Here is a 56,827-nt window from a genome sequence, read left to right on the forward strand (position 1 = left end):
TGAACGTTCGCTGATTCAGACGATCGGACGGGCGGCACGAAACGCGGAAGGCCGCGTCATCATGTATGCCGATAAAATCACGAATTCGATGGAGATCGCAATTAATGAAACGAAGCGCCGACGGGAACAGCAGGAGCGCTTTAACGAAATTCACGGCATTACGCCGCAAACGATCAATAAGGAAATCCGCGATGTGATCCGCGCGACGCAGGCCGCTGAAGATAAAGAAGAATATAAAACAAAAGCCGCGCCTAAACTGGCGAAGATGACGAAGAAAGAACGCCAGAAAGTCGTTGAGCAAATGGAGCACGAAATGAAAGAAGCGGCCAGAGCGCTTGATTTCGAGCGGGCGGCAGAGCTTCGTGATTTACTGTTAGAGCTTAAAGCGGAAGGATGATGAACACATGGCAATTGACCGGATCGAGGTGAAAGGCGCAAGGGCGCACAATTTAAAAAACATTGATGTAACGATTCCCCGGGATCAGCTCGTCGTCGTGACGGGGCTGTCCGGATCGGGAAAATCATCCCTTGCCTTTGACACCATTTACGCGGAAGGACAGAGGCGGTATGTTGAATCGCTTTCTGCCTATGCGCGCCAATTTTTAGGGCAGATGGATAAGCCGGACGTTGATGCGATCGAAGGGCTTTCTCCGGCGATCAGCATTGATCAGAAAACGACGAGCCGCAATCCGCGGTCAACCGTCGGAACGGTAACGGAGATTTATGATTATCTCCGGCTGCTGTACGCGAGAGTCGGGAAGCCGCACTGCCCGGAGCACGGCATTGAAATTACGTCGCAAACGATCGAACAGATGGTTGACCGGATTCTTGAATATCCGGAGCGGACGAAGCTTCAAGTGCTTGCGCCGATCATCTCAGGCAGAAAAGGCGCCCATGTCAAAGTGCTTGACCAAATCAGAAAGCAAGGTTACGTAAGGGTGCGGATTGACGGAGAAATGGCCGAGCTTTCCGACGATATTGAACTTGAAAAAAACAAAAAGCATTCCATTGAAGTAGTCATTGACCGGATTGTCGTCAAGGAAGGGGTTGCCGCCCGGCTTTCCGACTCACTGGAAACCGCGCTCCGCTTAGGGGAAGGCCGTGTCATGATAGATGTCATCGGTCAGGAAGAGCTGATGTTCAGCGAGCATCACGCCTGTCCGCTGTGCGGTTTTTCTATCGGGGAGCTTGAACCCCGGCTGTTTTCGTTTAACAGCCCGTTCGGCGCCTGCCCGACTTGCGACGGTCTCGGCTTGAAGCTGGAAGTGGACCCTGAGCTCGTCATTCCCAATCCTGAACTGTCATTAAAGGAACACGCCATCGCCCCGTGGACGCCGATCAGTTCACAATATTATCCGCAGCTTCTTCAGGCGGTCTGCCGCCATTACGGCATTGATATGGAGACTCCGGTCAAAGACCTGCCGAAGCATCAGCTTGATAAAGTGCTGTACGGCAGCGGCAATGAACGGATCTACTTTAAATACGAGAATGATTTCGGACAAGTGCGCGAAAATGAAATTGAATTTGAAGGTGTGCTGCGCAATATTGAGAGACGGTATAAAGAGACAAGCTCCGATTATATCCGTGAACAGATGGAGCAGTACATGTCACAGAAGCCGTGCCCGACGTGCAAAGGCTACCGGCTGAAGAAAGAAGCGCTTGCCGTTTTGGTCAATGGGCGCCACATCGGCACCATTACCGAGCTTTCCGTCGGCGATGCACTGGAATTTTTCAAAAACCTGACGCTGTCTGAGAAAGATATGCAGATTGCCGATTTAATCTTAAGAGAGATTGTGGAGCGGCTCAGCTTCTTAGATAAAGTCGGTCTTGATTACCTGACGCTGAGCAGGGCGGCGGGAACGCTGTCAGGCGGAGAAGCCCAGCGTATCAGGCTTGCGACGCAGATCGGCTCCCGTTTGTCAGGCGTCCTGTACATTCTTGATGAGCCGTCCATCGGCCTTCACCAGCGTGACAATGACCGTCTGATCAGCGCGCTGAAAAACATGAGGGATCTCGGCAACACACTGATTGTCGTGGAGCATGATGAAGATACGATGATGGCTGCCGATTATTTGATAGATATCGGTCCGGGCGCCGGCATTCACGGCGGCCGCGTCATATCGGCGGGGACGCCTGAAGAAGTGATGAATGATGCGGATTCTCTGACCGGACGTTATTTGTCAGGGGCTCAATTCATCCCGATGCCTCCGGAGAGAAGAAAGCCTGACGGCCGGTTCATTGAAATCAAAGGCGCTTCAGAAAACAACCTGAAAAAAGCGAACGCCAAATTCCCGCTCGGCACTTTTACGGCGGTGACAGGTGTGTCCGGTTCCGGAAAAAGCACGCTTGTGAATGAAATTCTGCATAAGGCGCTTGCGCAAAAGCTTCATAAAGCCAAAGCGAAACCGGGAAGCCATAAAGAAATCAAAGGCCTTGACCATCTTGATAAGGTGATCGACATCGACCAGGCGCCGATCGGCCGGACACCGAGATCAAATCCGGCAACTTATACGGGTGTGTTTGATGATATCCGCGATGTATTCGCGCAGACAAATGAAGCAAAGGTGCGCGGCTACAAAAAAGGCCGGTTCAGTTTTAATGTAAAAGGCGGGCGCTGTGAGGCCTGCCGCGGCGACGGCATTATCAAAATTGAGATGCACTTCCTTCCTGACGTGTACGTTCCGTGTGAAGTGTGCCACGGCAAACGTTACAACCGGGAGACGCTGGAGGTCACATACAAAGGAAAAAGCATTTCCGACGTTCTGGATATGACGGTGGAAGATGCTCTGTCTTTCTTTGAAAATATCCCGAAAATCAAACGCAAGCTTCAAACGCTTGCCGATGTCGGACTCGGGTATGTGACGCTCGGCCAGCCGGCGACGACGCTGTCAGGGGGAGAAGCGCAGCGCGTCAAGCTCGCTTCCGAGCTGCATAAGCGTTCCACCGGCCGGACGCTGTATATTCTGGACGAACCGACGACAGGCCTCCACGTTGATGATATCGCAAGGCTTTTGGTTGTGCTTCAAAGACTCGTCGATAACGGTGATACCGTTTTGGTCATTGAACACAATCTCGATATCATTAAAACGGCGGACTACATCGTCGATCTGGGACCTGAAGGCGGAGCGGGCGGCGGCATGATCGTAGCCTCCGGGACGCCCGAAGAAGTTGTCGAAGTGAAAGAATCATATACGGGCCGCTATCTGAAACCGGTAATGGAACGCGATAAAAAACGGATGAAAACATTGCTGGCCGAAAAAGAAACGGCAGCCACGTAATAGATCAATAAAAACAGCCCAAAACTCATCGGTTTTGGGCTGTTGTTGTTACAGGCTTTTTTTCTGTTGGGGAAGCTGTCTGCTTAAATGCATTAAGTCCTGCAGAATATGGGTGCTGCTGCTGTCCAGCAGCACTTTTATATATTGGATATCATGGGAAATGGGAAGAGGGGCTGCTTTGATCTGTTCCAATTCAGCCAGCATTTCGCTGTTCATTCTTTTCTGTTCGCGAATTAAATTTCGAAGACTCTCTTCCGTTACTTGGGCGTTTTCGGGATCTTTCTCCATTTGTATGTCCTCCTTGCATACGGTCAGGCTTTGTTACATATTGTAATCGGTTCGGGGAAAAGATTCTATAGTGAAATCTCTGAAACCAAAAATTACGTATAACGAAGCATGTCCTTAGCATGAAAATGAAACCCGCTCATTCGTCATACGTATGTATAAGGAAGGGTTTTTTATATCACGGCACAGGGAGTGTTTTTATTGAACCGAAATCAAGCGATTATCGCATCAATCTGTTATTTCAGCGTGTTTCTCGCGCCGCTCATTCTTCCGATTGTGGCTTACTTTGTCGTCGATGAAAAAGAGACGAAGCGGCATGCCATGCGTGCTCTGATTTCCCATATCATTCCGTTTGCGGGCTTGCTGATTGTGACCGCGGGTGTTGTCGGCGGATTGATTACGGCCCAGGGGGAGAGTATGGTGCCCGTTTTTGTTATGATAACAGGAGCAGCTGTTTATTTTCTGATCCTCATCGGAATGGTCATTTGGAATATCGTGCAGGGAATTAAGGTGTTACGCCAGGTGTAAGAAAAGTCGGGGGAGGAGTTTTGTATGAAACAGGAGAAAGAACGGATTTTAAAGCTTGTGGAAGACGGGATGCTGACGGCGCAGGAAGCACTGACGCTCATTGAAAAACTGGATCATGAATATAAAGAAAAAGAAGAGCAGATCACCGCATTATCTGCGGAGGTTCAGGAACCTGCGGAAGATTTCGAAAGCGGGGCAAAAGAAAGCCAAAAGCCGTCGCTCGGGGCGAAGCTGTTCGACTGGATTGATTCTGCCGTCAAAAAAGTGAAGGAAGCGGATCTTGATCTGAATTTCGGCCACGCACACGAAGTGCAGCATATTTTTCAATTTAAAGACAGTGAATTCTCGGCCATTGATATGCAGATCGCAAACGGCAGCGTCAATATCGTGCCGTGGGCGGATGAAGATATCAGGGCGGAGTGCCAGGCGAAAGTGTACCGGGCGGACAGTCAGGAGGCGGCGCGCACCGCATTTCTACAGCACATTGAGTGTGAAGTGAAGGGCAATAAGTTTTTTGTCCGCACGGAAAAGAAAACGATGAAAACCAATGTTACGCTTTATGTTCCCCAGAAAGAGTACGATAAGATAAGAGTGAAGCTGTTTAACGGACCGATCAGAGGGGAACATCTACATGTAAAAGAATTCTCGGCGAAAACGACAAACGGCGTTCTGTCATTCTCTCATTTGACGGCTGAGAAAGCGTCGGCGGAAACGGCTAACGGACAAATCAAGCTGGCCGGACATCAATGCGGCGCGATTGAAGCGGAAACGATCAACGGCTTGATTGATTTGCGCGGATCGAGTGAATCCATTGACGTTCAAAGCTTTAACGGCAATATCATGCTTACCGTAACAGCGCCGCACTGCCGCTCCATCTACACGAAAACGACGACCGGAAACGTGGAGATCGCTCTGCCTGATGATTCGGCGGTGAAAGCCGAGCTCAAAAGCAATCTCGGCTCTCTCAGCCATGAGCTGATTGATGCGGAAATTTTAAAGGAAAAGAATGATACCATTCAAAAAGAACTGATGCTGGCATCAAATCAAGGCCATGATCAGCATCTCTCGATTTTCTCAGAATCGTTAACAGGAGCCATTAAGCTCAAGCATACTCAGAGGTGATTGGATGAAAAGACTTTACCGTTCAGAAAAAAACCGTAAAATCGCCGGCGTCGTCGGCGGTTTGGCGGAGTACATCAATATGGATGCGTCGCTTTTGCGCATTATAACCGTTGTATTAGCGCTTGTCACGAGCGGAATCGTGCCGATTGTATATATTATCTGGTGTTTTGTTGTACCATTAGAAGGAGATTTGAAATAAATGATCAAATGGGCAGTCAGCATTTTAGTAAATGCTTTATTATTAATCGTTATCGCGGGATATTTTGATTCCGTCCATATCAGCAGTATCGGAGCGGCTGTCATCGCCAGTGTGATTCTTTCTGTGTTAAATGTGCTGATCAAACCGATCATCGTCATATTGACATTGCCCGTCACGGTTGTGACCCTCGGCCTCTTTCTGTTTGTCATCAACGCCATTACGTTAATGATGACCGCAGCCTTGATGGGAGACAGCTTTCAGATTGACGGGTTCGGCACCGCCATTTGGGCATCCGTCGTGCTGTCCGTTTTCCACTTGCTGATCCAAAAAGGCATATTGGAGCCGCTTAGAAAAGGATAAAAAACAAGCTGTCCCGAGAGGGCAGCTTTTTTATGTGCGGTTTACATAAGCGGCAGCCTCCTGACGCAACATAATGCATAGGGAGGTAATGAGATGAAACTTGTGATGACGCTCTTTTTTCTGATTGGTTTGCTTTGTGTGAGTCCTTCTGCGGATGCGGCGCGCAAAGAATCGGCAATCCCCGTGAATCAGCAGGAATTCGGACAGCCGCCTCATTACATACCGCTTCTGGAGAATCCTCCCCAAATCGAAGTAAAGGCGGAAATGAAAAGAAACCTGTTCATACAGGCTCATGTACGGAATGCTGACTATCAAGCGTTTTCGGCGTTTCTTTTTTATAAACAAAGCAATGAGCTGGGGTTTAAGATGGTGCCGATGGAGCCCGCGCCAGGCGCAATCCGGCTGTTTACGGCCCAGGTTTCAAAACGGGATATCTGGAATGGAGAATTGGAATATTACCTCGTTTTCACTAACGGCAGACAGCGGGCGGAATCGGAGAAAAAGCGGCTGAAGCTGGACGGCTATCAAGCCGATTTGAATCATATTCCCGAGCTGATGATTACGGAGCTTGCGGTTGATACGAAAAATGAAGACGGCGCTGATGCCTATGAATTTATCGAGGTGTATAACACGACGGACAGGCCCATTCATTTTAAAGACTATCATATCCGCTACCGCTATCCGAAGGAAGGGCCGGAATCAGATATGATATGGAGGCCGAAAGAAGATACCGTCATTCCGTCAGGCGGGACTTACGTGTTTTGGCTGAGACGCGCCGCATCAGAACTGACGATAGATGATTTCAACCGCTATTACGGGACACATCTGAAGGAAGGAGAACATCTCGCCGTCATCGAAGGGACGGACGGAATGTCCAACGGCCGCCCGCGTACGGTCGTGCTGTCGGCAAATACCGGCAAGGATATCGCCTCAGCGCAATACCGGAAACACGCTTTCCGCCGGCTGACTTCTTTGCTGTACAAATATCCGCTGAACGGAACGGGAGAATTGCTGAAGATCTCCACGAGCGAGCATAAGCCGTCACCGGGCTCCGTTTTTCAGGCGCAGATTCCGCAGCAGAAAAGGGTGATAAAACCCGACAAGGAAAAACCGGTCATCGAAGACCTTACAGACAGAAAGCCCGTCCGGCCCGCTGAAAGCATTGAATTAAAGGCTGACATAAAAGACAAAAACCTTGTCAAAACAGCCGCGTTTTATTACCGGACCAATGAGAAAAAACCATTCAAACGAATTCTGGCCGAAAAAGACCGCAACGACAGCTTATACCATCACATTCTTTATTCCCCGGAACTGCTCGGCCAGGATCAGCTTGAGTATTATATCGCAGCCAGTGATGGAGAAAATGAAGCAAAAACGCCCGTCAAGATGATTGACATTGAACAGACGAGCAAATCACACGGACTCAGAATGAATGTTGAACCAGAAGATACGATATCCGGCACCTATCTGCTCAAAGCGACTTCCGACGTCAGCGCCGATAAGATCAAGCTGTGGATTGACGGCAAGCGGCAGGAGACCCGTCCGGCGCTGGAAAAAGAGGTCTATTTCGCCTTCGATGCCCGGAAAACGAATCTTTATTTTCAAAACACCGTCATGATGGAAAACGAGGTGCTGCACATTTTTGACGATCCGTCTCACCGCTACAGAACGCACTCGGTTCTGCTTCCGGAACGTCTGCTGCAAAAAGGCGGCAAAACACAGAAAGTATCCATCCGTTCGGGCTCAAAGGTTTCTCCGTATGACACGGGAGAGAATCGGGATGATTTTGTCGTGAAACATGCCCGTCTGGTGCTTTCGGACGGAACGGTGATCAAAGACGGGAAGACGGACCCGGCTGAACAGCTGTTTATCGGTGACGGCAGGCGGGCGAATCTGCAGAAGACCTTCTCATTCAGCCTGCCGGATCATTTGTTTACGTCACGGCTGCTGCCGTGGAACACGGCGAAGCTTTCGGAAGGCTATCACCATATTTTTGTCAGTGACGGTGAGGAGCAGCTGAGCCAATCTGTGCGGGTGGACAATTCGGGGCCGAAGATTGTCCCGGGTATTAAAGAAGGCGCGGCGCTGAAAGGTAATGTTGAGCTGAATGCGGACATCCGTGACAAATGGAGCAAAGTGGAAGAGGTGAAAGCGTTTTTGGATGGAGAAAGCATTACGCTCCCGCATCACACGTCATCAGCCGATCTCAAGCCCGGAAAGCACACCCTTACCATCATTGCGGCAGACCTTGCCGGAAATGAAACAACGTCCGTCCGCACCTTCCATATCAAACGGGAGGAGCCGAACCAGCCGGAGCTTGCCGGTCAAAAAATCGGCGCCCGCAAAGCAAAGCTGTCCGTCCGGGTAAAAGACCCGACGAAGGATGACATGAATGTATCATTTTATCGCGGCTTCCGTTATACCGCGCGGAATCCGGGCAGCGTGAAAGTGTATAAACACGCCTCATTAACGGAACCGCCGAGGGGCATAAAAGAAAATGAAATGCCGTTTACCCTGCCGGAAATGAACCGTATCTCGGCAAATGACGGAAAAACCGTTTCGGCGGAAAGTGTGGAGCGTTTTCCTTATCACCGATTCGAAGTCTCCGTTGACCCGTCTATCGACGAAACGGATCTGGCCGAGGCGGTCTGGAAAGGAAGCTCTCTGCCCGGCCGAAAGGTAACCATGTATATTTGGAATTACCGGACAAGCCGCTGGCAGGAGGCGGACAGCGTCCTTGCCAAAGATAAAAAGCCGTTTACATTAAAAGCCGCCGTTTCCGCAGCGGATGTGGTGAAGAACTCAAAAATGAATGTCATCGTGCAGGATCAAATACCGGCGAAAGGCAATTACACGTTTGTCTGGATGTCGGATACACAGTATTACGCACAAGGGCACCCGCACATTTTTGACAAAATGACGGAGTGGATCAAAGAAAATAAGGAAAAGCACAATATTAAATATGTCTTTCATACCGGTGATATTGTCGATGATTCAATGGAGATGAAACAGTGGAAAAACGCCGATCACTCCATGCGGACGCTTGACAAGGCAGGGATTCCGTACGGAGTGCTTGCCGGCAATCACGACGTCGGCCATAAAGACGGCACATACCGAACCTTCGGGGATTTCTTCGGGAGCCGCCGTTTTGAACAGAACATGCATTACGGCGGATCATACAAAAATAACCGCGGGCATTATGATCTGCTGTCGGCAAGCGGGAACGATTTTATTATGATTTATATGGGCTGGGGCATTGCGGAACAAGAGATTGACTGGATCAATCAAGTGCTGAAGAGGTATCCGGACCGAACCGCCATATTATGTTTTCATGAGTATTTGCTTGTGAGCGGAAACCGAAGCCCGATCGGGGAGACGATCTATCGAAAAGTCGTCAAGCCGAATCGCAATGTGGCGATGGTATTAAGCGGCCATTACCATAACGCCATGAAAAAAACCGATGCGCTTGACGATGACGGGGATGGAAAACCGGACCGCCTCGTCCACCAAATTCTGACCGACTACCAGGACGGTCCGGAAGGGGGGCAGGGCTTTATGCGCATTATGCAATTTGATCAGGCCGCCAATCAGGTTCACATGTTCTCCTACTCGCCGTACACGGATGACATCAATTACTATGACACCGATCTGTTCGCTGATAAAGACGAATTCTCAGCAGAAATGGATTTACAGCCGAAGAGGAAAAGGGTAGCGACCGATTATTTTGAATGCAACGTCTATACGAACGAACTGCTCGGTCATAAAAAACACGTAAAAAGCGGAAAAACCGCAAATTGGGTCTGGGACGGCCTGCAGTCTGATTCCGTTTATTACTGGTATACCGTCGTGAAGGACCCGTACAACGGCAAAACAATATCACCGTTGTGGATGTTCAAAACGGGAAATACGCCGTATCACCCGGCTCCGGATCAGTTTGATTTCAGGCATGCCTCAAACCCATAACGAAAACATACAGCCTGCTGATCGGTCAGAAGAAAATCTGACGGTCAGCAGGTTTTTTTCTGTTCGTAAATGGCGGCGCCCTGCTGTGATAAGTGTTTTTGACTTTTTTATGCCCCTTTTCTATACTAAAATCGATTGGTTTTCGTAATATGCAGGAGGAAACATAATGAACAGTAAAACCGGGACAAAAGAAAGAATTATTCAAACCTCTGCATATCTTTTTCAGATTCAGGGATACCATGCGACTGGTTTGAATCAAATTATAAAAGAGAGCGGAGCACCCAGAGGGTCAGTGTATCATCACTTTCCAAACGGAAAAGAAGAACTCGCCATTGCGGCGATCAAACATACGGGAAGATGCGTTGAAAAGCAGATACAGAATAGTATGGATCAATTCGCGGACCCTGTAGAAGCGATTCAGCACTTTATTCATGTAACGGCTGAACAGTTTAATGACCCTCAGAATATTGAGGGCGTGCCGGTTGGATTGCTGGCAGGTGAGACCGCTCTGATCAATGAAACGTTAAGATGCACATGTGTTGAGGTGTTCAAGAAGTGGACGGATGTGTTTGCGGCAAAATTTCTTGAGCATGGGTTTGAACAAGAGGAAGCGGAGAAGCTTGGGATGACAATCAACTCGATGATTGAAGGCGCAATCATGTTTTCATTGGCTCATAAAAACAAAGAACCGCTGCTGCTGATTTCAAAGCAGGTTCCGTATATTGTCCAAAACAGAGGGTAGCATTTTATTACTCTTTTCTTTATAAAAATAGATACCGGAACCCCAGCCTCTTCGTTTTGACAGAGTCATAGAGAACATTCACCGGCTTGATTTGAAAATGGCAGACAAAAAAACATCTCCAACCCGTAACGGTTGGAGATGTTTCATTTCACCCTGTCCATATAATGCACGAATGTGTAGCGGTCGCCTCTGTAGGCGGATTTGACGTGCTCAAAAGCAGTGCCGTCCTGCAGATAAGTGGTCCGCTTGATATAGAGGACGGGGGCGCCGGGCTGAATACCGAGCAGCTCAGCTTCTTCCTCGGAAGCGGCTCCCGGTTCAAGCTCTTGTTTTGCCCGTGAGATCGGCATCTGATTGTACGCTTCAATATGCTCATACATGGATGATTGAAAATGGGAGGCGTCCAGTTTTCCCGCCTTGTCAAACGGGATGTACGATGCCTCAATCGCCATCGGGATATCATTTGCCAGCCGGACGCGGATGATTTTATGAAGCGTTGCCGGATAGCCGCATCCCAGGATAGAAGATAATTCTTCCGTCGCCTGAATCAGCTGGTATTCGGCAAGTCTGCTCCCCGGCTTCATGCCCCGGCTTCTCATATCTTCGGTGAAGCTTGTCAGCCCTTGAAGCGGCTGTTCCATCTTCAGTTTGCTGACGAACGTTCCCCGGCCTTTCTGTCTGTATAAAAATCCTTCATTCACCAAATTGGAAAGCGCCTGGCGCACCGTCATTCGGCTGATGCCGAATTGTTCGGCGTATTCCCGCTCCGACGGAAGCAGCGCATCCGCTTTCAGCTCGCCGTTTTTGATTTGTGTTTTTAATTGTTCCATAATCTGAAAGTAAATCGGAATCGGAGATTGTTTATCAATCTGCATAGGTCAAATCCTTTCAATCGCCGCCCGCAGCCTTTTCATCAATCAAGACCGTCACATCCGGATGCGCGTGCAGGGCGGAGGCGGGGAATGCTTCGCTGACGCGCCCGTCCAGAAGCTGCTTCACCGCTTGGGCCTTGCTTTTTCCGGATGCCATGATCAAAATCCGTTTGCCGGACAAAATCGTCCCGATCCCCATTGTCAGGGCTTTTTCAGGGACTTGATCAATTGACGGAAAGTACCGCGCATTCGCCTGTCTTGTCTCTTCATTCAGCTCAACGACATGGGTTCGGGATTCAAATGGCGTCCCGGGTTCATTAAAGCCGATATGGCCGTTGTGTCCGATGCCTAAAAGCTGTATATCCGCTCCGCCGAGTGTTTGAATCAATCGGTCATATCGTCCGCATTCGGCATCAAGATCGTCTGCCCGTCCGTCAGGGAGAAAGTGGCGGTCCTTTCGGCTGTCGATGTGTGCAAAAAAATGTGTATTCATATAATAATGATAGCTGTTTTTGTCCTCGGGAGAAAGCCCGGCGTATTCATCAAGGTTGATCGTCGTGACATTCCGGAATGACAAGCCTTCTGAGCGGTGCATCCGCACAAGTTCTTTGTATACGCCTTCAGGAGTGCCCCCTGTCGCAAGGCCGAGAACGGCATCCGGCTTTTGTTTCACTGTTTCAGCAATAATCGCTGCGGCTTTTTCACTTAATTCTTCATAATGTCTGCATGTGATAACATTCATGTCCAATCAGCCTCCCTTGAGATATATGCGGTGTTTCCGCGGCAAATCGTGGCCAGCACGCCGCATTTTCCGTCCGTCAGAACAACGTCGGCGTCTTTTCCTTCGGCGATGCTTCCTTTACGGTCGAATATGCCGAGGCGGCGGGCCGCATTTGCCGATGTCATATTTGCTATATCCAGCCATGAGCAGTTTGTAAACCTGCGCATGAGCGCCGCGCCTTCATTCATTTTTAAAATGGAACCGGCCAGCGTTCCGTCAGAGAGAAGCGCCGTGTCCCCGCGAACGGTGACTTTTTGCCCGCCGAATTCGTATTCTCCGTCCTTAAGCCCTTTTGCCCGCATGGAGTCTGTAATCATGATCAGGTTTTGGCTTCCTTTCGCCAAATAGGCAAGCTTTACAGCCAGAGGATGAGAATGAATGCCGTCAGTGATCAGCTCCGCCGTGATGCGGCCGCAGGCGAGAGCCGTGCCGATGCCCCCCGGCTCACGGTGATGAAAGGAGCTCATGGCGTTAAAGAGGTGCGTCATATGCACCGCCCCGGCATCCGCCGCTTTTTGTAAAAGCTCGGCTCCTGCGTCTGTGTGTCCCATTGACGGGATGATGTTTTGGTCTTTTAAATAACGGATCAGGCTGAAATTAGGATCTTCTTCCGGCGCAAGCGTCACGATTTTGATCAGCCCCCCCGAGAGCCGCTCCCATTTCTGAAAGAGCCCGGCATCGGCCGGCGTAATCCATTGTTTCGGCTGTGCTCCCGCCTTTTTCGGAGAGACAAACGGTCCTTCTAAATGAATGCCGATCAACTCAGCGCCTTTTTGGGTCTCCGGTGAGGAATACGCCCATTTTTTGGCGTTGATGAGCGCTTTTTCAATGTTTTCGTGCTGCTGTGTGATCGTTGTCGCTAAAAAAGCGGTTGTTCCTTCTTCGGGCAGCCGGGCGGACATTGTATCAAGAGCCGCAACATCGGCATCCATCGTATCCGCGCCGTATCCGCCGTGAATATGGATATCAATCATTCCGGGAAGCGCATACGAGCCCGCGGGCGCCTTCCATTCCTTCTCATACGTTTCTTGCGGTCTTGTTTTCCCCGCGTAAGAAATGATGCCGTTCTTTATACCGAGAAATCCGTTTCGGATGATTTCTTTTTCTGTTACGATGTCCGCACCGCTGATTAACAAGCTTTCAGCCACTTTAAAACACGCCTTTCTGGTTAGTTGTTAGTTTTATTTTACTCCTTTTCAGACTAGTTATCTAGACCAGTTATGCCGGAATTGTATAAATCTGTTTTGGTTCAGACGGTAAAGTGATAAAATATAACTGTTCAAAGCTCGGAACATCCCAGAACAGGAGGAACATATCTTGGCAAAGGTTCGGACCAAAGACGTAATGGAGCAGTTCCATTTAGAATTGATCAGCGGAGAAGAAGGGATTAACCGCCCGATTACGATGAGTGATTTATCACGGCCCGGTATTGAAATCGCCGGTTATTTTACATATTACCCGAGAGAACGGGTGCAGCTTTTAGGAAAAACGGAGCTGTCATTTTTCGATCAGCTTCCCGAGGAAGATAAGAAACAGCGGATGAAATCGCTGTGCACCGATGTGACGCCGGCTATCATACTTTCCAGAGATATGCCGATCCCGCCGGAGCTTGTAGAAGCTTCCGAGCAAAACGGTGTGCCTGTGCTCAGATCCCCTCTGAAAACAACCAGGCTGTCAAGCAGGCTGACGAATTTTCTTGAGAGCCGTCTCGCGCCGACAACGGCCATTCACGGCGTGCTTGTGGATATATACGGCGTCGGCGTGCTCATTACGGGAAAAAGCGGCGTCGGTAAAAGTGAAACGGCGCTGGAGCTTGTCAAACGAGGCCATCGTCTTGTCGCGGATGACTGCGTTGAAATCCGGCAGGAGGATCAGGATACCCTTGTCGGGAACGCGCCTGATCTGATTGAGCATCTGCTCGAAATCAGGGGGCTCGGCATTATAAATGTCATGACGCTGTTCGGGGCGGGCGCCGTCAGAAGCAATAAAAGAATTACAATCGTCATGGACCTTGAGCTTTGGGAGCAAGGAAAGCAATACGACCGTCTCGGACTTGAAGAAGAAAAAATGAAAATCATTGATACGGAAATTACAAAACTGACCATTCCCGTCCGCCCGGGGCGGAATCTCGCCGTTATTATCGAAGTTGCGGCGATGAACTTCAGATTGAAGCGGATGGGCTTAAATGCTGCCGAACAATTCACGAATAAGCTGGCGGATGTCATTGAGGACGGCGAACAAGACGAATAGGAGTTGGCAATAATATGAATGAAGCTGGAACACCGATCAATCCGATTGCCTTGCAGCTCGGGCCTTTATCCGTGCACTGGTACGGCATCATTATCGGCGCGGGCGCGTTATTAGGGCTTTGGATGGCCATGAGGGAGAGTGAAAAGCGGGGGCTGAAAAAGGACATTTTTATTGATCTTGTTCTTTTCGCCATCCCGATCGCAATCATTTGCGCAAGGGCATATTATGTGCTTTTCGAGTGGAGCTATTACTCGGAACACCCCGGGGAAATCATTAAAATTTGGAAAGGCGGCATTGCGATTCACGGCGGATTAATCGGCGCGATCGCAACGGGAATTGTCTTTTCAAAAGTAAGAGGCATCTCATTCTGGAAGCTGGCGGATATTGCCGCGCCGAGTATTCTGCTCGGCCAGGCCATCGGGCGCTGGGGGAACTTTATCAACCAGGAGGCTCACGGTGAAGCGGTCAGCCGGTCATTTTTGGAAAGTCTGCATCTTCCGGATTTCATCATTAATCAGATGTACATAGACGGACAATATTATCACCCGACGTTTTTGTATGAATCGCTGTGGAGTTTTGCGGGCGTCGTGATTCTGCTTCTGCTCCGCCGCGTGAACCTGCGCAGGGGCAATCTGTTTTTGACGTATGTGATCTGGTATTCAATCGGCAGATACTTTATTGAGGGAATGCGGACGGACAGCCTGATGCTTACGAGCCAGCTTCGGATCGCGCAGGTCATTTCCATTGTGCTGATTGTACTTGCGATTATTTTAATGATTTTCAGACGCATGAAGGGGTATGCCGATAAGCGGTATGCTGACACGGACTGACGTCTGAAATCGGAAAGGACATAAGATGACTGATAAACGTGTAACCGCCATTTTATTCGATCTGGACGGCACGCTGATTGACACGAATGAACTGATTATCGCTTCTTACCTTCATACGCTTGATCATTATTACCCGGGGCAGTTTAAAAGGGAAGATGTGCTCCCTTTTATCGGCCCGCCTCTGTACGAAACGTTTTCAGGCATTAATGCCGAAAAGTGCGATGACATGATCAGCATGTACAGAGCATTCAACCATGAAAAGCACGATGAGCTCGTCACGGAGTACGAAACGGTTTATGAAACGCTTGATGAATTGAAAAAAGCGGGCTATCAGCTCGGTATTGTCACCACAAAGCTGAGGGATACAGTCAATATGGGATTGAAGCTGACAGGCATCGGGGCGTTTTTCGATACTGTCGTCACGCTTGATGATGTAAAGCACCCGAAGCCTGACCCCGAGCCTGTGCGGCTTGCGCTCAGCCGGCTTGGGTGCGATCCGTCGGAAGCCATAATGGTCGGTGACAATTATCACGATGTCATGGCGGGAAAAAACGCCGGCACGAAAACAGCCGGCGTCGCGTGGACGATTAAAGGCGCACAGGCGCTTTCCGCCTATGAACCCGATTATATGCTCGAGAAAATGAGTGATTTATTGCACATCACCGGAGTGAAGTAACCCGTGAGAAAAACAGACCGCCATCCGGTTTCAGGTGCAAATTCATTGTGGCATGTTTATCAGACGGTTCCCTTTCTGAAGGTGATGAAAAATTTCATCATCATTCAGATCGCAAGGTATACGCCGTTTTTAAGCGTGAAAAACTGGCTGTACCGAACCTTTTTGAAAATGAATGTCGGAAAACAGACGTCATTCGCGCTGATGGTGATGCCGGATATCATGTTTCCCGAAAAAATCAGTGTCGGAAAAAACAGCATTATCGGCTATAATACGACGATTTTGGCTCATGAATATTTAATACATGAGTACCGGACCGGTTTTGTCACAATCGGTGACGAGGTGATGATCGGAGCAAACACAACCATTCTGCCCGGCGTCACCGTCGGGAGCGGAGCCGTTGTATCAGCCGGCACGCTGGTGCACAAAGATGTCCCCGCCGGGGCGTTTGTCGGAGGAAATCCGATGCAGGTGATCTATACGGACGAAGAAATGAAAAAACGAATGGAAAACCCCGCAGATTAACGTCAGCGGGGTTTTTTTATGACTTGATCACAATGGCCTGGCTGCCCATCTGCTTCCAGGCTTTTTCAAAGTCAGACCGGTCTGTTTTTCTGTTTTTATAGCCGTAAGGATCATTAACGTATACATAATCGTGATCATAACCGGTTACGGCTACGCTATGCATGCTGAACGTAATGTCGATCTTTCCGTTCGGCGTATCCCAAGTCTGCATATGATCAACCGGCTTAAAGGATGTGGTGGTAATCACCCAGACCGGCCGCCCTTTTTCAAGCTGGCGGTACACTGAAGAAATGTCTTTTCCCGTAAGATCGTATACTTTGTTTCCCGCATATTCTTTGGCAAGTTTATCAATCGGCTCATGATAAACGCCTAAACCCGGGCCGTTTTCCATATCTCCGGCAAATCCTTCATTCGGATCTCCCTTCAGCCCGCTGCTGTATGTGAGCGGAACTTTATTGATTTTATCCGCCAATGTATTTTTTGACACATGATATCCGGCATTGTTCAAAATCATGGCAAGGCTGGTCACCTCACAGCCATTGTACAGTCTGGGAGAATCCATCTGTCTGTACAGAACGACATTCAGCGGTGACGCGCTCCCTTTTAACGGTGTTTTCTCATCAGGCTCGTCGGACTGCTGATTGAAAAAATTTAAATGAATATCGTTTGTATAGATGTTATATCCCAGATAGACAAGGACGGCTGTCAGAATCAGCACACATAATGTTCCAAGCGTCTTCATTATCAATTATTCTCCCTTGTTTCTGATGAAGCTGTTCTATGTATTATAGCACTTCTGCTCAATATGATTCGATCGTTCCGATATGTTTACAGGTTTGTTCATTCTTTAGCCATGTTTATGGAAAAGAATAGGCGGACATTGGGCGTTGCAATCCATTCTTTTATCTGCTAACATATTATCATATTAGCGAACTAAAGGATTCGGAATTTTCCTTCAGACAAAGCGGAGGTGTAAAAGGCAAATGTTTATGTTTGAGAAACCGCATGGCATGAGAGATACGCTGCCCGGTTTATACGAAGCAAAGAAAAAAGTCCGTTCCACACTGACGGATTTAATTGATAAATGGGGTTATCAGTTTATGGAGACGCCGACCCTTGAATTCTATGAAACAGTAGGCGTCAAGTCAGCCATTGAAGAACAGCAGCTGTTTAAGCTTCTCGATCAGGACGGAAAAACGCTTGTGCTTCGGCCTGACATGACCGGACCGATTGCCAGGGTGGCGGCATCTAAGCTGCACAAACACAATCATCCGCTCAGAGCGGGGTACGCGGCAAGCGTCTATCGCGCTCAGGAGCGGGAAGGCGGACGTCCGGCCGAATTCGAACAGGTCGGCGCGGAGCTGATCGGCGACGGATCAACAAGCGCGGACGCCGAGGTGATTGCGCTGGCGGCCGGCGCTTTGAAAAACGCGGGATTGCACCGGTTTAAAATCGCGATCGGCCATGCCGGACTCGCTGATGAGCTGTTTGTCGAGGTTTTGGGCAATGCCGAGCGGGCGGATGTTCTGCGGCGCTTTCTCTTTGAAAAGAATTACGTGGGATACAGGGAACATGTCAAATCGCTTCCGCTTTCTTCAATAGACAAAAGCCGGCTGCTCGCACTTCTGGAATTGCGGGGCGGGAAAGAGATATGCGCCAAAGCGGAGGAGATCATCGGAATCTCCGGACAAAGCTTAATTCAGGAGCTGGAAGACCTGTGGGACATTCTTGAGGATTACGGGTGTGCCGAGCATATTCGCCTTGATCTGAATATGGTAAGCCATATGAGTTATTACACGGGAATTTTATTCGAAGTGTACGCGGCAAATGTCGGTTTCGTCATCGGAAGCGGAGGACGCTATAACAATCTCCTCGGCCATTTCGGCAATCCCGCTCCCGCCACGGGCTTCGGGCTCCGTATCGACAGGCTGATTGAAGCGCTCGGCATTCAGGAAGAAACAAGTGAAGCGGACGCCGTGATTTTCAGCAAGGAGCAGCGGGCCCAGGCCATTTTATTCGCGGAGGAAGAAAGGGCGCGAGGCAGAAAAGTCGTCCTGCAGGATCTGGCGGGCATTGAAAATATCGATCATATGACAAAATCATTCGCAAACGTCACATACTTTATCGGTGCCAGAAAGGAAGAGCGGAATGGGTAAGGTACTCACAATGGCAATGCCAAAAGGACGGATATTCGAAGAAGCGGCCGGGTTGCTGAGGCAGGCCGGATACAGGCTGCCCGAAGAGTTTGAAGAATCGAGAAAACTGATCATTGACGTTCCTGAAGAAAATCTCCGCTTTATTCTGGCAAAGCCGATGGATGTTACGACTTATGTCGAGCATGGCGTCGCTGATGCCGGTATTGCCGGAAAGGATGTCATGCTTGAGGAAGAGCGTGACGTGTATGAGGTGCTCGATCTGAAAATCAGCAAATGCCATCTCGCCGTTGCGGGGCTTCCCGGAGCGGATTGGAACGGAGTCGCCCCGAGGATTGCGACGAAATATCCGAATGTTGCGTCGAGTTATTTCAGAGAGCAGGGCGAACAGGTGGAAATCATTAAGCTGAACGGTTCCATTGAATTGGCGCCTTTAATCGGGCTTGCTGACAGAATCGTAGATATCGTATCAACCGGGCGGACATTAAAGGAAAACGGTCTCGTTGAATCAGAACATATTTGTGACATCACATCGCGTTTTATCGTCAATCCGGTCAGCTACCGCATGAAGGATGATGTAATCGACGAAATGGCGGCCAGGCTGGCCAGGGTTGTGGAAGGAGAAACGGCACAATGAAAATAACCGCAGTAAAAAGTAGCGAGCGGTTCTCACTGAAGCGTTCCATCGACAGCGGAACCGAAGAGCAGCGGAAAACCGTCAGGGGGATTATTGAAGACGTCAGACAAAACGGTGACAAAGCCGTTTTGGCCTATACAAAAACATTTGACGGCATCAGCCTGAACCGAATGGCCGTGAGCGCAGAGGAAATCACCGAGGCATACCGTCTGCTTGATGATCAGCTGCTGGAAGTGATCAGGCAGGCGATTGCCAATATTAAAGAATATCACGAGCGCCAGCTGCAATCCTCTTGGTTTTACCATCGCAAAGACGGTTCGATGCTCGGACAGAAAATAACGGCGCTCGATTCCGCGGGCGTATACGTGCCGGGCGGAACGGCCGCTTATCCGTCTTCCGTTTTAATGAATGTCATCCCCGCTCTCGCTGCGGGAGTGGAACGGATCGTTCTCGTCAGTCCTCCGGGAAAAGACGGGCGCCTTTCGCCGGGCGTTCTGGCGGCGGCCTCTGAGCTCGGCATAAAAGAAATTTACAAAGCGGGAGGCGCGCAGGCGGTTGCCGCGCTCGCTTACGGAACGGAAACGATACAGCCTGTAGATAAGATCACGGGCCCCGGTAATATATTTGTAGCGCTCGCGAAGCGCGAAGTCTTCGGCGTTGTGGATATTGACATGATTGCCGGGCCAAGTGAAATCGTGGTCCTGGCAGACGATACGGCGGTGCCCGAAGAAGTCGCTGCTGACCTGCTTTCACAGGCTGAACACGATACGCTCAGCTCAAGCGTGCTTGTCACCGATTCACGAAAGCTTGCCGAAGCCGTATCAGATGAGGTGAATAAACAGCTTCAGACCCTGCCGCGCAAAGAAATCGCCGAAGCGTCGATCAAGGATCACGGCCGCATTTATATCGCGGAATCGATGGAATATGCGGTGGACACGGTGAATGCGCTGGCGCCCGAGCATTTAGAAATCATGACGCATTCGCCGGAGGCTTTGCTTGGAAGCATCAGACACGCGGGGGCGATTTTCTTAGGACGATACAGCGCTGAACCGGTCGGCGATTATTTTGCCGGACCGAATCACGTTTTGCCGACAAACGGAACGGCGCGGTTTTCAAGCCCGCTGAATGTAACAGACTTTCAAAAGAAATCGAGCATCATCTCTTACAGCCGGAAGGCATTTGAAACGCACGCGGACAGCATTGCCGCCTTCGCGAGACTGGAAGGGCTTGAAGCGCACGCAAGATCGATTGAAGCGAGAAACGGAGGAATGACCGATGAGAAAAGCGGAACGCGCCAGAACAACAAATGAGACGGATATTAAGCTGGCTTTCGAAATAGACGGAGAAGGAAAAGCCGACATCAGCACGGATGTGCCGTTTATGACTCATATGCTTGATTTGTTCACAAAGCACGGGCAATTCAATTTAACTGTTGACGCAAAAGGCGATACGGAGATAGATGATCACCATACGACTGAAGATATCGGCATCTGTTTAGGGCAGGCTTTTTTGGAGGCGCTCGGTGATAAAAAAGGGATCAAACGGTACGGATCAGCGCTTGTGCCGATGGACGAAGCGCTCGCCCAAGTCGCCGTAGACCTGAGCAACCGGCCGCACCTTGAGATGCGCGCTGCATTTCCGCAAGCGAAAGTCGGAACGTTTGATACCGAGCTGGTACATGAATTCCTATGGAAGCTGGCGCTCGAAGCGAGAATGAATCTGCACGTCATTGTTCATTACGGCACGAATACCCATCATATGATAGAAGCCGTGTTTAAGGCGCTTGGCAGAGCGCTTGATGAAGCGTCATCCATTGATCCGCGCGTCAAGGGTGTGCCGTCTACGAAAGGAATGCTGTAAATGATCGGTGTAATTGATTACGGTATGGGCAATTTATTCAGCGTGTCGAAAGCGCTGGAACGCGTCGGCGTCCCGTATGTCGTATCAGACCGGCCGGAAGAGCTTGAAAAAGCGGATGCTTTTATTCTTCCAGGTGTCGGATCATTCAGTGACGCCATGGACAATTTACGCAGCACGAAGCTTGATCAATTCATACACCGTATGGTTGACGAGGGTAAGCTGCTCCTCGGCATCTGCCTCGGCATGCAGCTCATTTTCGAAGAAAGCACCGAAAACGGCTCTGCAAAAGGACTTGGTTTATTAGCCGGAAAAGCTGTGAGACTCAAAGACAGAGATGCCGAAGGAAACAAGCTGAAGGTGCCGCATATGGGCTGGAACCGGCTGACGTTTCACCAAACGTCTCCTTTGCTTTCGGAAGCGGAAGAAGGATTCGTTTACTTTGTCCATTCCTATTATATAGACGGGCTGGAAGACGGCGATCTTCTGGCAAGCGCTGAGTACGGCGTTCGTGTTCCCGCAGTCGTCGGGAAACGCAATGTCTTCGGTGCACAGTTTCACCCGGAAAAAAGCGGTACGGCCGGAATGGCGATCTTAACGCAATTTACAAAAATGGCAGCGGAACAGAAGGTGAAGAAATGAACGCTTTTACATTATATCCGGCAATCGATATGAGAAACGGCAAATGCGTCCGCCTCATCCAAGGCGATTACGGCAAGGAAACGATATACGGTGACTCTCCTTTAGACATGGCGTCGCAATTTGCACAAGAAGGCGCCGAATGGATTCATCTCGTGGATCTTGACGGCGCGAAAGCAGGCAGGAAAGTAAACGACAGGCATGTTCTTGACATTGCGCGGCAGCTTGATGTCAAAGTCGAGATCGGCGGCGGGATCCGTTCTGAAGCGGATGTGTACGGTTATTTATCACAAGGTGTTGATCGCGTCATTCTCGGCAGCTCGGCCGTTTCCGATCCGGCATTTGTGAAGAGCATGCTGAAACAATACGGCGGCAAAATCGCGATCGGCCTTGATGCAAGGAACGGATATGTCTCGACGGAAGGCTGGCTGGAAACATCCTCGGTAAGGGCGGCCGATCTGGGCCGTGAATTGGCGGCCGAAGGAGCGGAAACCTTCATTTTCACGGATATTGCAACTGACGGCATGCTGTCAGGACCGAACATCGAAAGCACCGTTCAGCTCGCAAAAGCAACGGGAAAAGACGTCATCGCTTCAGGCGGAGTCAGCTCAGTCGCCGACCTCAAAGCACTGGCCCGCTTCAAAGACGCCGGCGTATCGGGAGCGATTATCGGAAAAGCGCTGTATACAAAACAATTTTCATTGGCTGAAGCGCTCAGCGGGGTGAAGGACGCATGATCACGAAACGAATCATTCCGTGTCTCGATGTGAAAGAAGGACGCGTCGTCAAGGGCATTCAATTTCTCGGGCTGAAAGATGCGGGCGATCCTGTCGAGCTGGCCGAAGCCTACGACAGGGAGGGCGCTGACGAACTTGTTTTTCTCGACATTTCCGCCTCTCACGAAGGCCGCAAGACGATGACAGACGTCGTAGAACAAGTTGCGGCAAAACTGGCGATTCCGTTTACGGTCGGCGGCGGAATCAATCAATTAAGCGATATGAAACGAATGCTGCGCGCCGGCGCTGATAAAGTATCCGTTAATACAGCGGCCGTTCTCCGACCCGAGCTGATTACGGAAGGAGCGGATTTTTTCGGCTCGCAATGCATCGTAGCGGCGATTGACGCAAAGTATGACGAAGATTCGGATTGCTATAAAGTGTACACACACGGCGGCAGACAGAAAACCGAGCGGGAAGTCACGGCCTGGGCAAAAGAAGCCGTCAGCCGGGGAGCGGGTGAAATCCTGCTGACAAGCATGGACGCAGACGGTGAGAAAACAGGCTTTAATCATACGCTCACACAGCTTGTCTCACGTGCCGTCCCGGTGCCCGTCATTGCGTCAGGGGGAGCCGGCAGCGCGCGCCATATGCTTGAAGCCTTCACAGTCGGTGAAGCGGACGCCGCGCTTGCAGCTTCCATTTTCCATTACAAAGAGACATCTATAAAAGAAGTGAAAGATTATATGAAGAAACACGGGGTGAATGTGAGATGAAACGGGCAGATGAACTGCGGTTTGACGAGGCCGGACTGATTCCCGCCATCGTACAGGATGCGGCAAGCAAAGAAGTGCTGACACTGGCTTATATGAATCGTGAATCCTACGAAAAAACGATAGAAACGAAAGAAACCTGGTTTTACAGCCGTTCACGGCAGGAGCTGTGGCATAAAGGAGCGACATCGGGGAATACCCAAAAGGTGAAAGCCATCCGTTATGACTGCGATCAAGATGCCCTCGTCGTGCTTGCGGAGCCCTCAGGACCCGCCTGCCATAAAGGAAGTTACAGCTGCTTTTCTCCGGAAAAAGCGGACGCGCAGGATCGTTTCGGCATCTTAAACGAACTGGAAAGCGTAATCGCCAAACGGCAGGCGGAGATGCCTGACGGAGCCTACACAACGTATCTGTTTCGGGAAGGCGTCGATAAAATCCTCAAAAAAGTCGGAGAGGAAGCCGCAGAGGTTATTATCGCCGCGAAAAACCGCGACCATGAAGAATTAAAATGGGAAGCGGCAGATTTGCTGTATCATTTGCTCGTTCTTCTGCGTGAGCAGTCGCTTCCTTTGGATGACGTGCTTGATGTCCTTGCGAAACGCCATTCAGCATCTGAGTAAAACAAACCTCACGGAGAGATCCGTGAGGTTTTTATTCTGTCAAACTTAAACATTCAATAAAATATTCCTTATTTCCGCAACCGGAGGCAGATGAATTTGATAATATTGACTAATAGAGTTTATTTTGGTTTTTATCAAAAATATACGTTTTGTTCATATTCCGTTCATGCACATCCGTTATAGTATAAACAGTGATATAGGAGGAAAACATATGCCGAATAAACAACCAAAACCTAAAGGGAAATTCAGCTCATTCTTTTCATTAGTCAAAAAAACAAAACCATCATACGGTATGCTGGCCTTCGCGCTGTCTCTCAGTATTGTGACAACGCTCGTCAGCCTGCTGATTCCGCTATTGACAAAGCAGCTCGTTGACGGCTTTTCCATGTCGTCGCTGTCAGGCGTGCAAATCGGAATCATCGCAGCCGTGTTTATCGTACAGGCCGCATTAAGCGCCTACGCCACCTACGCCCTGAACTACAGCGGCCAGAAAATCATCTCGGGACTGCGTGATTTGTTGTGGCAGAAATTAATTAAACTGCCCGTCTCTTATTTTGACAAAAACGCCACGGGAGAAACGATCAGCCGTGTCACCAATGACACAATGGTGGTAAAAGAGCTGATCACAAACAATATCAGCGGATTTATTACCGGAATCATTTCCGTTATCGGGTCACTGACGATCTTATTTTTCATGAACTGGAAGCTCACATTGCTCGTGCTGGTCGTCGTGCCGCTGGCTGCGGTGATTTTAGTGCCGATCGGCCGGAAAATGTTTAAAATTTCTCGGGAAACACAGGATGAAACGGCGAGATTCACCGGATTATTAAACCACATCCTCCCGGAAATCAGGCTTGTAAAAGCGTCAAACGCTGAAGAAGCGGAATACGGACGCGGAAAAGCAGGCATCATGGCGCTCTTTAAACTCGGGCTGCGTGAAGCGAAGGTGCAGTCGCTCGTAGGCCCGCTTATTACACTTGTATTAATGGCGGCGCTGGTCGCTGTCATCGGGTACGGCGGGATGCAGGTGTCATCCGGTGAATTGACAGCCGGCGCGCTCGTTGCCTTTATCCTGTATCTGTTTCAGATCATTATGCCGATGGGCCAGATCACTTCATTTTTCACACAGCTTCAAAAATCCGTCGGCGCAACGGAACGGATGATTCATATTCTTGCAGAAAAAGAAGAAGATATCCAAACCGGAAAAGCCATTGAAAACGCAGATCAGCCGATTAAGCTCGAACAAGTCTCATTCGGCTACAAAACAGATCAAACCATCTTAAAAGACATTACGGCTACGATTGAGGCCGGCAAAGTCACCGCGATCGTCGGACCGAGCGGCGGCGGAAAAACAACGTTATTTAAGCTGCTTGAACGATTCTACAATCCGACTGCGGGCAGCATCCTGCTCGGAAATGAACCGATTGATGCGTATTCCCTTGAGTCATGGCGGGAGCATATCGGCTACGTGTCGCAAGAAAGCCCGTTAATGTCAGGCACCATCCGCGACAATATCTGCTACGGATTAAAACGCGAGGTGACTGATGAGGAACTGAGGCAAGCGGCTGACATGGCCTACGCCCTGCAATTTATTGAAGACTTACCGAAGAAATTTGAAACAGAGGTCGGTGAGCGGGGAATTATGCTGTCAGGCGGACAGCGCCAGCGCATCGCCATTGCCAGAGCGCTCCTTCGCAACCCGAGCATTCTGATGCTTGATGAAGCGACATCAAGTCTGGACAGCCAATCTGAAAAATGGGTGCAGCAGGCGCTGGAAGTTCTAATGGAAGGCCGCACCACGATCGTGATCGCCCATCGTTTATCCACGGTTGTGGATGCAGATCAGCTTCTCTTTGTCGAACAGGGTGAAATCACCGGACGGGGCACACACCATGAATTAATGGCATCCCATTCGCTGTACCGCGATTTTGCGGAGCAGCAGCTGAAGCTGAATGCCGACTTAGAAAACAAAGCTGTGTAAAGCAAGACTTTATGAATAGAAAGCAGCTGAAAAAGCTGCTTTTTATTTTGCAGCCGGAATCCTATTCATTGGAAGCGGGGGTTGAATTATGAAAAAACGCACAAAGATTTTTTATTGTCACGCGGCCTTACTGCTCGTATTCATGACTGCCGGGTGTACGGACGGTAACGATGAAGAGCCGAGCCATTCTTCAAGTCCGGCCGGAGAAAGCAGCGGCATCAACAAGGCTGAAACAGCATCAGCGGCAGAAAAAAAAGAACCCGTAATCAAAGATTCACATCACATCTCTGCGGACAAAAGCGAACCGAACAACATGTCGGCAGATTATTCTCCTCTGCAAATTGAATATGCCCGCATCTGGCTGCAGCTTGGGGAAAATCAGCAGATAGATGAATTGAACGTTCGCCGCATTCCGGCCGGAGCACTCGTCAACCCTGACGATCATACGAGCGCCCGCTATCCCGAAGATGTTACGCAGTTAGCAGGCTCCCGGTTAGTCGATGGGTCAGTCACTTACAGCAGCAATGGTGACGGCACCATTCAGGTATACAATGTTCCTTTGCGCTGGGAGTCTCGTGAAGATACTGATCAAGGCGTAATGAAAGAAGTGACGGAGGAAATGATCCGCCATACAAAAAAAGTGTCTGTCGATACAGGAGACAATGAAAAAATAAGACGGTTAATAGACATCATGTCGATTCATTAAAAGAAGACAGGCAAAAAAGCAGAAGGAGGGATTTTTATGGCTGTCATATTGGTTGCGGATGACGACCGCCATATCCGTGAGCTTGTCCGCCTCATGATGGAGCAGAGCGGCTTTGACGTCGCAGAAGCGGAAGACGGGGAAGCGGCGGTGCGCCTGATCGAATCAGCACCTATTGATCTCATCATACTGGATGTGATGATGCCGAAAATGGACGGGTTTGAAGTCAGTGAAGCCGTCCGCAGCTTTACGGACATTCCGATTTTGATGCTGACGGCAAAAGGCGAAACGCTGGACAAAGTGCAAGGTTTTACTTCCGGAGCGGATGATTATCTCGTCAAACCGTTTGAGCCGCTTGAGCTGGAAGCAAGGGTCAAAGCATTGCTGAAACGGTACCGGATCACCGCTGAAAAACTGCTGACCATCGGAAATGTCACATTAGATAAGCAATCCCGCACCGTAACGCGCGGCGGCGGAGCGGGATTGACGCTGCCCCGGCGTGAATTTGAGCTTTTATTTAAGCTCGCCGGTTATCCGAATAAGACGTTTTCAAGAGAACAATTAATAGAAGATATTTGGGGCTTTGATTATGAAGGTGACGAGCGGACGGTTGATGTGCATGTTAAAAGGCTGAGGGAACGGTTTCCGGAAAAGGACTATCCGTTTGCTATCCATACGGTGCGGGGGCTCGGGTATCGGTTTGTGGTGACAGAATGAAACGGATCTTCAGAACGGCTGGAAAAATCATCATCCTTCTCACCGTCACCGCATTCTTATGGCTGGCGGCTCATCTGATCGTTCAGGGATTCGGTCTCATATGGCCGATTTTGCTTGTGCCGTACGCCGAGCAGATTCTGACGCTCTGGCTTGTTTTCGGCCTGCTGTTTGTAACGATGTTTATTTTTTCAAAGTCAGCACGTGAAAGACATCATGCGATCTGGGATTCGCTGACCGCCACGATCAAGCAAATGTCGAGCGGCAACTTCACAGCGGCCGCCTCCAGGAAAATGGAGAAGATTGAACGGGACCACCCCGTGACGAAATTGGCTGATGAACTGTCGACACTCGCCGCGGAACTGAGTGAAATGGAAAAGCTGAAACAAGAATTTATTTCGAACGTTTCCCATGAAATCCAAACTCCGCTTACTTCATTAAAGGGCTACGCGCATCTTCTGAAAAAACCGGATTTATCATATGAGGAGCGGGGGCGCTATTTACACATCATCGAGACAGAAACAGAACGATTATCAAAAATCAGTGAAAATCTGCTGAAGCTCACTGCGCTTGAACGCCAAACCGAACCGATACAAAAAAAACCGTTCCGCATTGACAAACAGCTGCGGCGCACCATATTGACCTGTGAGCCTGAATGGTCTGCCAAACAGATTGAGTTTCTCATTGATTTACAGGAGTCGTATGTGTACGGAGATGAAGCGCTGCTCAGCCAAGTATGGATGAATCTGATTCACAATGCCGTAAAATTTACCGGTGAAGGCGGCCGCATTTCCGTTAAAACTGTTGATCTGCCGGGAGCGGCGGCTGTCGAAATCGCCGACGACGGAATCGGAATGGAGCCTGAACAGGCGGAGCGTGTATTTGAACGGTTTTATAAAGCGGACAAGGCGAGAAACGCAGGGGGAAGCGGGCTCGGCCTGTCCATCGCCCAAAAAATCGCAGAGCTGCACGGCGGTTCGATAGAGGTTGAGAGCAAGCGCGGCGAAGGAACCCTTTTCCGCGTCATTCTTCCAGCCGAGCCTCGTGAAAAAAACAGCTAAAATCTGGTCGAACCAGCCAGTAAAAAACGAAGCCGATCCTGTCTTTTGAACTATTGAGGCGAAACCGTTTTATGGTATACTACTGACGGTAATACGTATAAAACGGAGGATATTTGTGGGAAAACACACTTCTGAACAGAAAAAGCACGCGCAAATTGTCCAGCTGCTTCAGGATGGACAATATTTTTTTCATAAAGGCTTAAAAGCATATAAAGAGCGGAATTTAAAACGGGCCAGCAAACTGATTCAGCGGGCCGTCCACCTCGAGCCGAATGATTCCGAAATGCTGTCCCGGCTGGCCGTCATTTATTCTGAAATGGGCCACTACCAGCAGTCAAATGAGCTGTTCGACTTTATTTTGGTGAACCTGAAAGAAGAAATGCCCGAGTGTCATTATTTTAAAGCGAATAATTTCGCACATTTGGGGCTCTTTCAGGAAGCATACAAAGAAGCGGCGGCTTATTCAGATGCCGATCCGGACGGGGAATTCAGCGAAGAGATTGAAAATCTGATGGAGCTTTTGGATTTCGGCGAAGCGGGTGAAAACGAATCGCTCTATGACCAGGATGAGCTGCTGATCAGGCAGGACCGGGCAAAAATGCTTCTTGAGAGCGGCCAGCTTCATGAAGCGGTTGTCATGCTTGAAGAGATTACGGCCGATTACCCCGAGCTTTGGTCTGCATACAACAACCTGGCGCTCGCTTACTTTTACTCAGGCAATGTTACAAAAGCGAAACAGACGGTATTCGAAGTGCTTGAGAAAAATGAAGGCAATCTCCATGCCCTGTGCAACCTCCTTGTATTTTGCTATTACGAAAGGGAAGATGAAAAAGTCGGAGAACTGAGCGGAAAACTCGCCAACGTGTATCCGATTTTATTCGAACAGCGCTATAAGCTGGGGGCGACGCTTGCGCTTGTCGGCAGACATGATCTTGGTTATAAATGGCTCCGTTCACTTTACAAAAGCGGGTTCGAAGGCGACGAAACGTTTTATTACTGGCTTGCCGCCTCAGCCTACGGGACAGGCCGCACAGAATTTGCGGAAACCATTTGGAAAAAGGCCGAAGCCGAATTTCCCGAATCAGACCGGCCAGCGCCTTGGGCGGAGCGGCAGGAACCGCTGCCTGCTTCACTTGAACAGCGGCTTGCCGCCTATTATATCAGCAGCGCTGAAGGAGAGCGGAACCAGCTTGAAAAAGTTCTGACGGCAAAACGCGCCGTTTCACCGTTTGAACAAGATTTCGTCAGACTGCTGCTTTCCGGTGAAAAAGGCGCTTCAGGCGTCTCCGGTGATGCGCTGTTCACGTATCGGACGGTCAAGCTTCTGGAGAAAGCGGAAGCCGACAGTTTAAAAACTGACGTCATGAGCTGCTGGGTTTTTCACGTCATTCAGCACATCCGCGCCGCCGCTGCCGTACAGAATGAGCGGGCGTGGGCCGCAGCCATCGCATACGTATGGAAAGAAGCAAACGGCGAAAAAACGACGAAAAAAGAAACGGCCGCCGTTTACGGTATAACCCCGGCAACCCTTTCGAAATACATCAGACAAATAGATGATATATTAGAATAAAACCGATTCTTTCTATATAAAGAGTCGGTTCTTTTTTTATCATAAAGGGGCAAAACAGAACTTTACCGCCGAAAAAAGAGGTATTCATACGTATTTTTTTGCTTTTTGAATCGAAATCAGGCCGTAATCACCGTTTATTTTGCAAAATATGAGATTTGCAATCACATTGAAATATAACTGTAATAAAAATTGTCGAAACATGATGGTATAATGAGTCTCGTACATAAGAGATTAGTTTATTTTACATGTGCTGTATAATCTATACCAATTAACCAGATTCAAAGAATCGTACATAAAAATCATCAGCCTCACGGGTATGTGAGGGAGCGTAACTTTGATGTTCATAATAGAATTCCAAATGAGAACAGGTTTAAAGTAAAAGGGAGGAAAGAAAAAGTGAAAAAGAGTTTATTAACACTTGGTTTGGCTTCCGTCATCGGGACAAGCAGTTTTTTGATCCCGTTTACAAAAACTGCATCGGCGGAAACATTAGACAGCAAAAAAGCGAAAATTGAAAGCAAGCAATCTGAGGTGGCTTCAAGCCTTGAAGCAAAAGAAAGAGAATTGTCCAAGCTTCAGGACAAGCAGGCTAAGATTGAAAAAGAACTGAAAGACATTAACGCTAAAGCGTTGGATACAAGCAATAAAATCGAAGATAAAAAAGCTGAAAACGAAAAAACGAAAAAGCAGATCGCTGATTTGAAAAAAGAAATCAAAGAAACAGAAGCGCGTATTGAAAAACGCAATGAAATCCTGAAAAAACGCGTTCGTTCTTTACAGGAAAACGGCGGTTCTCAAGGATACATAGATGTACTTTTAGGAGCGACAAGCTTCGGAGACTTCATTTCCCGTGCGACTGCAGTATCTTCTATCGTTGATGCGGATAAAGACCTGATCAAACAGCAGGAGCAGGATAAAGCGAAACTCGAAGACGCAGAAGCTGAACTTAACGTGAAGCTGAAAAAAGTTCAAGATGATCTTGCGAAACTCGAGTCTATGCAAAAAGACCTGAACAAACAGCTTGATCAGAAAGACAAGCTTTTCGACGAAGCGAAAAACGGTCAGAAAAAAGCGGCTTCCGCTATCTCTGATCTGAAAAAAGAAGCGTCACAGCTTGCAAACCAAAAAGCTGACACTGAAAAAGAGCAGAAGCGCATTAAAGCTGAGCAGGCTGCTGCTGCTGCCCTGATCAAAAAACAGGAAGAAGCGCAAAAAGCTTCTGAAGACCAAAACCAAAAAGATGACAGCCAGCCGGCACCGGCGGTTAAAACTGTGAAAAAAGCGGCTGTTTCAACATCATCTGATTCATCTGACAGCTCAAGCAAACCGAAGAGCACTTCAGGCGGATCATCTCATAACAGCGGCGGTTCAGATGATTCTGACGGCGGATCTGTTATTTCAAATTCAGGCGGTATTGAAGGCGCGATCAGCGTAGGATCAAGCCTTGTGGGTCAATCTCCGTATAAATTCGGCGGCGGACGCACTCAATCCGATATTGACAACCGTATTTTTGACTGCTCTTCATTCGTACGCTGGGCTTATGCTAACGCAGGCGTTAATCTCGGACCTGCAAGCGGCACAAACACAGATACATTAATCGGAAGAGGTAAAGCAGTAAGCGCGTCTGACATGAAACGCGGAGACTTAGTATTCTTCAACACGTATAAAACAAACGGCCACGTCGGCATCTACTTAGGTAACGGAACGTTCCTGAACGATAATACATCACACGGTGTATCCATTGATTCTATGAGCAATCCTTACTGGAAGAAAGCATTCAACGGCAATGTAAGACGTGTCGTGCAATAATGAATAAGACAAGGGCCTTCTATCCCGGAAGGCTCTTTCTTTATTTGTATACCCGCTCAGGAGCTGCCTAATCACGGTTTCTCAGAAAAATGAGCAAAAAAATAGCGAATTGCCCTCAGATTTAATAGGATATGGGTAAGGAATACGATTGATGGGGATTCTTAGTCATATAGGGTGCGCCCCATTTCGAAAAGGAGTGAATCATGGTGTCAGAAGAAAAAATTTATGATGTGATCATTATCGGCGCGGGTCCGGCGGGGATGACCGCTGCTGTTTACACATCACGAGCGAACTTATCCACATTAATGATTGAAAGAGGAATTCCGGGCGGCCAGATGGCCAACACGGAGGATGTTGAAAACTATCCGGGTTTTGAAAGCATTCTCGGCCCTGAACTTTCAAATAAAATGTTTGAACATGCGAAAAAATTCGGTGCGGAATATGCGTACGGCGATATTAAAGAAATTGTTGACGGTAAAGAATATAAAACGGTCAAAGCCGGTTCAAAAGAATATAAAGCGCGCGCCATCGTCATTTCTGCCGGAGCGGAATACAAAAAGATCGGCGTTCCCGGCGAAAAAGAACTGGGCGGCCGCGGCGTATCGTACTGCGCGGTTTGTGACGGCGCGTTCTTTAAAAATAAAGAGCTTGTCGTTGTCGGCGGCGGAGACTCCGCCGTTGAAGAAGGCGTCTATCTGACACGCTTCGCTTCAAAAGTCACCATCGTTCACAGACGTGACAAATTGCGTGCGCAAAGCATTCTTCAGGCGCGTGCCTTTGACAATGAGAAAATTGACTTCAAATGGAACAAAACCGTAAAAGAAATCCATGAGGAAAACGGAAAAGTCGGCAGACTTACTCTTGTGGATACCGTGACGGGAGAAGAGGAAGAATTCAAAGCTGACGGCGTCTTTATTTATATCGGTATGCTTCCGCTTTCTAAACCGTTCGAAAACTTGGGCATCACAAATGAAGAAGGCTACATTGAAACAAATGCCCAAATGGAGACAAAAGTCCCTGGCATTTTCGCCGCGGGAGACATCCGTGAAAAAACGCTCCGCCAGATCGTAACGGCGACAGGCGACGGAAGTATTGCGGCTCAAAGCGTTCAGCATTATGTGGAAGAGCTTGAGGAAACGCTCAAAACCGTTAAATAATCACTGTAATGTTCAGTTTTTGAATCGTTACTGTGTTTTAATTACGCTGTAACACGGGTGAAATACTGATGTTTTAAGATGAATGTAGTAATTGACCCCCTTTTTAATGAATACACTTTGGCACGGATTCCAGTATCCGTGCCCTTTTTTTGCGATTTTTTGTTTTCTGTCAAATAAAAGAAAAGGATGTCGGTGTCTCTGCATTGTGAGAGACATGCCGAAACGGTATAATGAAGAGACGATGATTTGTTGAGAAGGTTAGGTGACGTACTTGTGCAAAGAGTGACAAATTGTGTGCTGCAGACAGATGATCAGGTTCTCCTTCTCCAAAAGCCGAGACGGGGCTGGTGGGTCGCGCCCGGCGGGAAGATGGAAAGCGGCGAATCCGTCAGAGATTCCGTCATCAGAGAGTACAGAGAAGAGACGGGCATTTATATACTAAATCCGCAGTTAAAAGGCGTGTTTACCTTTATTATTAAGGAACAGGAACAAATCGTGTCAGAGTGGATGATGTTTACTTTCGTCGCCGACTCCTACACGGGGCGGAATGTCGCTGAATCAGAGGAAGGCGTTCTGAAGTGGCATGACGTAAAAGATATCCACAGCCTTCCGATGGCCCCCGGAGACGGGCATATCCTTGATTTTATGATCAAGGGCCAAGGGCTTTTGCACGGCACCTTTACGTATACGCCGGACTTCGAGCTGCTCAGCTATCGTTTAGATCCGCAGCTTATCAAATAAAAGAAAGACCGCAGGGGGGAGAAAGATGAGTATGAATGAAAACCATGATATTCAGCTCGTCATCATTACGGGAATGTCTGGAGCGGGGAAAACCGTCGCTATTCAAAGCTTTGAGGATCTCGGCTATTTTTGCGTCGACAATCTGCCGCCTTCCTTGCTGCCGAAATTTTTGGAGCTGATGAAAGAATCAAGTTCAAAAATGAGCAAGGTCGCGCTTGTCATGGATCTGCGTGGACGTGAATTTTTTGACAGGCTGATTGAGGCGCTGGATGAAATGGCGGAAAATCCGTGGATTACACCGCGCATTCTCTTTTTAGACGCTAAGGATTCCATCCTTGTCACGAGATACAAAGAAACGAGGCGTTCTCACCCGCTGGCCGCTACCGGGCTTCCTCTTGAAGGAATCGCGCTGGAACGCCAGCTGCTTGAAGAATTGAAAGGGCGCTCTCAGCTGATCTATGACACATCGGATATGAAACCGCGTGATCTGCGTGAAAAAATCGTGGCGCATTTCGCCACGAACCAAGGTGAAACATTTACAGTGAACGTGATGTCATTCGGTTTCAAATACGGGCTTCCGATAGATGCCGACCTCGTGTTTGATGTAAGGTTTCTGCCGAATCCGTTCTACATTGAAAGCATGAGGCCGCTTACGGGGAAAGATGAAGAAGTGTCATCCTATGTGATGAAGTGGAACGAAACACAAAAGTTTATTGAAAAGCTTGTTGATCTGCTCGGCTTTATGCTTCCGTCTTATAAGCGGGAAGGTAAAAGCCAGCTTGTCATCGCGATCGGCTGTACGGGCGGCCAGCACCGCTCCGTCACGCTCGCTGAGTATTTGGCTGACTATTTTAAAAAAGATTTCTATACTCATGTCACTCACCGGGACATTGAAAAGAGAAGCCGGAAATGAATAAGAAGCCGAAAATCGCAATCTTCGGCGGCGGAACAGGTCTGTCCGTGCTGCTTCGAGGGTTAAAGCATAAGCCCGTTGATATTACGGCGATTGTGACAGTTGCTGATGACGGCGGAAGTTCAGGCCGTCTGCGGGATGAACTTCAAATTCCGCCGCCGGGTGACATCCGTAACGTACTGGCCGCTTTGTCAGATGTTGAGCCGCTCGTTGAAAATCTGTTTCAGCACCGTTTCAATAAGGGAGGCGACTTAACCGGACATTCGCTCGGCAATTTGATTTTGGCAGCGATGACAAATATAACCGGTGATTTCTTTCACGCTGTCACCGAAATGAGCAAGGTGCTGAATGTCCGCGGCAGAGTGCTGCCTGCTGCCAACACCAGTGTCGTTCTTCATGCTGAAATGGAGGACGGGCAGGTCGTCTCCGGAGAATCGACAATCCCTTCTTACGGCCAGCGGATTAAACGGGTGTTTCTTACGCCTGAAAAAATTGATCCGCTGCCGGAAACGATTGACGTCATCCGTCAGGCCGATTTAATCATTATCGGTCCGGGAAGCCTGTACACAAGCATTCTTCCGAATCTGCTCGTGCCGAAAATCGGAGAGGAAGTCGTCAAGGCCGCGGCCAAAAAAGTATATATATGCAACGTCATGACACAGCCCGGCGAGACGCTTCAATACAGCGCGGCCGACCATGTCAAGGCGCTGAACGATCATATGGAGCAGCCGTTTATCGACACGATCTTAATCAACAATGAGGAGATCCCTGACGAAATCAAAAGCAAATATGCGAAAGAGCTGGCCCGGCCCGTCGACTTCAATGTTGAAAAGCTGAAATCCATGGGGCTTGAGGTCATCAGGGATCAGATTATCACGTATAAAAATGGCGTAATCCGTCACGATACACATAAAGTGGCTTCTCTTCTTGTCGATTTATTAAGGGACTAGAGGCCTTTTGAAATGAGGTGGCTAATATGTCATTTGCATCGGAAACAAAAAAAGAACTGACGAATCTGGAAGTGAAGGACTGCTGCGCCAAGGCGGAGCTGTCCGCGCTGATTCGGATGAACGGTTCCCTGTCATTTTCAAACCGCCATCTCGTGCTTGACGTTCAAACCGAAAATGCGGCGATTGCCCGCCGCATTTATACATTGCTGAAGAAACAATATGATGTATCGGTCGAACTGTTAGTCAGAAAAAAAATGCGGCTGAAAAAAAACAATGTTTATATTGTGCGCTTTTCTGAAAATGCAAAGCTGATTTTAGAGGAATTGAAAATCCTCGGGGAGAACTTTATATTTGAACGGAATATTTCTGAGGAACTGGTGGCGAAACGGTGCTGCAAACGTTCTTATATGAGAGGGGCGTTTTTGGCGGGGGGATCTGTGAATAACCCGGAAACCTCGTCGTACCACTTGGAAATCTTCTCGCTTTATAAGGAACATAACGATTCATTATGCGCGCTGCTGAATGAATTTCATCTGAACAGCAAAACGCTTGAACGGAAAAAAGGCTATATTACGTATTTAAAAGAGGCGGAAAAAATCACTGAATTTCTGAATGTCATCGGCGCTCACAATTCATTGCTGCGCTTTGAAGATGTGCGGATTGTCAGAGATATGAGAAACTCAGTGAACCGCCTCGTCAATTGTGAAACAGCAAACTTAAACAAAACCATCGGGGCTTCTCTCAGACAGGTGGAAAATATTAAATACATTGATGAACGGATCGGTCTTGAAGCGCTGCCGGAAAAGCTTCGCGAAATTGCGCAGCTGCGGATTGATTATCAGGAGGTCACGCTGAAAGAACTGGGGGAAATGGTTGCAAGCGGGAAAATCAGCAAATCCGGCATCAATCACAGGCTGAGAAAGCTCGATGAAATCGCAGAACAGCTGCGTACAGGACAAAGCATCACTTTGAAATAACCGTACAGAAAAGGGGAGATCTTATGGTTCAGGGGAAAGTGGAAGTGCGTTTAAAGACAGGATTGCAGGCGCGCCCCGCTGCATTGTTTGTACAGGAGGCAAATCGTTTTGCATCAGATGTGTTTCTTGAAAAAAACGGCAAGAAAGTGAATGCCAAAAGCATTATGGGATTAATGAGTCTGGCAGTCAGCTCGGGGACGGAAGTCACTCTGATCGCTGAAGGCGACGATGAAAAGGAAGCGCTGGAAAAGTTGTCCGCTTATGTGCAGGAAGAAGTGTAAACACTTTGTAAGGGGGACGGAACGATGAATGAGTTTCTGAAAGATTGTTATCAAACGATAGGCTGGGAAAAGGATTCCCTCGATTTCAGCAACCTGCCGGAGTTTTTAAAGGCGCTCGCGTATCGGTTTCCGTTTGAAAATCGCGCGGTTTTGTCCAAAAAAGAATATGACGTCACGAAAGAAGGACTGTGGCGGCACATGGTGAAGGAACCTCACGGCGGCCTTTGTTATGACTTGAACGGACTGCTTTATTTCATCCTGAAAGATGCCGGATTGGATGTCAAATTGATCCGCGGAACGGTCTGGAAAAACGGCTGGGCGCTGCCCGGCACACATGCGGCCGTACTTCTTTCCGCCGGAGGGAATGAGTACATCGCTGATGCAGGCTTCGGCCTCAATCTCGCCATGCAGCCTGTGCCGATGTCGGGAGACGAGACGGTATCAGCGGCCGGAGCGTTCCGCGTGAGGATAGAAGAGACGGAATTCGGGGCATACGTGCTTGAAATGAACAAAGGGGACGGCTGGCAGACAGGTTACGCATTTTCGCTTGAAGAAATCGATGAAAAGGACCTCAAGTCTATGAAACAAACAATCTTTGAACATGAACGTTCTCCTTTCAACAAACGCCTGCTTGCTTCTAAGCGGACACCGGAAGGGCACATGGTTCTGTCTGAACGCAATATAACAATAAAAAAACACGATGGCACGGCGGAAAACAGCAGAATAGACCGATCAGAGTTCGAAGAAAAATTTACTGCTCATTTTATATGAAGCTCGCAGGTTCTCTGTAAAAAAACGGCCTCCGCAGGGAAGCCGTTTTTTGTATGTGTTTATCTCATTTTTGTAAAGGTTTGATAGTGGTCTGTCGTCTTATAAATCAGCCAGTCGCTTGAGTAAAGAATCCGGTCTGAATTTCTGAAGCCTGATGTATAGTTAATATCCGCTTCACGCCACGTCCGTCCGCTTTTTGCAGGGAGTTTGCCTTCCCTGTTTGAGAAGATGTCTCCGCCGATGCTTTTCCCCGGGGCGACGTCCGCCAGATTCCCCTTTGATGCCACCCAGCCGAGGGCCTGTGCTTCTGATTTTGTAATGTAATTATCAGGAAGCTTATGATAGGTCTGAAGATAATCCGCAACCCCGTCAAACGTGTTGATAACCTGTGCTTCAGTGTGCGCCTTGTGAGAAGATGTATCCGTCTTGGCAGCCGTTGAAAACAGCATCCCCGCCGCGGAGAACAGCACCAGCAAACAAACGGAAATCCACGATAATCGTTTTTTCAAAGCAATACCTCCCATTTTTATCATGTGAAGCTGATTCCTTTTCATTGTATCAGCATCAAGAGAAAGGAATAGAAAGAATTTTAAAATAGTACTTTTGATCTAGTGAAAAATAAACCCCGGCTGAAACGGCCGGGATTTTTCATCTCATTGAAATTCCTTCGTGAGGTTTTTCGGTGTTTTTCCGTATACGGCGTCAATCATGTTTTGTGCGGCTTGCTTGAACATATTCAAGCGGATTTTTGCCGTTGCTGACCCGATATGAGGAAGCAATGTGACGTTTTCCAGCTGCAGGAGCGGATTGTCTTCGGCGATCGGCTCTTTTTCAAACACATCTAAACCGGCGCCTTTTATCCAGCCCTCCTGCAATGCGCGGATGAGCGCTTTCTCATCAACCGTCTTTCCCCGGGAAATATTGACGAAACATGCCGTATCTTTCATCAATTTAAATTCCCGCTCTCCCATCATATGATACGTTTCGTCAGTAAGCGGCGTAATTAAAAGCACAAAGTCTGATGTTTTCAGCAGTGTATCTAAGTCGGCATATGTAACCCCGAGTTCCTTCTCAGCATCCGGTTTTCTGCTGCGGTTATAATACAGCACGTCCATATCGAAGCCGAATTTTGCCCGTTTGGCAGCTTGTTCACCGATTCTGCCCATGCCGATAATTCCTAATGTCTGATGGTGGACATCCATACCGAAAAGAGATTCCTCCTCAACGGTTCCCCATTTGCCGGCGCGGACGAATCGATCCAATTCGGCAACCCGTCTGGCGGAAGACAGAATTAATGAAAAAGCCAGATCAGCGACAGTGTCATCTAAGGTGTACGGTGTATGCGTGCCGACAACCCCGCGTCTTTTCATTTCTTCAATATTAAAATTATCATAGCCGACTGAATTATTGCTGACGACCTTCAGCTTCGGCGCGTGATCCAGCAAATCACTGTCAATCGCCGTTCCGGATGTCAGCAGCCCTTCAGCATCTTTCATTTTTTCGTACAGTTTCTCTTTTGGAATGGTGTCTTCTTTCCAGATGTCATAGCGGCAATGCTCGCCTATCATTTGTTCGACTTCGGGCGGTATCGGTTTCGCGATGAATACATAGGGTTTCAACGGGCTTCTCCTCCTTTGTCTTTCTTCTCTATTTTATTATATAAGAGAAGCGGTAACGTGAGAAATATTCAAACGCATTACGATAAATTTCTGGTTCTTTTGAACTTAAAATAAAAGAAAAAGAAATGTACATGCTTGATTTCTCCAAACAGTAACAGAATCCGCCTATATTTCTGAAGGCAAAATGAGCGGAACCGCTGTTTTTAAAAGCTTTATAGGTTGGTGTAAAGATAAATTTTATTATTTTTGAAAGATATAAATGAATATAATCTGAATTTACAGTCAAATTATCGTGTCTTTTTTTGAAAGCGCTTTTGAGGCCTTTTTCTGTGCTATAATTCCTTACTGTAAGCTGGGTAAGAAGGCTTGCAATACAATCGGATGGGAGATGAATAGAAAAATGGTTTCTTTATCAAGCATTTTGGAGCACAACCAGCAGTTTGTCCAAGAAAGGAAATATGAACCTTACCAAACGACAAAATTCCCGAAAAAAAAGCTTGTCATCGTATCCTGTATGGATACAAGGCTGACGGAGCTTCTGCCGCAGGCGATGGGACTCAGAAACGGCGATGCCAAAATCATAAAAAACGCGGGAGCCATTGTTTCTCACCCATTTGGAAGTGTTATGCGGAGCATTTTGGTCGCCGTTTATGAACTGCAGGCAGAGGAAGTCTGCATCATAGGTCACCGCGAGTGCGGAATGTCGGGATTAAATGCGGCTTCCATATTAAATAAAGCAAAAGAGCGCGGCGTGGAAGACAAATGTCTCAGCCTTCTGCAGCATGCGGGAGTCGATTTGGAAACATGGCTGACCGGTTTTCACAGCGTCGAAGAAAGCGTGGCCCACAGCGTGAATATGGTCAGGCATCATCCGCTCTTGCCTGAAGAGGTGCCGGTGCACGGGCTGGTGATCGATCCGGGAACGGGGACGCTGGATGTAGTCGTTGACGGTTATGAAACAGTCAAAGGAGGATGCAGCTGACGATGCAATTTACCGGCAGATACCAGGGGTACAATTTGCAGAAATTTCAGAAAGACCTAATCGCGGGAATTGTGGTCGGAATTGTAGCGATTCCACTGGGAATGGCCTTTGCCATCGCCTCGGGGGTCGGTCCGGAATACGGGCTTTACACCGTTATTGTGGCCGGAATACTGATTTCGCTGTTGGGCGGGTCTAAATATCAGATCGGCGGGCCTACAGGGGCGTTTGTTCCCATTTTATTTGCCATTGTGATGCAGTATGGTTTTGAGAATTTACTTGTAGCCGGTTTTATGGCAGGCGTCATGCTCGTCCTGTTTGGCGTATTTAAGCTCGGAAAGATTATGAAATTCGTGCCGAAGCCGGTGATCGTCGGATTTACGGCCGGGATTGCGGTGCTGATTTTCTCGGAGCAGATTGCCCATTTTCTCGGTCTGCGCGATATCCAAAAGCATGAAAGCTTTATCCTCAACATTGCGGAAATAGGCAAGAAGATCGGAACCTTTAATTTGTACAGCATCCTCATCGCGGGAATTGCTTTGGCCATTTTGCTGTTATCAGCCAGGCTGATGCCGAAGATTCCGGGCGCGCTTGTGGCGCTGCTTGTCTCTACAGCCGCGGCGGTCGTGTTTTTTCCTGACAAAATGGCGACAATCGGTTCTGCTTACGGAGAAATTCCGCGGCAGCTTCCGGCTTTCCAGCTTCCGGATTTCTCAATTGATAACATGGTGATGATGTTTCCGTCGGCTCTGATCATTGCGCTTCTCGGCGGACTTGAATCCATATTATCGGCGATGGTCGCGGACAATATGAAAGGATCACGGCATGACAGCAATAGGGAGCTTGTCGGGCAGGGCATCGCCAATATGGCAGCGCCGCTTTTCGGCGGCATACCGGCAACGGGAGCGATTGCGCGGACCGCAACAAATATTAAAAACGGCGCAGTTTCTCCGATTTCCGGTGTTGTCCACGGAGTCACCGTCCTCCTCGTCCTGCTCGTCTTCGCCCCGCTTGCCGTTCACGTACCGCTGGCAAGCATGGCGCCGGTATTGATGGTTGTGGCTTGGAACATGAGTGAGCGGAGGGAAGTCGCCAATATGATGCGGCTGAAAAACACTGATTCATTCGTACTGGCGGCAACTTTTTTGCTGACGGTTCTGTTTGATTTAATTATCGGCGTTTCTGCCGGTCTTGTGCTCGCTTTTGTTTTCTTTATCAGAAAGATGAGCGAATCAACAAGCATTAAAACACCGCATGCTGCGGTCAAATCGGTTAAAAATGATTCGTCCGTCAGCACATATTCCATTGAAGGGCCGCTGTTTTTCGGTTCAATTGATTCACTGGAATCATCGCTGCTTGAGAGGCTTCAGGAAAAGCCGAAGACGCTTATTCTGCTGATGAATAATGTGCATTACATGGATACCTCCGCAGAAGCGGTGCTGGGGAATGTGATGAACCGGATCAAACGGCATAACGGGAGATTGATGATCGTCGGATTGCAATCACAGCCGAGAGAGCTGATCCGGAAGACGGGGCTGTTTCATAAAATCGGGAAACAGCATTTCTTTGAGCATCAGGACGAGATAACGGGATAAATTCAGATACGGCCTGTCCATGAAAAAGCGGACAGGCCGTGTTTTTATTCGGTTTCAAAGCGCTTGATCAGTTTTTTCTGATGGGCTTCCATCGCATTTTCTAACGTGATTCCGTACTTATCGGCAAGGATAGCCAGATTTCCAAGGACGTCACCCATTTCTTCAATCAGCTCCTGCCTGCGTTCAGCCTGGGTTGCGTCCTTTTCATCCGGCCGGTCTCTGCCGATTTCATATGCTCTTACCGCCCGGGCGAGCTCACCCGCCTCTTCCATTAAAAAGCCGATTCTGATAAATGGCCCGTACGCCGTCCATCCTCGTTTTTCGTAAAAATCTTTCGTCCATTGTTCTGCTTCAGCCATCTGCATGTGAAACACTCCTTATGTCCTGTATGATTCTTATTGATATTATCATATAGAGATGGGACAATATATAGTGTATTTTGATTTATTGATGTACATATATAGATGCGGAGATGAAAAAATGAAAACCATTTGTGTATTTGCGGGGTCAAACCCGGGGGTAAATGAAGAGTACAAACGCAAAGCGGCCGAACTGGGTGAATATATGGCGGAGCAGGGAATCGGCCTTGTTTACGGCGGTTCACGGGTCGGTCTGATGGGAACCGTCGCTGATGCGTTAATGGCAGGCGGCGGAAAAGCTGTCGGCGTCATGCCGAGCGGGCTTTTCAGCGGAGAGATTGTTCATCAGAATCTGACGGAGCTGATTGAAGTCAGCGGCATGCATGAGCGGAAAGCGAAAATGAGTGAACTTGCCGACGGGTACATTGCCATGCCCGGCGGTTTCGGAACATATGAAGAGTTATTTGAAGTGCTGTGCTGGGCGCAAATCGGCATTCATCAAAAACCGATCGGACTGTACAATGTGAACGGGTATTTTGAGCCGATGATGAAGATGGTCAAGTACAGCATTCAGGAAGGATTTTCGAATGAGTCTCATTTAAAGCTGATACACAGTTCCTCCCGTCCGGATGAACTGATTGAGCAGATGAATCGGTATACATACCCGATTTTAGATAAGAAATGGCGTGAATTGTAAGGCAGCGGTCGGAAATATGTTTCGGCATTTGAAGGAAAATTGTTCGGCGGCTGCATCTGATTCATTCTGACGGAAAGTTCTTTTCTCTTTTTCGTGCGTACCACGCCTTTCTTGGTAATAAGAGATATGGCTGAGAATAAGATGCGAATGAGAATGCTGTTGGGGTTGAAAGAAGAACATCCATTTCCTCAAAGGAGATGGATGTTTTTCGGTTTGCAGACTGTATGCGTTTACAACTTTTGTTGTACGAATGTTTCTTCCGATATGAAATCATCCTGCTGCATCTTTTGTTTTTTTGAACCGATTCCAAATATACCGACTGTCAGTGCACAAAGAAACCAGCAGCCTGTAAAGAACAAGAAAACACTTAAAAATCCGTAGCCTGAATACAGGAAACTGACGACAAAGGGACCGGCTACATTTGCAAGGCGTCCTACGCCGTAAGTGAGGCCATTTCCAGATGCCCTGGCTTCAACCGGATATAATTCCGGCGTATAAGCATATGCGATCGAACTGAAAGTACGCTCAAACATATGCATGAGAAATCCGCATACGATAATGACCATCGGCAAAGGATTGATGCCGTAAAAGAATCCAAGCGCCATAATAATTAACGATAAAACAGAAATGGCCCACTTTCGATCCACACGGTCAGAGATTTGCGACGCAATGAGAGCGCCCAGCGGGGCACCGATCGTTCCCAGAGTGACGTATACGATAGACTCATCCATTGATACGCCTTCTTTCACCAGAAGGGTGGGAACCCACGTGCCAAAGCCTTGAATTGCAATCGTGGAAGCTGCCCACATTGTCATTAAAACAAAAGTTCTTCCTGCCAAAGGCTTTTGAAACAGCGTCCGATATGGAACGGATTTTACAGCGGTTTGTCTGCTTTGCAGAGCCGGAGCTGGTTCAGGCAGTTCACCCTTTTCTTTTTCTGCTTTTGCCTCCAGTTCAAGCAGAATACGGTGTGCTTGTTCGCTTTTTCCTTTCGTGTCCAGCCATTTCGGTGATTCTTCCAGTTTTCTGGCGATCAGCGGGAAAAAAATACCGACAGCGCCGAATAGAAAGATAAACCGCCAGCCGTAAGAGGCGGACGGCACGACCAATTTAGCCACCCAGCCGGCCGCAGGAATTCCGCATATGCCGATTGTAATACAGATTGCCTGGTATTTTCCCTTAGTTGCGGATGGGAAAAATTCGCTGATATACGTACTTGCCACAATCGTTGTGGCGCCGATACCTAAACTCGTAAGAAATCTAAAAACACCGAGTATTTCTGGGTTCCAAGCCAGAGAAGAGAGGAGGGAGAAGGAAGAGAAAAAGGTGACAACCAGAATTAAACCTTTTTTCCTTCCGAAACGGTCTGAAAACCATCCTCCGGCAGAGGCGCCGATAAACATCCCGAAATAGGAGACAGACGTAATAAAAGCGATGGTATGAGTGGATATATTCCATTCCTTTAAAAGTGAAGGCGCCGCATATGAAAACGTATTTAAATCGATAAAATCAAAAAAGTAAGCGAATGAAAGGATAACGAGCACTGCTTGATGGGCCCTTGAAAAAGGCAGTCTGTTTAATCGATTAGACGCATTTACATTGATCATCTCGTATTCCTCCGTTTATCTTTGACTTGTCTGAAGACGGTATTAACCAATGTGATTCAGCGTATTCATGTTGTAACTTTGTTTAGTAAACACATAGCCTTCAGAGATTTTTCTTGCTGTGCGTACTACTTTAATCGTTGTTCCGTCCGGATCAACATCTGCCTCGGTTTTTAAAATACCGCTTGGATGCCCCAATCGGATCGTTCTGCCGGAGAATGAAAATTCAGATAATATTGTATCTTGCAATAGCATGCCGGCAGTCGTACATACCGCCCCTGTAATGGCTAAAGCTTGATGCGGTTTTTGCATGGACATCATACGAATGGCAAGATCCATCTCTTCTGCATGTCTCTTTATCCCTTTTGTATCGATATAATCCGCTGGAGATGAGATTAATGTCAGTTTTGGTACGGCCGGTGATTTTGCAGCAGCCTCATGTCTCGGAGCGAATCTGCATTTCTCGGCTGCAATCGATCGGATCATTTCGAGCTTTTCCAATATATCCGGGGTGTATTCATCCGGAAGTTCTAAGCCGGTAAGCCCCGTGTCCTCTGCTTTTACAAAGACAAGCGGATTGGCGTAATCAATAATCGATACCGAGATATTTCCATACGGTGTATCGAGAACATCAATAGGCTGACCGGTGGGAAACAGCTTACCGGTCACCGCTCCTTCAGCCTGGTGAAATGAAAGATAAATAGGAGAAGCTGTACCTGGAACCCCCGGAATCGAGCAGTCCCCCTGGTAATGAAATATTCCATTTCTGACTTCGACTTCTGCTGCGATCACTTTTTGAGTGTTTGTATTTAAAATTCTGACTTTTGTAACCGGCTCTTCAGCTTGAACGAGCCCTTTCTCAATAGCATAAGGGCCTACGGCAGAAGAGATATTTCCGCAATTGCCTTTGAAGTCGGTAAATTTGTCAGTCAAACTGACCTGAGCAAACGTATACTCAACATCAGCATCCTTTCTGGCGGATTTCTTAATAATGGCTGCCTTGCTTGTGAGAGAATGGCCGCCTCCGAGACCGTCAATTTGTCTCTCGTCAGGGCTCCCCATAATGTCTAAAAGAAAATCGCTCCATAGGTTTGTATCGTCTGGCATGTCTTTTTGATGAATAAAAACGCCTTTGCTGGTGCCGCCTCTCATAACGGTTACAGGAACTTTTTCCATGCTGTCTCATCCTTACATCATTTTGTGTGGATAAAAAGGTACCGGTCCCTTTGGAAGATATCGTATGATAAATAAGGATTATAAGTAAAACATATAATTTTTATAAAGTTGAATAAAAAAATTTTATAATATGAGAAAATTTTATAGCAGAAAAATATTTTGGGGGATTTCATATGGATGAAAAGGATTGGATTGTGCTCATTACATTATTCGAAGAAAAAAATATGACGAAGGCGGCAGAGCGATTATATATGACACAGCCGGCGTTAAGTTATCGGCTCAAAAACCTGGAAGCACAATTCGGAGTGCGCCTTTTTTATAAAAGAAAAAAAGGGATGGAGTTCACTTCAGAAGGTGAACATCTGGTTGATTATTCGAAAGAGATGCTGCAGGAGTTCAGAAGAGTGAAGGATGATATGCTCAATATGAGCCATGAAGTCAGCGGGGTTCTCAGATTAGGAGTCTCAAGCAATTTTGCTCAGTATAAGCTCCCGGCGATTCTAAAACGGTTTTCTGATCAGTATCCGTCTGTTCAATTCCACGTCAATACGGGATGGAGTGCAAAAGTGATGGATCTGCTTCATCATTCGGGGGTACACCTTGGGATTATGAGGGGGAATTATGATTGGCAAGGGGAAAAACAACTGTTAAATGAAGAGAGACTGTACCTTATTTCAAAAACTGAAATCAACAGTGAGGACCTTCCCAAATTGCCGATGATTTATTATCAAACTGATGCTTCTTTGAAAAGTTTGATTCAAAAATGGTGGAATAACCAATTTACTGAACCGCCTTTCATTGCAATGGAGGTAGACAGGCAGGAAACCTGTAAAGAGATGGTGAAAAACGGCCTCGGTTATTCTGTTGTGCCGGAAATCTGTCTTCAGCCTTCTGATGAATTATACACATTGGCGCTATCCTATAAAAATAATGAGCCTGTGATACGCGATACTTGGCTCATGTATGATTCTTCAGCGTTAGAATTATCTGTCGTCAAAGCATTCATTACTTTTTTGAATGGGAATAAAGCATAAAAAAACCTGCAAGAGACATCATCTCTTGCAGGTTTCTGAGGCATTACTTCTGGTCTTCCGTATTGCGTGTCAGCACTTTATCGATTAAGCCGTATTCTAAGGCTTCATCAGCTGATTTGAAGTTGTCGCGGTCTGTATCGCGCTCAATGACTTCAAGCGGCTGGCCGGTACGTTCAGCAAGCACTTTGTTTAATTTGTCGCGAAGCAAGAGAATGCGTTTTGCGGCGATTTCAATTTCTGTCGCCTGTCCTTGCGCTCCGCCAAGCGGCTGGTGAATCATAACTTCACTGTTAGGAAGCGCGTAACGTTTGCCTTTTTCTCCGGCTGCAAGTAAAAATGCTCCCATAGAAGCGGCCATACCGATGCAGATCGTGGATACTTTCGGTTTAATGAACTGCATTGTATCATAGATTGCCATACCGGCAGTGATTGATCCGCCAGGGCTGTTAATGTAAATGGAAATATCTTTTTCAGGGTCTTCCGCTTCAAGGAATAAAAGCTGTGACACGATGGAGTTCGCAACGTTGTCATCAATCGCAGATCCAAGCATGATAATACGGTCCTTCAAAAGACGGGAGTAAATGTCATAAGCTCTTTCTCCGCGGTTCGTTTGTTCAATGACTGTAGGTATTAAATTCATAATGCTCCTCCTTCACCTTTTAGGTAAGTATGTATTTACATGATACATTTTTGGTCAATAAAGGTCAAACAAAACGCTGACCAAAATGCCAACCTTTTCTTCTAACACCATTTTTCCCATAAAACAAAAAGTTCAAACAGCAAAGTGAAAATGAGGATGATCAGCGCCGGAGCCTTGAGAAAATGATATGGCCGGAGCGCTCAAAATAGACCGCAGTCGCGTCGGTACATACGGCTGAACGGTCTGACTACGTTGTCCGTCCTTCCAAAAGCCGTATCGGCAAATACGTTTCCAGCGGCAAATCATCAAATTCGCCTTCAATTTCTTTTGCTAAAATCTCGATGGCTGTTTTGGAAATCAATTCGATCGGCTGCTGGATGGTTGTCAAGTCCGGCAGAACCGATTGAACGGTTTCAGTGCCGTCATAACCGATCACTTTTAATTGACTCGGGATGTCTTTCCCCCGTTTTTTAGCCTCGTTCATCACGGCAGCCGCCATGATATCATCGCTGGCAAAAATTCCGTCGGTGTCAGGCTGTTCATCGAATAATGTTGAAATAATATCATGGTAATGCTGATAAAAGGGTACTTCATATGTAATAGGCTTCCGTCCGTGTTCATGCATGACGTCTTCGTATGCTTTTCTTCTGAGGTTTGCCGGTGTTTCGAGTTCAATCGGGCCGTTGAGATGGACGATGTGCCGGCACCCTTTTTCAATCAGCAGTTCAGCCGCCTTTTTTCCGCCGTCATAGTTGTCTGAGCCGACGACTGGAATCGTGTCCGATAAGTAATGATCAATGGCGACAATCGGCAGATTTTGCTTGTGATAATTGAGAATTCCCCGGTTGTAAGTCACGGCGATCACGCCGTCCACTTGGTTTCTTATCAGCATCTCCAAATATTTTTCTTCCTTATCCTTTCGATGTAAACTGTTGCAAAGCAGCAGTTTGTAGCCCATGGACGTACAAATGCTTTCAATATGAAAGGCGAGTTCGCCGAAAAACGGGTTGCTGGAGTTTGGAATGATAAGTCCTATTAAATTGGTTCGTTTTCGGAATAAAGAGCGGGCCAGATCGTTTGGAAAGTAATTGATTTCTTCCATCGCCTTGTACACTTTTTCTTTTGTTTTTTCGCTGATATAGCCGCGGTTATTTAATACCCGCGAAACGGTTGTAGATGAAACTCCCGCTATTTTCGCAACATCATGAATGTTAGGCTTCATTCCCGTGCCCTCCTGCTTACTGAAATGGCTTACAATTTCCGTCACGCACTTATTTTAGAGAATCAGGCTGACATGTGCAAGGACATTCCATGTTTCTGTTTTCATATAAAGAGGGTGCATTTTGTTTGATTGAAATAATCAGAAAATTGTATGTCAACCGATTGACATATGAAACCGGTTGACATACAATTCTTTTTGAAAGCGCTTTATTTATGGAGTGAAGGGAAGTGACGGGTATGGAGAGATGGCTGGCGGCAATAAAGTGAAGGAATCAAGCAGCGGCGTAAAGTAAGCGCTTACTCAGAGCTCGCATGTATGTGATGAATATGAAGAAGGAAGTATGCGGCTCAAAACGGCTGTTAAAAGGTCCTATTAAAGGAGCGGTGCAAATGAAAAGCTCAAAAAGTCTGTATTGGAAACTGAGTGCTTATTTCTTCTTTTTCTTTTTTACTTGGTCTTCCAGCTATTCTTTATTTGCGATTTGGTTAGGGCAGGAAATCAATTTAAACGGATCAGCGACAGGCATTATCTTTTCTGTAAACGCCGTATTTGCCCTGTGCATGCAGCCTCTTTACGGTTTTATCTCTGACAAATTGGGGCTGAAGAAAAAGATATTGTTTATGATCAGCTGTCTTCTCATATTCACGGGTCCGTTTTATATCTTCGTCTATGGGCCGCTTTTACAATACAACGTCTTTCTTGGCGCCGTTGTCGGAGGCTTATATTTGGGAGCCGCTTTTTTGGCGGGAATAGGCGCGATTGAAACGTACATTGAAAAGGTCAGCCGTAAGTATGATTTCGAGTATGGAAAATCAAGAATGTGGGGCTCGCTGGGCTGGGCGGCGGCTGCATTTTTTGCAGGGCAGCTTTTCAATATCAATCCCAATATCAACTTCTGGATCGCCTCTGTTTCAGCCGTCATATTAACGGCCATTATCATGTCTGTGAAAATAGAAATGACCGATCATGAGAAAAACAGAGCGGAATCGGTCCGGTTAAAAGATGTGGGGCGGCTCTTTTTATTAAAAGATTTCTGGTTTTTTATGATGTACATTATCGGGGTGACTTGCATTTACGGCGTATATGATCAGCAGTTCCCGATCTACTATGCGTCTTTGTTTCCTTCAGTGTCGATGGGTAACCAAGTATTCGGCTATCTGAATTCATTCCAGGTGTTTTTGGAGGCCGGCATGATGTTTCTTGCGCCTTTTATCGTCAATAAGTTCGGAGCGAAAAACAGTTTGATTTTAGCGGGGTTTTTAATGGCTTTCCGCATCGTCGGGTCCGGAATTGCAGTTGAGCCTGTAGGCATTTCATCAATGAAACTCATCCACGCACTGGAATTGCCGATTATGCTGATCGCCGTTTTTAAATATTTGGCTGCCAATTTTGATACGCGTCTGTCGTCCGTCCTTTATCTCGTCGGTTTTCAATTCGCATCTCAGGCAGGCGCGTCGATTCTGTCGCCGCTTGCGGGAGGATTATATGACAGTGCGGGGTTCCGTCAAACCTATCTCATCATGGGAATCGTCGTCTTTGGTTTTACCGTCATCTCCATATTTACTTTATTGGGCCCGAAACAAAACAGCAGGCGTGTCCAGCGTCTGCAAAAAATCGGATAGAGAGGATGTTACAAATGGACAGAATTCAGCAGGCGGAAGAAGCTTTGAAGGAAGCCGAGGGTAAAGTGAAACAAAGGTATCGATTGGGGTACCATATTATGCCCCGGGCGAATTGGATCAATGATCCGAACGGGCTTATTCAGTTTAAAGGAGAATACCACGTCTTTTTTCAGCATCATCCGTATGATGAGCATTGGGGGCCGATGCATTGGGGACATGTAAAAAGTAAAGATCTCATTCATTGGGAGCACCTGCCGGTTGCCTTAGCTCCGGGCGACGCATTCGATCAAAGCGGCTGTTTTTCGGGAAGCGCGGTCGATGATCATGGAAGATTGGCCCTCATCTATACAGGACATAATATAATTGATCAAGAGAAAGACCTATTCTATCAAACTCAAAATATCGCTGTCAGCCAAGATGGCACCGTGTTTGAAAAACTTCAGGAAAACCCCGTTATTGCGGAACCGCCGGAAGACAGCGCCCGTCATTTCCGCGATCCGAAAGTATGGAAGCATCGCGATGTTTGGTATATGGTCATCGGCAACTCTTCAAAAGAAAATGTCGGACGGGTCGTTTTATACCGTTCACCTGATTTGCGTGATTGGGAATACGCGGGGGTTCTCGCCCAAAGTGACGGTAATCTCGGCTATATGTGGGAATGTCCTGATTTCTTTGAATTAGGCGGCAAGCACGTTCTGCTGATTTCGCCCCAGGGTATTGAAGCGGACGGCGATTCATATAACAATTTACATCAAACCGGCTATTTAATCGGTGACTATAATAATGAAACAAACAAATTTACACACGGCGCTTTTAAAGAACTGGATCACGGCCATGACTTTTACGCCGTGCAAACATTATTAGATGATAAAGGACGCAGAATTGCTATCGGCTGGATGGATATGTGGGAATCTGAGATGCCGACAAAAGCGGACGGATGGTGCGGTGCACTGACTTTGCCGCGAGAACTGACTTTGCGTGATGATCATAAACTTTTGATGAATCCCGTGGAAGAAACCAAGCAGCTGCGGAAAATGGAATATCGGGAATGTGCCGGACGATCGGTTTCAGGGAGTTACTTGGCAAAGACGTCCGAAGACCTGCTTGAAGTCCGAGCCGTGTTTGATGTAAACGATTCTGATGCCGAAACGGCAGGTTTTAAAATTCGCGGCCTTGACGAAGAAGAACTTGTGCTGACATACAATCTAACGGAGAAAAAGCTGATACTTGATTGCACTAAGATGGGGAAAGCGAAAGACGGTGTGAGAAGGGTGCGGCTGGATGCAAACGGCAAGCTGGCGCTGCGTATCTTTATTGACAGATCCTCGATTGAAGTATTCGCCAATCATGGAGAAACAACGATGACAAGCCGTATCTATCCGAATGAGGGCAGATTGGGGATTGAGCTGTTTTCTGAGAAAGGCGCCGTAAAGGTTGAGGAATTCATCTATTGGACGTTAAAAGACATTTGGAAAAAAAGCTGAAACGGGTGATTGCCGCTTTATCTGAAGCGGCTGGAAATGTACCGAGCCGGGGGCGTCCGCCTGAAATAAGTTTTTTGTGAAAATCAATGCCGTTAAACGATGCAGGATTATGCTGCATGAGGACGCTGCATAATCCTGTTGTGTATAATCAAAAAAGAGTTGCTTTCTGTGCGTTTCTTTATTATAATATAAAGGTATCTGATTGAAAAAACGTGCGCTCGTAGCTCAGTTGGATAGAGCGGTGGTTTCCGGTACCACGTCTGTCGGGGGTTCGAATCCCTCCGAGCGCGTCTCAGTTAAGACGATAGGAAAAACCTCGCAGATGATAATCTGCGAGGTTTTTTTATTTTATCTTGTTTTGAAACTGTTAACGAATGTGTCTCTGTTATGTTCGGTTCCGGCAATCAGCCGCGCACTTTCACTGATCCGCTGTGCGAGAGCTTTTTGCGCCTTGCCTTCGAAGCTGTTCAATAAGGCTGAATAAACTTCATATAATTCATCTTTCAAAGTATCCATTTCGAATGTCGGTTTCAGCGTTCGGCGCACTGTCTCCAGTTTTGTCTCCGCTGCCTGTGTCATGACGGTTTTCAGCATCTGCCGCTGCAGCCTTTTCTTCATCGGGTCGTCCTTGTGTTCTAAAAGTTCGTCTAATGTCGGCATTATGTATCCACCTCTATCATCTTAACCAGTTTGCGAGCATCTGGTCTTTTTCCTGAAATTCGTCCGCTATTTTATGTAAGAATCCGCCGATCTCTTCAAGGTCCGTGATCGCCGCCTGCAAAGAATCAATAAACGCCTGCTCAGCCTGTGTGTCGTAAAAAATCGGGCCTTTATCGTAGGATTGCGCAATATCTTCAATTGTATTGGTCACGTCCTGTGCTTGAAGCTGATCAAACAAGCCGTGTCCGACTTGGCCGTAAAATTCCGTTTTCAGCTCGGCGATTTTTTCATCGTGCTCCTGATAGGCGTTCTGCGCTTCTTTTTTCATCGTCCGCAAATCCTCAGTCATGGCCTGCACCTTTTCAGCCAGCTTCTTTGCGTTTTTCGGCGTTACTTTTATCGCGTCTCCGCTTCCGATCGCACCGGCCGGCAGCAGAGCGCCGAGATTTTTATCGAAGACTAACTCATCTCCGTTCGGATTTGTGATGTTTCCGTTTCGGTCAAATATGAAATTCGCTTCATTTAAGCCGTGTGTATCCGGATTTCTCAGAATGACGGTAGTAAAGAAATAAGCGAGATTCTTGCTGATCTGCTCGTTCAAGTTCCCGCCAAGCCGCTGCTTCCGGCTGAACTGTGAGAGTGAGGGGTTTTTCGTATAAATCGTTGTCCCGTTGTGGCGGTCATATTCGTTCCAATAACCCGCCCCGACCATGTCGTCCGGATTGATAATTGACCGGATGTATGGATCGTATATGCCGCTGTTGATGTCTTTCTGTGTTTCCTCATCGTGCAGTTTCACGACGGAAGGACTGTTAAACGCGACGGCATACACATCATTATTCACCGCGCTGTATTCGGCCTCAGCGCCGCCGAGTGAATGGCCGGTTGTTGAAATAATCGTTGACGTTCCGGCATACTTTTTCTTTACGCTGCGTACCAGCTGATCGGCTTGATCGATTTGCGATGTTTTCGTTATCAGCTTATACTTTCCGGTTGTGAGCATGGCGTCTTGAGAGGGCGTTCCATTGTATTTTCCGAGTGTTTTCGAGGTATCCTCCGCGTCTTTTTTTACAATATAATACACTTCTTTTTGCGGATCATTTCCGAAAACAATATTGCCGCCGTCCGCTTTTACGCCGTCATTGATCGGGTCTTTTCCGATATCGGTTCCCGCAAAGGCGACGACCACGTTTTCGGGGTTTTTTGATTTTACCCATTTACCATCTTGTGTTTTTTCCCCTTGTGATAGTACAACTGCGTCCAATCCGGTATCTTCGTCAGTTTTTATTTTTTCAACGTACCAATAAGTTTGTTGGTCTGTTTGTATCGGTTTCCCCGTTTTCAATTTATCAACTAATCTTTCGTGGTTGTAAGATTCCTGACTTAGCGTATAATAAATTTTATCTGTTAATTTTGGAACTTTAATCTTGTGATTCATATACATTGCCTCCTTATTTTTGTAAAATAAGATAGGAAAGGGTTGATTTCCAAATGAAAAAGAAAAAGTACATAATTATCCTTATTTTAATAATTATAGCAGTTGGGGGACTTTTTATGAAGCATCAGTATGATCAAAAGGAAAAAGAGATTGCGTTATTCGAAGAAGCCCAGAATCATATGGAAAAGTTTTTAACAACGAACTATAAAAATGTGGATAATATCCATTTTTCCGAGGATTACCATATTAATCCAATGGGTGGTATTAGTATTAAGGGTTATACGAATGGAAAAAAAGAGTTTGAAGGTCTATATGATCCAGGCAATAAAGAAATATTATCATATACGGTTGATGCCGAACCCAAAGAAGAATGTAAAGATAAGCTTTGTACAAGATAAATTAGCCAGCTCAATCGAGCTGAGCTAATTTTGTTTTATTGCTCTTACTCTATCTCCTCGACATAAAACAAATCTTCCATAGGTACATTTAATCCTCAGTTAATAATGAATAGTGTTGTGATATCATATCTTGTATTTGTTTTAAATCTGCTTATCGCAGCCTCAGTAGAACCAACTAAATCAGCCAATTCCTTCTGGATTTGAATTCCTTTCTCCTTCATCACTTCATTTAACCTAGATCTAACTATAACTAACGCTTATAAAAAAGTATTCTCGATCACTGATACTTGATACGTTGATGTTTTTTAGACATGTACAACACCCCGAGGTTGATATAAATTTAATCTAAGAAAGGATGAGTTTGTGAAGAGATGCAAAATTGCCCTAATATTTGTGATAACTATAGCGTCAGGAAGTATCTCATGAAATACCACCATGATAAAAAAGCAGCAGAACAAGAACTTTTTATCCAAGCGAAAAATAAAATGGAAAGCTATATAAAAGCTAACTACAAAAATATAAAGCGGATTACATACATTAACAATTATAAAATAAATCCTAGGGGTGGTATTCCCGTGAAGGGGTACTTGAATGGTAATAAGGAAAAAGAATTTTTGGACTTTATGACAGAACGAATGATGAAATAGGAGTTTCGTCAGTTGATGCGGAAGAGAAACCTGAGTGTCAGGAAAAAGAATGTGAATACTAAAAAGACGCTGGAATAGAGAAGAATTCTTTATGATTATTTTATTGATTTAGCTGGCAAAATTACAGTTTAGTGATATTTGAATAATGTAATACCAAACGAATTTGCCGGTTTATATGATCCTCCAGATGACAAAATAGGGAGCTCCTCTGTGGATGCGGAAGAAAAATCTTATGACGCCTAACTGGCGTCTTTATTTTTGTATTATTGGCTGGCCCCAAAAACTCTAACGGATAAATCCCTTTCCTTAAAGAGTAGCCATTCTTGTTTTTCTCCTTGTAATACACTTCTTTTTGCGGATCATTTCCGAAAACAATATTGCCGCCGTCCGCTTTTACGCCGTCATTGATCGGGTCTTTTCCGATATCGGTTCCCGCAAAAGCGACGACCACGTTTTCGGGGTTTTTTGATTTTATCCATTTTCCGTTTTTTGTCTTGATGCCTTTTGAGAATACAAAGGCATCAAGACCCGTATCAGAATCCTGCTTCACTTTCTCAACGTACCAATATGACGTCTTACTTATTTTATAAGGAGTTTTATATTTCGTATGCAGGGCTAACATTTTATAATTATAAGCTGCTTGACTCAAACGGTAATATTCTTTATCTGTGACATTAGAGACGGTTATTTCTTTTCCTTTTGGCATATATACATCACCTTTCTTATATTGTAAAATAGTTCCGAAAGGACGATACGCATGAGAAAATACATTATTATCCTAATTGTTATAATTATAGCAGTGGGAGGTTTTTTCGTGAAGCGTCAATATGATAAACATAAAAACGAAGAAAAACTTGTGATTGAGGCGCAAGAGCACATGAAGATTTACTTAAAAAAAGACTATAAAAATGTACAGGAAGTTCATTTTTTAAAAGACTACAATATCGATCCGACAGGCGGAGTTGAAGTTTCAGGCTACATAAATAATAATAAAGAAAAAGAATTTTCCGGTATATATGATCCAACGAACAAGGAGATAGGTATTTCAGTGGTCAATGCCGAAGAAAGATAAAATACCCACCTCAGGATGAGTGGGTATTTATTTTGTTTAATTATCTTACAAAATTCGTGATATGTTTCTCATACAGTTCAAACCCGTCTCATTTGTCGAGGTATCCCCGATATTAACGATAACCGCGTACAAATATCATGACAACTCAACGTTAGGAAAAACGTCAGATCAGCATTTTACTCGCTTTAAGTTCCAATCTTAACTTGTCAGTAACAATCGCGATGAATTCTGAATTGGTTAGCTTTGCTTTTGACATGCTGAAAGTATATTCATATCAAGTTTTCAGTAGTTGTGTTTACTTAATCCATGAGGGGAAGTCCAAGAAGCACTGCAATATTAAGCTATCAAATATTTAGGTGAGCAAATTACTATTGTAGGTTCCGACCGTTCGATGTATCCTCCGTATCTTCTTTTACAAAATAATACACTTCTTTTTTCGGATCATTTCCGAAAACAATATTCCCGCCGTCAAAGATCGGGCCTTTTGCGATTTCGGTTCCTGAAAAGGGGACGACCACGTTTTCGAGTTTTTTTGACTTTACGCATTTTCCGTTTTTCTTCACTGCTTGTACTAATACAACCGCATCAAGCCCTGTATTATCGTCTGATTTTATTTGATCGACGTACCAGTAAGTAGGTTTTGAAATGGAAGAATTAGTACGTATATACTCATTGTTCACTAATTTCCTTTTAAGATAGTCATAGTTATAAGCACGTTTATATAGCACCTTTCTTGTCATGTAAAATAGGGTAGGGAAAGGGATGATTTTTTTTGAAAAAGAACCTTATTATTGTATTAATGTTAATTATAGCTGTTGGAGGGTTGATTATGAAGCATCAATATGATGTGAAAAAGGAAGAAAAGGCTCTTTTTGAAAAAGCCAAAAGTAAAATGACCGAATACTTGCATCACGAGTACAAGGGAATAGAGAAAATTTCTTATGATGATTATTTTATTGATCCAACTGGCGGAATTACAGTTGAGGGGTATCTAAACGGCGATAAAACTAAAGAATTTGAAGGTTTATATGATCCTGTAGGTGACAAAATAGGGAGCTCCTCTGCGGACACTGAAGAAAAATCTTAAGACGCCTAAATGCATCGGATGTCACCACCATTTTTCTAGTCCGCGAGCTCCGTCATAACTCAT

57 protein-coding genes, 1 tRNA gene and 5 pseudogenes (1 of these 63 running past the window's edge) are annotated in these 56,827 nt (G+C 47.0%); 45 read left to right on the plus strand and 18 right to left on the minus strand.

Features of this window, described 5'->3' with window-relative positions:
• Together uvrB and uvrA are read left to right on the plus strand one after the other, a co-directional pair.
• A protein-coding gene (gene uvrB / locus G9F48_RS07865; RefSeq protein WP_015387640.1) for an excinuclease ABC subunit UvrB crosses the window boundary here: on the plus strand, nt 1-397 show its 3' portion. 1,589 nt of this gene lie to the left of the window's left edge; only the last 397 of its 1,986 coding nucleotides appear in the window; the start codon falls outside the window, past its left edge; it ends in the stop codon at nt 395-397.
• 7 nt (nt 398-404) lie between these two features.
• Nucleotides 405-3,278: an excinuclease ABC subunit UvrA gene (uvrA, locus tag G9F48_RS07870; protein WP_165409315.1), complete on the plus strand. Its 2,874-nt coding sequence runs from the start codon at nt 405-407 to the stop codon at nt 3,276-3,278.
• A 48-nt stretch (nt 3,279-3,326) separates the two neighbouring features.
• On the opposite strand, the gene G9F48_RS07875 is transcribed toward uvrA, so the two are convergent.
• A complete protein-coding gene (locus G9F48_RS07875; protein WP_003151443.1) occupies nt 3,327-3,566 on the minus strand; it encodes a hypothetical protein in 240 nt (79 codons plus the stop codon).
• Between the two features lie 198 nt (nt 3,567-3,764).
• Here G9F48_RS07875 and G9F48_RS07880 point away from each other — a divergent pair, with 198 nt between their 5' ends.
• The 6 genes from G9F48_RS07880 to G9F48_RS07905 all read left to right on the plus strand — a co-directional run bounded on the left by G9F48_RS07880 (nt 3,765) and on the right by G9F48_RS07905 (nt 10,477).
• A complete protein-coding gene (locus tag G9F48_RS07880; RefSeq protein ID WP_003151444.1) occupies nt 3,765-4,091 on the plus strand; it encodes a hypothetical protein in 327 nt (108 codons plus the stop codon).
• A 24-nt stretch (nt 4,092-4,115) separates the two neighbouring features.
• Nucleotides 4,116-5,213: a DUF4097 family beta strand repeat-containing protein gene (locus G9F48_RS07885; RefSeq protein ID WP_070082446.1), complete on the plus strand. Its 1,098-nt coding sequence runs from the start codon at nt 4,116-4,118 to the stop codon at nt 5,211-5,213.
• 4 nt (nt 5,214-5,217) lie between these two features.
• Complete coding sequence (locus G9F48_RS07890) at nt 5,218-5,412, plus strand: PspC domain-containing protein (protein ID WP_003151448.1); 195 nt, start codon at nt 5,218-5,220, stop codon at nt 5,410-5,412.
• Nucleotides 5,413-5,772 carry a phage holin family protein gene (locus G9F48_RS07895; protein ID WP_014418984.1) on the plus strand — a complete coding sequence of 120 codons (360 nt, stop codon included), beginning with the start codon at nt 5,413-5,415 and terminating at the stop codon, nt 5,770-5,772. It abuts the gene before it with no gap.
• A gap of 93 nt (nt 5,773-5,865) precedes the next feature.
• Nucleotides 5,866-9,735 carry a metallophosphoesterase gene (locus G9F48_RS07900; RefSeq protein WP_165409316.1) on the plus strand — a complete coding sequence of 1,290 codons (3,870 nt, stop codon included), beginning with the start codon at nt 5,866-5,868 and terminating at the stop codon, nt 9,733-9,735.
• Between the two features lie 166 nt (nt 9,736-9,901).
• Complete coding sequence (locus tag G9F48_RS07905) at nt 9,902-10,477, plus strand: TetR/AcrR family transcriptional regulator (RefSeq protein WP_165409317.1); 576 nt, start codon at nt 9,902-9,904, stop codon at nt 10,475-10,477.
• Between the two features lie 143 nt (nt 10,478-10,620).
• On the opposite strand, the gene G9F48_RS07910 is transcribed toward G9F48_RS07905, so the two are convergent.
• The 3 genes from G9F48_RS07910 to nagA are packed head-to-tail and all read right to left on the minus strand — an operon-like array spanning nt 10,621 to nt 13,278.
• Complete coding sequence (locus tag G9F48_RS07910) at nt 10,621-11,352, minus strand: GntR family transcriptional regulator (protein WP_012118554.1); 732 nt, start codon at nt 11,350-11,352, stop codon at nt 10,621-10,623.
• A 13-nt stretch (nt 11,353-11,365) separates the two neighbouring features.
• Nucleotides 11,366-12,091 carry a glucosamine-6-phosphate deaminase gene (gene nagB / locus G9F48_RS07915; protein ID WP_003151453.1) on the minus strand — a complete coding sequence of 242 codons (726 nt, stop codon included), beginning with the start codon at nt 12,089-12,091 and terminating at the stop codon, nt 11,366-11,368.
• Nucleotides 12,088-13,278, minus strand: coding sequence for an N-acetylglucosamine-6-phosphate deacetylase (gene nagA, locus G9F48_RS07920; RefSeq protein WP_165409318.1), 1,191 nt, complete (start codon nt 13,276-13,278; stop codon nt 12,088-12,090). The genes nagB and nagA overlap by 4 nt, the downstream gene beginning before the upstream one ends.
• Before the next feature lie 169 nt (nt 13,279-13,447).
• On the opposite strand from nagA, the gene hprK reads away from it, so the two are divergent.
• The 4 genes from hprK to G9F48_RS07940 are packed head-to-tail and all read left to right on the plus strand — an operon-like array spanning nt 13,448 to nt 16,408.
• Nucleotides 13,448-14,380: an HPr(Ser) kinase/phosphatase gene (gene hprK, locus G9F48_RS07925; protein WP_003151456.1), complete on the plus strand. Its 933-nt coding sequence runs from the start codon at nt 13,448-13,450 to the stop codon at nt 14,378-14,380.
• 14 nt (nt 14,381-14,394) lie between these two features.
• Complete coding sequence (gene lgt / locus G9F48_RS07930; RefSeq protein ID WP_094247459.1) at nt 14,395-15,210, plus strand: prolipoprotein diacylglyceryl transferase; 816 nt, start codon at nt 14,395-14,397, stop codon at nt 15,208-15,210.
• Between the two features lie 25 nt (nt 15,211-15,235).
• Entirely contained in the window at nt 15,236-15,886 is a 651-nt protein-coding gene (gene ppaX / locus G9F48_RS07935) for a pyrophosphatase PpaX (protein WP_156735844.1), read from the plus strand.
• A gap of 3 nt (nt 15,887-15,889) precedes the next feature.
• Complete coding sequence (locus tag G9F48_RS07940; protein WP_165409319.1) at nt 15,890-16,408, plus strand: acyltransferase; 519 nt, start codon at nt 15,890-15,892, stop codon at nt 16,406-16,408.
• Nucleotides 16,409-16,424: 16 nt separating this feature from the next.
• Here the strand turns inward: G9F48_RS07940 and G9F48_RS07945 are convergent, their stop codons facing one another.
• On the minus strand, nt 16,425-17,150 hold the full coding sequence (locus G9F48_RS07945; protein WP_015418306.1) for a C39 family peptidase: 726 nt from the start codon (nt 17,148-17,150) through the stop codon (nt 16,425-16,427).
• A 241-nt stretch (nt 17,151-17,391) separates the two neighbouring features.
• On the opposite strand from G9F48_RS07945, the gene G9F48_RS07950 reads away from it, so the two are divergent.
• The 21 genes from G9F48_RS07950 (at nt 17,392) to G9F48_RS08050 (ending at nt 37,431) form a co-directional block, all read left to right on the plus strand.
• Nucleotides 17,392-18,564 carry an ATP phosphoribosyltransferase regulatory subunit gene (locus tag G9F48_RS07950; RefSeq protein WP_165409320.1) on the plus strand — a complete coding sequence of 391 codons (1,173 nt, stop codon included), beginning with the start codon at nt 17,392-17,394 and terminating at the stop codon, nt 18,562-18,564.
• Nucleotides 18,557-19,198 (plus strand): ATP phosphoribosyltransferase, encoded by a 642-nt coding sequence (gene hisG, locus G9F48_RS07955; RefSeq protein WP_012118547.1) that lies wholly within the window; start codon nt 18,557-18,559, stop codon nt 19,196-19,198. Before G9F48_RS07950 ends, hisG begins: the two co-directional genes overlap by 8 nt.
• Nucleotides 19,195-20,508: a histidinol dehydrogenase gene (hisD, locus tag G9F48_RS07960; RefSeq protein WP_165409321.1), complete on the plus strand. Its 1,314-nt coding sequence runs from the start codon at nt 19,195-19,197 to the stop codon at nt 20,506-20,508. Before hisG ends, hisD begins: the two co-directional genes overlap by 4 nt.
• Nucleotides 20,474-21,058: an imidazoleglycerol-phosphate dehydratase HisB gene (gene hisB / locus G9F48_RS07965; RefSeq protein WP_007614023.1), complete on the plus strand. Its 585-nt coding sequence runs from the start codon at nt 20,474-20,476 to the stop codon at nt 21,056-21,058. The genes hisD and hisB overlap by 35 nt, the downstream gene beginning before the upstream one ends.
• On the plus strand, nt 21,059-21,697 hold the full coding sequence (gene hisH / locus G9F48_RS07970) for an imidazole glycerol phosphate synthase subunit HisH (protein WP_138093023.1): 639 nt from the start codon (nt 21,059-21,061) through the stop codon (nt 21,695-21,697).
• The gene (hisA, locus tag G9F48_RS07975; RefSeq protein ID WP_138093020.1) at nt 21,694-22,431 is read left to right on the plus strand and encodes a 1-(5-phosphoribosyl)-5-[(5-phosphoribosylamino)methylideneamino]imidazole-4-carboxamide isomerase; all 738 of its coding nucleotides are present in this window, start codon (nt 21,694-21,696) and stop codon (nt 22,429-22,431) included. Before hisH ends, hisA begins: the two co-directional genes overlap by 4 nt.
• Nucleotides 22,428-23,186 (plus strand): imidazole glycerol phosphate synthase subunit HisF, encoded by a 759-nt coding sequence (gene hisF / locus G9F48_RS07980; RefSeq protein WP_165409322.1) that lies wholly within the window; start codon nt 22,428-22,430, stop codon nt 23,184-23,186. Before hisA ends, hisF begins: the two co-directional genes overlap by 4 nt.
• The gene (gene hisIE, locus G9F48_RS07985; protein ID WP_021495256.1) at nt 23,183-23,803 is read left to right on the plus strand and encodes a bifunctional phosphoribosyl-AMP cyclohydrolase/phosphoribosyl-ATP diphosphatase HisIE; all 621 of its coding nucleotides are present in this window, start codon (nt 23,183-23,185) and stop codon (nt 23,801-23,803) included. The genes hisF and hisIE overlap by 4 nt, the downstream gene beginning before the upstream one ends.
• Nucleotides 23,804-24,014: 211 nt before the next feature.
• The gene (locus tag G9F48_RS07990; protein WP_071392332.1) at nt 24,015-25,784 is read left to right on the plus strand and encodes an ABC transporter ATP-binding protein; all 1,770 of its coding nucleotides are present in this window, start codon (nt 24,015-24,017) and stop codon (nt 25,782-25,784) included.
• An 88-nt stretch (nt 25,785-25,872) separates the two neighbouring features.
• Nucleotides 25,873-26,490 (plus strand): hypothetical protein, encoded by a 618-nt coding sequence (locus tag G9F48_RS07995; RefSeq protein ID WP_101562467.1) that lies wholly within the window; start codon nt 25,873-25,875, stop codon nt 26,488-26,490.
• Nucleotides 26,491-26,526: 36 nt separating this feature from the next.
• Nucleotides 26,527-27,204, plus strand: a complete 678-nt coding sequence (locus G9F48_RS08000; RefSeq protein ID WP_015387652.1) for a response regulator transcription factor — start codon at nt 26,527-26,529, stop codon at nt 27,202-27,204.
• Complete coding sequence (locus tag G9F48_RS08005) at nt 27,201-28,262, plus strand: sensor histidine kinase (protein WP_165409323.1); 1,062 nt, start codon at nt 27,201-27,203, stop codon at nt 28,260-28,262. Before G9F48_RS08000 ends, G9F48_RS08005 begins: the two co-directional genes overlap by 4 nt.
• Nucleotides 28,263-28,377: 115 nt before the next feature.
• Entirely contained in the window at nt 28,378-29,832 is a 1,455-nt protein-coding gene (locus tag G9F48_RS08010; RefSeq protein ID WP_102422868.1) for a tetratricopeptide repeat protein, read from the plus strand.
• A gap of 396 nt (nt 29,833-30,228) precedes the next feature.
• Nucleotides 30,229-31,641 (plus strand): C40 family peptidase, encoded by a 1,413-nt coding sequence (locus G9F48_RS08015; RefSeq protein ID WP_003151485.1) that lies wholly within the window; start codon nt 30,229-30,231, stop codon nt 31,639-31,641.
• A 206-nt stretch (nt 31,642-31,847) separates the two neighbouring features.
• Nucleotides 31,848-32,798: a thioredoxin-disulfide reductase gene (gene trxB, locus G9F48_RS08020; protein ID WP_007407423.1), complete on the plus strand. Its 951-nt coding sequence runs from the start codon at nt 31,848-31,850 to the stop codon at nt 32,796-32,798.
• A gap of 273 nt (nt 32,799-33,071) precedes the next feature.
• Entirely contained in the window at nt 33,072-33,539 is a 468-nt protein-coding gene (locus G9F48_RS08025; RefSeq protein WP_003151491.1) for an 8-oxo-dGTP diphosphatase, read from the plus strand.
• A gap of 25 nt (nt 33,540-33,564) precedes the next feature.
• A complete protein-coding gene (gene rapZ, locus G9F48_RS08030; protein ID WP_012118535.1) occupies nt 33,565-34,452 on the plus strand; it encodes an RNase adapter RapZ in 888 nt (295 codons plus the stop codon).
• Complete coding sequence (locus tag G9F48_RS08035) at nt 34,449-35,402, plus strand: gluconeogenesis factor YvcK family protein (RefSeq protein ID WP_003151493.1); 954 nt, start codon at nt 34,449-34,451, stop codon at nt 35,400-35,402. The genes rapZ and G9F48_RS08035 overlap by 4 nt, the downstream gene beginning before the upstream one ends.
• A gap of 26 nt (nt 35,403-35,428) precedes the next feature.
• Nucleotides 35,429-36,379 (plus strand): DNA-binding protein WhiA, encoded by a 951-nt coding sequence (whiA, locus tag G9F48_RS08040; protein WP_017418846.1) that lies wholly within the window; start codon nt 35,429-35,431, stop codon nt 36,377-36,379.
• Between the two features lie 23 nt (nt 36,380-36,402).
• Nucleotides 36,403-36,660, plus strand: a complete 258-nt coding sequence (locus G9F48_RS08045) for an HPr family phosphocarrier protein (RefSeq protein ID WP_025853523.1) — start codon at nt 36,403-36,405, stop codon at nt 36,658-36,660.
• 24 nt (nt 36,661-36,684) lie between these two features.
• Nucleotides 36,685-37,431, plus strand: coding sequence for an arylamine N-acetyltransferase family protein (locus G9F48_RS08050; RefSeq protein ID WP_017418847.1), 747 nt, complete (start codon nt 36,685-36,687; stop codon nt 37,429-37,431).
• A 59-nt stretch (nt 37,432-37,490) separates the two neighbouring features.
• Here G9F48_RS08050 and G9F48_RS08055 read toward each other — a convergent pair whose 3' ends face one another.
• Both G9F48_RS08055 and G9F48_RS08060 read right to left on the minus strand, forming a co-directional pair.
• On the minus strand, nt 37,491-37,880 hold the full coding sequence (locus G9F48_RS08055; protein ID WP_223151841.1) for a ribonuclease: 390 nt from the start codon (nt 37,878-37,880) through the stop codon (nt 37,491-37,493).
• Between the two features lie 204 nt (nt 37,881-38,084).
• Nucleotides 38,085-39,050 carry a 2-hydroxyacid dehydrogenase gene (locus G9F48_RS08060; RefSeq protein ID WP_015387656.1) on the minus strand — a complete coding sequence of 322 codons (966 nt, stop codon included), beginning with the start codon at nt 39,048-39,050 and terminating at the stop codon, nt 38,085-38,087.
• A 400-nt stretch (nt 39,051-39,450) separates the two neighbouring features.
• On the opposite strand from G9F48_RS08060, the gene G9F48_RS08070 reads away from it, so the two are divergent.
• The gene (locus tag G9F48_RS08070) at nt 39,451-40,032 is read left to right on the plus strand and encodes a beta-class carbonic anhydrase (protein WP_003151503.1); all 582 of its coding nucleotides are present in this window, start codon (nt 39,451-39,453) and stop codon (nt 40,030-40,032) included.
• A 2-nt stretch (nt 40,033-40,034) separates the two neighbouring features.
• Nucleotides 40,035-41,624 carry a SulP family inorganic anion transporter gene (locus G9F48_RS08075; protein ID WP_014305896.1) on the plus strand — a complete coding sequence of 530 codons (1,590 nt, stop codon included), beginning with the start codon at nt 40,035-40,037 and terminating at the stop codon, nt 41,622-41,624.
• Nucleotides 41,625-41,668: 44 nt separating this feature from the next.
• Here the strand turns inward: G9F48_RS08075 and G9F48_RS08080 are convergent, their stop codons facing one another.
• On the minus strand, nt 41,669-41,989 hold the full coding sequence (locus G9F48_RS08080; RefSeq protein WP_076851300.1) for a MazG nucleotide pyrophosphohydrolase domain-containing protein: 321 nt from the start codon (nt 41,987-41,989) through the stop codon (nt 41,669-41,671).
• Between the two features lie 115 nt (nt 41,990-42,104).
• Here G9F48_RS08080 and G9F48_RS08085 point away from each other — a divergent pair, with 115 nt between their 5' ends.
• Nucleotides 42,105-42,680, plus strand: coding sequence for an LOG family protein (locus G9F48_RS08085; protein WP_015387658.1), 576 nt, complete (start codon nt 42,105-42,107; stop codon nt 42,678-42,680).
• 230 nt (nt 42,681-42,910) lie between these two features.
• Here the strand turns inward: G9F48_RS08085 and G9F48_RS08090 are convergent, their stop codons facing one another.
• Nucleotides 42,911-44,287: an MFS transporter gene (locus tag G9F48_RS08090; protein WP_060674016.1), complete on the minus strand. Its 1,377-nt coding sequence runs from the start codon at nt 44,285-44,287 to the stop codon at nt 42,911-42,913.
• Between the two features lie 42 nt (nt 44,288-44,329).
• Nucleotides 44,330-45,460, minus strand: coding sequence for a 2-methylaconitate cis-trans isomerase PrpF family protein (locus tag G9F48_RS08095; RefSeq protein ID WP_165409324.1), 1,131 nt, complete (start codon nt 45,458-45,460; stop codon nt 44,330-44,332).
• A gap of 173 nt (nt 45,461-45,633) precedes the next feature.
• Between G9F48_RS08095 and G9F48_RS08100 the strand changes: the two genes are divergently transcribed.
• Nucleotides 45,634-46,494 (plus strand): LysR family transcriptional regulator, encoded by an 861-nt coding sequence (locus tag G9F48_RS08100; protein WP_003151510.1) that lies wholly within the window; start codon nt 45,634-45,636, stop codon nt 46,492-46,494.
• A 43-nt stretch (nt 46,495-46,537) separates the two neighbouring features.
• Here G9F48_RS08100 and clpP read toward each other — a convergent pair whose 3' ends face one another.
• Together clpP and G9F48_RS08110 are read right to left on the minus strand one after the other, a co-directional pair.
• On the minus strand, nt 46,538-47,134 hold the full coding sequence (clpP, locus tag G9F48_RS08105; protein ID WP_003151513.1) for an ATP-dependent Clp endopeptidase proteolytic subunit ClpP: 597 nt from the start codon (nt 47,132-47,134) through the stop codon (nt 46,538-46,540).
• A 247-nt stretch (nt 47,135-47,381) separates the two neighbouring features.
• Nucleotides 47,382-48,356 (minus strand): LacI family DNA-binding transcriptional regulator, encoded by a 975-nt coding sequence (locus G9F48_RS08110; protein ID WP_076851298.1) that lies wholly within the window; start codon nt 48,354-48,356, stop codon nt 47,382-47,384.
• A gap of 389 nt (nt 48,357-48,745) precedes the next feature.
• Here G9F48_RS08110 and G9F48_RS08115 point away from each other — a divergent pair, with 389 nt between their 5' ends.
• The 3 genes from G9F48_RS08115 to G9F48_RS08125 all read left to right on the plus strand — a co-directional run bounded on the left by G9F48_RS08115 (nt 48,746) and on the right by G9F48_RS08125 (nt 51,752).
• Nucleotides 48,746-49,978: an MFS transporter gene (locus G9F48_RS08115; RefSeq protein WP_165409325.1), complete on the plus strand. Its 1,233-nt coding sequence runs from the start codon at nt 48,746-48,748 to the stop codon at nt 49,976-49,978.
• A 14-nt stretch (nt 49,979-49,992) separates the two neighbouring features.
• Nucleotides 49,993-51,462: a glycoside hydrolase family 32 protein gene (locus G9F48_RS08120; RefSeq protein WP_165409326.1), complete on the plus strand. Its 1,470-nt coding sequence runs from the start codon at nt 49,993-49,995 to the stop codon at nt 51,460-51,462.
• Between the two features lie 214 nt (nt 51,463-51,676).
• Nucleotides 51,677-51,752 (plus strand) — tRNA-Arg (locus G9F48_RS08125).
• Nucleotides 51,753-51,810: 58 nt separating this feature from the next.
• Here G9F48_RS08125 and G9F48_RS08130 read toward each other — a convergent pair.
• Nucleotides 51,811-52,122, minus strand: coding sequence for a hypothetical protein (locus G9F48_RS08130; RefSeq protein ID WP_156735832.1), 312 nt, complete (start codon nt 52,120-52,122; stop codon nt 51,811-51,813).
• Nucleotides 52,123-52,138: 16 nt separating this feature from the next.
• A complete protein-coding gene (locus G9F48_RS08135; RefSeq protein ID WP_165409327.1) occupies nt 52,139-53,560 on the minus strand; it encodes a lipase in 1,422 nt (473 codons plus the stop codon).
• Between the two features lie 53 nt (nt 53,561-53,613).
• On the opposite strand from G9F48_RS08135, the gene G9F48_RS08140 reads away from it, so the two are divergent.
• Nucleotides 53,614-53,958: a DUF1433 domain-containing protein gene (locus G9F48_RS08140; RefSeq protein ID WP_071392322.1), complete on the plus strand. Its 345-nt coding sequence runs from the start codon at nt 53,614-53,616 to the stop codon at nt 53,956-53,958.
• Nucleotides 53,959-54,053: 95 nt separating this feature from the next.
• On the opposite strand, the gene G9F48_RS19720 is transcribed toward G9F48_RS08140, so the two are convergent.
• The gene (locus tag G9F48_RS19720; protein ID WP_015387666.1) at nt 54,054-54,179 is read right to left on the minus strand and encodes a hypothetical protein; all 126 of its coding nucleotides are present in this window, start codon (nt 54,177-54,179) and stop codon (nt 54,054-54,056) included.
• Between the two features lie 201 nt (nt 54,180-54,380).
• Here G9F48_RS19720 and G9F48_RS08150 point away from each other — a divergent pair.
• Together G9F48_RS08150 and G9F48_RS20050 are read left to right on the plus strand one after the other, a co-directional pair.
• Nucleotides 54,381-54,667 (plus strand): annotated as a pseudogene (locus tag G9F48_RS08150) (DUF1433 domain-containing protein).
• Between the two features lie 97 nt (nt 54,668-54,764).
• Nucleotides 54,765-54,848 (plus strand): annotated as a pseudogene (locus G9F48_RS20050) (DUF1433 domain-containing protein); the annotation flags it as partial.
• Nucleotides 54,849-54,942: 94 nt separating this feature from the next.
• On the opposite strand, the pseudogene G9F48_RS08155 reads toward G9F48_RS20050, so the two are convergent.
• A pseudogene (locus tag G9F48_RS08155) lies at nt 54,943-55,311 on the minus strand (lipase); the annotation flags it as partial.
• A 51-nt stretch (nt 55,312-55,362) separates the two neighbouring features.
• Here G9F48_RS08155 and G9F48_RS08160 point away from each other — a divergent pair.
• The gene (locus G9F48_RS08160) at nt 55,363-55,677 is read left to right on the plus strand and encodes a DUF1433 domain-containing protein (RefSeq protein WP_165409328.1); all 315 of its coding nucleotides are present in this window, start codon (nt 55,363-55,365) and stop codon (nt 55,675-55,677) included.
• 163 nt (nt 55,678-55,840) lie between these two features.
• Here the strand turns inward: G9F48_RS08160 and G9F48_RS19725 are convergent.
• Both G9F48_RS19725 and G9F48_RS08165 read right to left on the minus strand, forming a co-directional pair.
• Nucleotides 55,841-55,951: pseudogene (locus G9F48_RS19725) on the minus strand (sporulation transcription factor Spo0A); the annotation flags it as partial.
• Between the two features lie 96 nt (nt 55,952-56,047).
• Nucleotides 56,048-56,417 (minus strand): annotated as a pseudogene (locus G9F48_RS08165) (lipase); the annotation flags it as partial.
• 32 nt (nt 56,418-56,449) lie between these two features.
• On the opposite strand from G9F48_RS08165, the gene G9F48_RS08170 reads away from it, so the two are divergent.
• A complete protein-coding gene (locus G9F48_RS08170; protein ID WP_165409329.1) occupies nt 56,450-56,764 on the plus strand; it encodes a DUF1433 domain-containing protein in 315 nt (104 codons plus the stop codon).
• Nucleotides 56,765-56,827 lie beyond the last annotated feature (63 nt).

Origin of the sequence: Bacillus sp. EKM420B, from assembly GCF_011065565.1 — a bacterium.
Lineage (GTDB): Bacteria > Bacillota > Bacilli > Bacillales > Bacillaceae > Bacillus > Bacillus velezensis.

Excerpts from the sequence above, each read along its gene's own strand:
- uvrA (WP_165409315.1), top strand. The coding sequence starts at position 405 with ATGGCAATTGACCGGATCGAGGTGAAAGGCGCAAGGGCGCACAATTTA.
- G9F48_RS07875 (WP_003151443.1), bottom strand. The coding sequence starts at position 3,566 with ATGGAGAAAGATCCCGAAAACGCCCAAGTAACGGAAGAGAGTCTTCGA.
- G9F48_RS07885 (WP_070082446.1), top strand. The coding sequence starts at position 4,116 with ATGAAACAGGAGAAAGAACGGATTTTAAAGCTTGTGGAAGACGGGATG.
- G9F48_RS07890 (WP_003151448.1), top strand. The coding sequence starts at position 5,218 with ATGAAAAGACTTTACCGTTCAGAAAAAAACCGTAAAATCGCCGGCGTC.
- G9F48_RS07895 (WP_014418984.1), top strand. The coding sequence starts at position 5,413 with ATGATCAAATGGGCAGTCAGCATTTTAGTAAATGCTTTATTATTAATC.
- G9F48_RS07900 (WP_165409316.1), top strand. The coding sequence starts at position 5,866 with ATGAAACTTGTGATGACGCTCTTTTTTCTGATTGGTTTGCTTTGTGTG.
- G9F48_RS07905 (WP_165409317.1), top strand. The coding sequence starts at position 9,902 with ATGAACAGTAAAACCGGGACAAAAGAAAGAATTATTCAAACCTCTGCA.
- G9F48_RS07910 (WP_012118554.1), bottom strand. The coding sequence starts at position 11,352 with ATGCAGATTGATAAACAATCTCCGATTCCGATTTACTTTCAGATTATG.
- nagB (WP_003151453.1), bottom strand. The coding sequence starts at position 12,091 with ATGAATGTTATCACATGCAGACATTATGAAGAATTAAGTGAAAAAGCC.
- lgt (WP_094247459.1), top strand. The coding sequence starts at position 14,395 with ATGAATGAAGCTGGAACACCGATCAATCCGATTGCCTTGCAGCTCGGG.
- ppaX (WP_156735844.1), top strand. The coding sequence starts at position 15,236 with ATGACTGATAAACGTGTAACCGCCATTTTATTCGATCTGGACGGCACG.
- G9F48_RS07945 (WP_015418306.1), bottom strand. The coding sequence starts at position 17,150 with ATGAAGACGCTTGGAACATTATGTGTGCTGATTCTGACAGCCGTCCTT.
- G9F48_RS07950 (WP_165409320.1), top strand. The coding sequence starts at position 17,392 with ATGTTTATGTTTGAGAAACCGCATGGCATGAGAGATACGCTGCCCGGT.
- hisG (WP_012118547.1), top strand. The coding sequence starts at position 18,557 with ATGGGTAAGGTACTCACAATGGCAATGCCAAAAGGACGGATATTCGAA.
- hisD (WP_165409321.1), top strand. The coding sequence starts at position 19,195 with ATGAAAATAACCGCAGTAAAAAGTAGCGAGCGGTTCTCACTGAAGCGT.
- hisB (WP_007614023.1), top strand. The coding sequence starts at position 20,474 with ATGAGAAAAGCGGAACGCGCCAGAACAACAAATGAGACGGATATTAAG.
- hisH (WP_138093023.1), top strand. The coding sequence starts at position 21,059 with ATGATCGGTGTAATTGATTACGGTATGGGCAATTTATTCAGCGTGTCG.
- hisA (WP_138093020.1), top strand. The coding sequence starts at position 21,694 with ATGAACGCTTTTACATTATATCCGGCAATCGATATGAGAAACGGCAAA.
- hisF (WP_165409322.1), top strand. The coding sequence starts at position 22,428 with ATGATCACGAAACGAATCATTCCGTGTCTCGATGTGAAAGAAGGACGC.
- hisIE (WP_021495256.1), top strand. The coding sequence starts at position 23,183 with ATGAAACGGGCAGATGAACTGCGGTTTGACGAGGCCGGACTGATTCCC.
- G9F48_RS07990 (WP_071392332.1), top strand. The coding sequence starts at position 24,015 with ATGCCGAATAAACAACCAAAACCTAAAGGGAAATTCAGCTCATTCTTT.
- G9F48_RS07995 (WP_101562467.1), top strand. The coding sequence starts at position 25,873 with ATGAAAAAACGCACAAAGATTTTTTATTGTCACGCGGCCTTACTGCTC.
- G9F48_RS08000 (WP_015387652.1), top strand. The coding sequence starts at position 26,527 with ATGGCTGTCATATTGGTTGCGGATGACGACCGCCATATCCGTGAGCTT.
- G9F48_RS08005 (WP_165409323.1), top strand. The coding sequence starts at position 27,201 with ATGAAACGGATCTTCAGAACGGCTGGAAAAATCATCATCCTTCTCACC.
- rapZ (WP_012118535.1), top strand. The coding sequence starts at position 33,565 with ATGAGTATGAATGAAAACCATGATATTCAGCTCGTCATCATTACGGGA.
- G9F48_RS08035 (WP_003151493.1), top strand. The coding sequence starts at position 34,449 with ATGAATAAGAAGCCGAAAATCGCAATCTTCGGCGGCGGAACAGGTCTG.
- whiA (WP_017418846.1), top strand. The coding sequence starts at position 35,429 with ATGTCATTTGCATCGGAAACAAAAAAAGAACTGACGAATCTGGAAGTG.
- G9F48_RS08045 (WP_025853523.1), top strand. The coding sequence starts at position 36,403 with ATGGTTCAGGGGAAAGTGGAAGTGCGTTTAAAGACAGGATTGCAGGCG.
- G9F48_RS08050 (WP_017418847.1), top strand. The coding sequence starts at position 36,685 with ATGAATGAGTTTCTGAAAGATTGTTATCAAACGATAGGCTGGGAAAAG.
- G9F48_RS08055 (WP_223151841.1), bottom strand. The coding sequence starts at position 37,880 with ATGCTGTTTTCAACGGCTGCCAAGACGGATACATCTTCTCACAAGGCG.
- G9F48_RS08070 (WP_003151503.1), top strand. The coding sequence starts at position 39,451 with ATGGTTTCTTTATCAAGCATTTTGGAGCACAACCAGCAGTTTGTCCAA.
- G9F48_RS08075 (WP_014305896.1), top strand. The coding sequence starts at position 40,035 with ATGCAATTTACCGGCAGATACCAGGGGTACAATTTGCAGAAATTTCAG.
- G9F48_RS08080 (WP_076851300.1), bottom strand. The coding sequence starts at position 41,989 with ATGCAGATGGCTGAAGCAGAACAATGGACGAAAGATTTTTACGAAAAA.
- G9F48_RS08085 (WP_015387658.1), top strand. The coding sequence starts at position 42,105 with ATGAAAACCATTTGTGTATTTGCGGGGTCAAACCCGGGGGTAAATGAA.
- G9F48_RS08090 (WP_060674016.1), bottom strand. The coding sequence starts at position 44,287 with ATGATCAATGTAAATGCGTCTAATCGATTAAACAGACTGCCTTTTTCA.
- G9F48_RS08095 (WP_165409324.1), bottom strand. The coding sequence starts at position 45,460 with ATGGAAAAAGTTCCTGTAACCGTTATGAGAGGCGGCACCAGCAAAGGC.
- G9F48_RS08100 (WP_003151510.1), top strand. The coding sequence starts at position 45,634 with ATGGATGAAAAGGATTGGATTGTGCTCATTACATTATTCGAAGAAAAA.
- clpP (WP_003151513.1), bottom strand. The coding sequence starts at position 47,134 with ATGAATTTAATACCTACAGTCATTGAACAAACGAACCGCGGAGAAAGA.
- G9F48_RS08110 (WP_076851298.1), bottom strand. The coding sequence starts at position 48,356 with ATGAAGCCTAACATTCATGATGTTGCGAAAATAGCGGGAGTTTCATCT.
- G9F48_RS08115 (WP_165409325.1), top strand. The coding sequence starts at position 48,746 with ATGAAAAGCTCAAAAAGTCTGTATTGGAAACTGAGTGCTTATTTCTTC.
- G9F48_RS08120 (WP_165409326.1), top strand. The coding sequence starts at position 49,993 with ATGGACAGAATTCAGCAGGCGGAAGAAGCTTTGAAGGAAGCCGAGGGT.
- G9F48_RS08130 (WP_156735832.1), bottom strand. The coding sequence starts at position 52,122 with ATGCCGACATTAGACGAACTTTTAGAACACAAGGACGACCCGATGAAG.
- G9F48_RS08135 (WP_165409327.1), bottom strand. The coding sequence starts at position 53,560 with ATGAATCACAAGATTAAAGTTCCAAAATTAACAGATAAAATTTATTAT.
- G9F48_RS08140 (WP_071392322.1), top strand. The coding sequence starts at position 53,614 with ATGAAAAAGAAAAAGTACATAATTATCCTTATTTTAATAATTATAGCA.
- G9F48_RS19720 (WP_015387666.1), bottom strand. The coding sequence starts at position 54,179 with ATGAAGGAGAAAGGAATTCAAATCCAGAAGGAATTGGCTGATTTAGTT.
- G9F48_RS08160 (WP_165409328.1), top strand. The coding sequence starts at position 55,363 with ATGAGAAAATACATTATTATCCTAATTGTTATAATTATAGCAGTGGGA.